Source organism: Oceanobacillus sp. J11TS1 (assembly GCF_018333215.1).
Classification (GTDB): Bacteria; Bacillota; Bacilli; order Bacillales; family Amphibacillaceae; genus Oceanobacillus.
This window is the reverse complement of record NZ_BORO01000017.1, coordinates 1-57,671: the sequence shown is the minus strand read 5'-3', so window position 1 is coordinate 57,671 and position 57,671 is coordinate 1. Positions and strand designations below refer to the sequence as shown.

At 37.0% G+C, this 57,671-nt stretch carries 51 protein-coding genes and 2 pseudogenes (1 of these 53 running past the window's edge); 37 read left to right on the top strand and 16 right to left on the bottom strand.

The window, feature by feature from the left end; genetic code table 11:
* The 6 genes from KI343_RS13470 to KI343_RS13445 all read left to right on the top strand — a co-directional run.
* Positions 1–68: the final stretch of a thiolase family protein gene (locus KI343_RS13470; RefSeq protein WP_212926941.1), read on the top strand. The gene continues 1,123 nt to the left of window position 1, outside the view; the window shows 68 of its 1,191 coding nt (coding positions 1,124–1,191); its start codon lies off the left edge, out of view; it ends in the stop codon at positions 66–68.
* 90 nt (positions 69–158) lie between these two features.
* Positions 159–1,160 (top strand): hydroxyacid dehydrogenase, encoded by a 1,002-nt coding sequence (locus KI343_RS13465; RefSeq protein WP_212926940.1) that lies wholly within the window; start codon positions 159–161, stop codon positions 1,158–1,160.
* Positions 1,161–1,450: 290 nt separating this feature from the next.
* The gene (locus KI343_RS13460; RefSeq protein WP_212926939.1) at positions 1,451–2,014 is read left to right on the top strand and encodes an HAD family hydrolase; all 564 of its coding nucleotides are present in this window, start codon (positions 1,451–1,453) and stop codon (positions 2,012–2,014) included.
* A 437-nt stretch (positions 2,015–2,451) separates the two neighbouring features.
* Positions 2,452–3,330 (top strand): type II toxin-antitoxin system SpoIISA family toxin, encoded by an 879-nt coding sequence (locus tag KI343_RS13455; protein WP_244856939.1) that lies wholly within the window; start codon positions 2,452–2,454, stop codon positions 3,328–3,330.
* A 38-nt stretch (positions 3,331–3,368) separates the two neighbouring features.
* Positions 3,369–3,536, top strand: coding sequence for a hypothetical protein (locus tag KI343_RS13450; RefSeq protein WP_212926937.1), 168 nt, complete (start codon positions 3,369–3,371; stop codon positions 3,534–3,536).
* Between the two features lie 111 nt (positions 3,537–3,647).
* Positions 3,648–3,806, top strand: a complete 159-nt coding sequence (locus KI343_RS13445; protein ID WP_212926936.1) for a hypothetical protein — start codon at positions 3,648–3,650, stop codon at positions 3,804–3,806.
* 394 nt (positions 3,807–4,200) lie between these two features.
* Here the strand turns inward: KI343_RS13445 and KI343_RS13440 are convergent, their stop codons facing one another.
* Positions 4,201–5,520, bottom strand: coding sequence for an MFS transporter (locus KI343_RS13440; RefSeq protein WP_212926935.1), 1,320 nt, complete (start codon positions 5,518–5,520; stop codon positions 4,201–4,203).
* Between the two features lie 128 nt (positions 5,521–5,648).
* Positions 5,649–6,959: an ArgE/DapE family deacylase gene (locus KI343_RS13435; RefSeq protein ID WP_212926934.1), complete on the bottom strand. Its 1,311-nt coding sequence runs from the start codon at positions 6,957–6,959 to the stop codon at positions 5,649–5,651.
* Between the two features lie 235 nt (positions 6,960–7,194).
* Between KI343_RS13435 and KI343_RS13430 the strand changes: the two genes are divergently transcribed.
* The 5 genes and pseudogenes from KI343_RS13430 to KI343_RS13410 all read left to right on the top strand — a co-directional run bounded on the left by KI343_RS13430 (position 7,195) and on the right by KI343_RS13410 (position 14,111).
* Positions 7,195–8,631: a sigma-54 interaction domain-containing protein gene (locus KI343_RS13430; protein WP_212926933.1), complete on the top strand. Its 1,437-nt coding sequence runs from the start codon at positions 7,195–7,197 to the stop codon at positions 8,629–8,631.
* Entirely contained in the window at positions 8,632–10,041 is a 1,410-nt protein-coding gene (locus KI343_RS13425) for a sigma-54 interaction domain-containing protein (RefSeq protein ID WP_212926932.1), read from the top strand.
* 149 nt (positions 10,042–10,190) lie between these two features.
* Positions 10,191–11,168, top strand: coding sequence for an agmatinase (gene speB / locus KI343_RS13420; RefSeq protein ID WP_212926931.1), 978 nt, complete (start codon positions 10,191–10,193; stop codon positions 11,166–11,168).
* A 66-nt stretch (positions 11,169–11,234) separates the two neighbouring features.
* Complete coding sequence (locus tag KI343_RS13415) at positions 11,235–12,647, top strand: sodium:solute symporter family protein (protein WP_212926930.1); 1,413 nt, start codon at positions 11,235–11,237, stop codon at positions 12,645–12,647.
* Between the two features lie 71 nt (positions 12,648–12,718).
* Positions 12,719–14,111, top strand: a pseudogene (locus KI343_RS13410) (aminotransferase family protein).
* Between the two features lie 352 nt (positions 14,112–14,463).
* On the opposite strand, the gene KI343_RS13405 reads toward KI343_RS13410, so the two are convergent.
* Entirely contained in the window at positions 14,464–15,375 is a 912-nt protein-coding gene (locus tag KI343_RS13405; protein ID WP_212926929.1) for a LysR family transcriptional regulator, read from the bottom strand.
* Between the two features lie 280 nt (positions 15,376–15,655).
* Between KI343_RS13405 and KI343_RS13400 the strand changes: the two genes are divergently transcribed.
* From KI343_RS13400 to KI343_RS13355, 10 genes are all read left to right on the top strand, one after another.
* Positions 15,656–16,378, top strand: a complete 723-nt coding sequence (locus tag KI343_RS13400) for a GntR family transcriptional regulator (RefSeq protein ID WP_212926928.1) — start codon at positions 15,656–15,658, stop codon at positions 16,376–16,378.
* Positions 16,379–16,656: 278 nt separating this feature from the next.
* The gene (locus KI343_RS13395) at positions 16,657–18,012 is read left to right on the top strand and encodes an aminotransferase (RefSeq protein ID WP_212926927.1); all 1,356 of its coding nucleotides are present in this window, start codon (positions 16,657–16,659) and stop codon (positions 18,010–18,012) included.
* Between the two features lie 42 nt (positions 18,013–18,054).
* Positions 18,055–19,833, top strand: coding sequence for a sulfoacetaldehyde acetyltransferase (gene xsc, locus KI343_RS13390; protein WP_212926926.1), 1,779 nt, complete (start codon positions 18,055–18,057; stop codon positions 19,831–19,833).
* A 226-nt stretch (positions 19,834–20,059) separates the two neighbouring features.
* A complete protein-coding gene (locus KI343_RS13385) occupies positions 20,060–21,523 on the top strand; it encodes an APC family permease (RefSeq protein WP_212926961.1) in 1,464 nt (487 codons plus the stop codon).
* A gap of 428 nt (positions 21,524–21,951) precedes the next feature.
* Positions 21,952–23,349 carry a sodium/glutamate symporter gene (locus KI343_RS13380; protein WP_244856937.1) on the top strand — a complete coding sequence of 466 codons (1,398 nt, stop codon included), beginning with the start codon at positions 21,952–21,954 and terminating at the stop codon, positions 23,347–23,349.
* Between the two features lie 30 nt (positions 23,350–23,379).
* On the top strand, positions 23,380–24,999 hold the full coding sequence (locus KI343_RS13375) for an amidohydrolase (protein ID WP_212926925.1): 1,620 nt from the start codon (positions 23,380–23,382) through the stop codon (positions 24,997–24,999).
* 402 nt (positions 25,000–25,401) lie between these two features.
* Entirely contained in the window at positions 25,402–25,773 is a 372-nt protein-coding gene (locus KI343_RS13370) for a hypothetical protein (RefSeq protein WP_212926924.1), read from the top strand.
* A 32-nt stretch (positions 25,774–25,805) separates the two neighbouring features.
* Complete coding sequence (locus KI343_RS13365) at positions 25,806–26,021, top strand: hypothetical protein (RefSeq protein WP_212926923.1); 216 nt, start codon at positions 25,806–25,808, stop codon at positions 26,019–26,021.
* Positions 26,022–26,068: 47 nt separating this feature from the next.
* Complete coding sequence (locus KI343_RS13360; RefSeq protein ID WP_212926922.1) at positions 26,069–26,476, top strand: hypothetical protein; 408 nt, start codon at positions 26,069–26,071, stop codon at positions 26,474–26,476.
* Between the two features lie 119 nt (positions 26,477–26,595).
* Positions 26,596–26,898, top strand: a complete 303-nt coding sequence (locus tag KI343_RS13355) for a hypothetical protein (RefSeq protein ID WP_212926921.1) — start codon at positions 26,596–26,598, stop codon at positions 26,896–26,898.
* A 220-nt stretch (positions 26,899–27,118) separates the two neighbouring features.
* On the opposite strand, the gene KI343_RS13350 is transcribed toward KI343_RS13355, so the two are convergent.
* A complete protein-coding gene (locus tag KI343_RS13350; protein ID WP_212926920.1) occupies positions 27,119–28,531 on the bottom strand; it encodes a YfcC family protein in 1,413 nt (470 codons plus the stop codon).
* Between the two features lie 386 nt (positions 28,532–28,917).
* Between KI343_RS13350 and KI343_RS13345 the strand changes: the two genes are divergently transcribed.
* The 7 genes from KI343_RS13345 to KI343_RS13315 all read left to right on the top strand — a co-directional run bounded on the left by KI343_RS13345 (position 28,918) and on the right by KI343_RS13315 (position 36,692).
* Positions 28,918–30,855 carry a BglG family transcription antiterminator gene (locus KI343_RS13345; RefSeq protein ID WP_212926919.1) on the top strand — a complete coding sequence of 646 codons (1,938 nt, stop codon included), beginning with the start codon at positions 28,918–28,920 and terminating at the stop codon, positions 30,853–30,855.
* Positions 30,856–31,248: 393 nt separating this feature from the next.
* Positions 31,249–31,584, top strand: coding sequence for a PTS lactose/cellobiose transporter subunit IIA (locus tag KI343_RS13340; RefSeq protein ID WP_483874252.1), 336 nt, complete (start codon positions 31,249–31,251; stop codon positions 31,582–31,584).
* Positions 31,571–32,905 carry a 6-phospho-beta-glucosidase gene (locus tag KI343_RS13335; RefSeq protein ID WP_212926918.1) on the top strand — a complete coding sequence of 445 codons (1,335 nt, stop codon included), beginning with the start codon at positions 31,571–31,573 and terminating at the stop codon, positions 32,903–32,905. The genes KI343_RS13340 and KI343_RS13335 overlap by 14 nt, the downstream gene beginning before the upstream one ends.
* Positions 32,906–33,074: 169 nt before the next feature.
* On the top strand, positions 33,075–33,398 hold the full coding sequence (locus tag KI343_RS13330; protein ID WP_212926917.1) for a PTS cellobiose transporter subunit IIB: 324 nt from the start codon (positions 33,075–33,077) through the stop codon (positions 33,396–33,398).
* Positions 33,399–33,586: 188 nt separating this feature from the next.
* Complete coding sequence (locus KI343_RS13325; RefSeq protein WP_244856945.1) at positions 33,587–34,069, top strand: hypothetical protein; 483 nt, start codon at positions 33,587–33,589, stop codon at positions 34,067–34,069.
* Between the two features lie 21 nt (positions 34,070–34,090).
* Positions 34,091–35,449, top strand: a complete 1,359-nt coding sequence (gene celB, locus KI343_RS13320) for a PTS cellobiose transporter subunit IIC (protein ID WP_212926916.1) — start codon at positions 34,091–34,093, stop codon at positions 35,447–35,449.
* Positions 35,450–35,630: 181 nt separating this feature from the next.
* Positions 35,631–36,692 carry an NAD(P)-dependent alcohol dehydrogenase gene (locus tag KI343_RS13315; RefSeq protein ID WP_212926915.1) on the top strand — a complete coding sequence of 354 codons (1,062 nt, stop codon included), beginning with the start codon at positions 35,631–35,633 and terminating at the stop codon, positions 36,690–36,692.
* Between the two features lie 222 nt (positions 36,693–36,914).
* Here KI343_RS13315 and KI343_RS13310 read toward each other — a convergent pair whose 3' ends face one another.
* The 6 genes from KI343_RS13310 to KI343_RS13285 all read right to left on the bottom strand — a co-directional run bounded on the left by KI343_RS13310 (position 36,915) and on the right by KI343_RS13285 (position 43,947).
* Positions 36,915–37,157, bottom strand: a complete 243-nt coding sequence (locus tag KI343_RS13310; RefSeq protein WP_212926914.1) for an alpha/beta-type small acid-soluble spore protein — start codon at positions 37,155–37,157, stop codon at positions 36,915–36,917.
* 72 nt (positions 37,158–37,229) lie between these two features.
* On the bottom strand, positions 37,230–38,672 hold the full coding sequence (locus KI343_RS13305; protein WP_244856935.1) for a sodium/proline symporter: 1,443 nt from the start codon (positions 38,670–38,672) through the stop codon (positions 37,230–37,232).
* Positions 38,673–40,089: 1,417 nt separating this feature from the next.
* Positions 40,090–40,215: a helix-turn-helix domain-containing protein gene (locus tag KI343_RS20180; RefSeq protein WP_280530142.1), complete on the bottom strand. Its 126-nt coding sequence runs from the start codon at positions 40,213–40,215 to the stop codon at positions 40,090–40,092.
* 249 nt (positions 40,216–40,464) lie between these two features.
* Complete coding sequence (locus tag KI343_RS13295) at positions 40,465–41,118, bottom strand: TetR/AcrR family transcriptional regulator (protein WP_212926912.1); 654 nt, start codon at positions 41,116–41,118, stop codon at positions 40,465–40,467.
* Positions 41,119–41,395: 277 nt separating this feature from the next.
* Positions 41,396–42,586, bottom strand: coding sequence for a metal-dependent hydrolase family protein (locus tag KI343_RS13290; RefSeq protein WP_212926911.1), 1,191 nt, complete (start codon positions 42,584–42,586; stop codon positions 41,396–41,398).
* 56 nt (positions 42,587–42,642) lie between these two features.
* Entirely contained in the window at positions 42,643–43,947 is a 1,305-nt protein-coding gene (locus KI343_RS13285) for an MFS transporter (protein WP_212926910.1), read from the bottom strand.
* Positions 43,948–44,406: 459 nt separating this feature from the next.
* On the opposite strand from KI343_RS13285, the gene KI343_RS13280 reads away from it, so the two are divergent.
* Entirely contained in the window at positions 44,407–45,366 is a 960-nt protein-coding gene (locus KI343_RS13280) for a GAF domain-containing protein (RefSeq protein WP_212926909.1), read from the top strand.
* Between the two features lie 5 nt (positions 45,367–45,371).
* On the top strand, positions 45,372–45,539 hold the full coding sequence (locus KI343_RS13275; RefSeq protein ID WP_212926908.1) for a hypothetical protein: 168 nt from the start codon (positions 45,372–45,374) through the stop codon (positions 45,537–45,539).
* A 131-nt stretch (positions 45,540–45,670) separates the two neighbouring features.
* On the opposite strand, the gene KI343_RS13270 is transcribed toward KI343_RS13275, so the two are convergent.
* From KI343_RS13270 to KI343_RS13260, 3 genes are read right to left on the bottom strand one after another with little or no spacing between them, the layout of a single operon-like run.
* Entirely contained in the window at positions 45,671–46,156 is a 486-nt protein-coding gene (locus KI343_RS13270; protein WP_212926907.1) for a DUF4188 domain-containing protein, read from the bottom strand.
* Positions 46,157–46,196: 40 nt separating this feature from the next.
* Positions 46,197–46,877: a DUF2306 domain-containing protein gene (locus tag KI343_RS13265; protein ID WP_212926906.1), complete on the bottom strand. Its 681-nt coding sequence runs from the start codon at positions 46,875–46,877 to the stop codon at positions 46,197–46,199.
* Between the two features lie 22 nt (positions 46,878–46,899).
* The gene (locus KI343_RS13260) at positions 46,900–47,439 is read right to left on the bottom strand and encodes a PadR family transcriptional regulator (RefSeq protein WP_212926905.1); all 540 of its coding nucleotides are present in this window, start codon (positions 47,437–47,439) and stop codon (positions 46,900–46,902) included.
* A 212-nt stretch (positions 47,440–47,651) separates the two neighbouring features.
* Here KI343_RS13260 and KI343_RS13255 point away from each other — a divergent pair, with 212 nt between their 5' ends.
* From KI343_RS13255 to KI343_RS13235, 5 genes are all read left to right on the top strand, one after another.
* Positions 47,652–48,149, top strand: a complete 498-nt coding sequence (locus KI343_RS13255) for an RpnC/YadD family protein (protein WP_212926904.1) — start codon at positions 47,652–47,654, stop codon at positions 48,147–48,149.
* Between the two features lie 313 nt (positions 48,150–48,462).
* Positions 48,463–48,663, top strand: coding sequence for a helix-turn-helix domain-containing protein (locus KI343_RS13250; RefSeq protein WP_212926903.1), 201 nt, complete (start codon positions 48,463–48,465; stop codon positions 48,661–48,663).
* Positions 48,664–49,019: 356 nt separating this feature from the next.
* Positions 49,020–49,163, top strand: coding sequence for a lmo0937 family membrane protein (locus KI343_RS13245; protein WP_212926902.1), 144 nt, complete (start codon positions 49,020–49,022; stop codon positions 49,161–49,163).
* Positions 49,164–49,374: 211 nt separating this feature from the next.
* Positions 49,375–50,166 carry an SDR family oxidoreductase gene (locus KI343_RS13240; RefSeq protein WP_244856934.1) on the top strand — a complete coding sequence of 264 codons (792 nt, stop codon included), beginning with the start codon at positions 49,375–49,377 and terminating at the stop codon, positions 50,164–50,166.
* Positions 50,167–50,770: 604 nt separating this feature from the next.
* Positions 50,771–51,103 carry a YolD-like family protein gene (locus tag KI343_RS13235; protein ID WP_212926901.1) on the top strand — a complete coding sequence of 111 codons (333 nt, stop codon included), beginning with the start codon at positions 50,771–50,773 and terminating at the stop codon, positions 51,101–51,103.
* A gap of 274 nt (positions 51,104–51,377) precedes the next feature.
* Here the strand turns inward: KI343_RS13235 and KI343_RS13230 are convergent, their stop codons facing one another.
* Positions 51,378–51,944, bottom strand: a complete 567-nt coding sequence (locus tag KI343_RS13230; RefSeq protein WP_280530141.1) for a competence protein ComK — start codon at positions 51,942–51,944, stop codon at positions 51,378–51,380.
* Positions 51,945–52,521: 577 nt separating this feature from the next.
* On the bottom strand, positions 52,522–54,555 hold the full coding sequence (locus KI343_RS13225) for a catalase (RefSeq protein ID WP_212926899.1): 2,034 nt from the start codon (positions 54,553–54,555) through the stop codon (positions 52,522–52,524).
* Positions 54,556–54,659: 104 nt separating this feature from the next.
* Here KI343_RS13225 and KI343_RS13220 point away from each other — a divergent pair.
* Positions 54,660–54,839, top strand: a pseudogene (locus tag KI343_RS13220) (hexameric tyrosine-coordinated heme protein); the annotation flags it as partial.
* A 273-nt stretch (positions 54,840–55,112) separates the two neighbouring features.
* On the opposite strand, the gene cax reads toward KI343_RS13220, so the two are convergent.
* A complete protein-coding gene (gene cax / locus KI343_RS13215) occupies positions 55,113–56,186 on the bottom strand; it encodes a calcium/proton exchanger (RefSeq protein ID WP_212926897.1) in 1,074 nt (357 codons plus the stop codon).
* Between the two features lie 220 nt (positions 56,187–56,406).
* Between cax and KI343_RS13210 the strand changes: the two genes are divergently transcribed.
* Positions 56,407–57,534, top strand: a complete 1,128-nt coding sequence (locus KI343_RS13210; RefSeq protein ID WP_212926896.1) for an NAD(P)/FAD-dependent oxidoreductase — start codon at positions 56,407–56,409, stop codon at positions 57,532–57,534.
* Positions 57,535–57,671: the final 137 nt, after the last annotated feature.

Here is a 57,671-nt window from a genome sequence, read left to right as displayed (position 1 = left end):
GTCTGGTTACGCTTTGTATTGGCGGCGGACAGGGTATTTCTACGATTATTGAATACGTGGATAGATAAGAAGCTGGACAGGGCGGGATGAAGGTTCGTTTTGAACCATCGTCTATCTTTCCTTGTTTGCCTAATGGGATAAAAGGGGGCAAGAATCCAATGAAAGCATTACACATTCTGCAAATTCTCCCTATGTACCATAAGGATGGGGAGGCAGTGTTAGAAAAGAACGCAAAAGTCATTAAATTTGATGATTTTGAGGAAGAAAAGGTCATCGCTTTTTTACAAAATAATAAAGTCGATGGAATTATTCTGCGGGCCCCAGCTCGGATTACTCCGGCCATTTTGGATGCATGCGACCATGTAAAAGCAATTTCTGGAGCGGGTGTCGGTCTAGATAATATTGATGTGGAATATGCGACGAACAAAGGGATACGCGTCCTTCATGCCCCGAAAATTAATACGGTAGCCACGGCAGAACACACAGTTAGTCTGATGCTAGCAGTCATGAAAAACATTGTCACATTCCATACAGAAATGGAAAAAGGGAATTATTCCTATCGTGATGGAAGATTTACCCTTGAATTAAACGGGAAGAAACTGGGATTGGTTGGATTTGGATCCATTGCACAAGAGGTAGCGAAAATAATGAAGAATGGCTTCCATATGGACGTATCTGCCTATGTGCGAAGAATACCAGAGGAAAGACGGAAAATTGCTGCACCACTCGGTGTTACGCTCACAAAAGATATGAAAAAAATATTTCAAGAAAGCGACGTAATCAGCTTGCATATTCCGCTTAACAAGGAAACAAACGGAATGGTAGATAAATCCTTTTTCAATTTGATGAAGAAAGATGCAATACTTATTAATACAGCCCGCGGAGGTATCATTCATGAAGTGGATATGGTGGAAGCATTAAAGAATAAGACATTTCGCGCGGCAGGTGTAGACGTATTCTGTGAAGAACCAGCACCCGCAGACCACCCATTCCTTGGAATCGATGAAATAATTAAGACCCCACATATGGGTGGAATCAGCCTGGAAGCGGCAAGGCAGATGAGTACAACCGTAGCGATGAATCTGATTAAAGCGGTAGAAGGAGAAGACATAGACACCATTGTTAATTTAGATGCGCTTTCTACAGTGGATAGAGATTAGAATATCATCCAGTTTTAAAAGTTGATCGCAGTGTAACTGGCTGGGACTGGGACTGCGATTACTCGTCCCACCGAAAACCACTGCGATTACTCGTCCCATCGAAGGGCTTTTGTAAGACTCCCACTTCAAGAAATGAGTAAAAAATTATATTTCTTAAAATGATATAAAGCATATAACTGGATAGTTATCGATCTGGGTTATATGCTTTTATTATAGAATAAAGTTTATAATTATGAGAGTTTAGAGAATTCTAACCGAGGAATCTTAAATTAATAGGGAGAATAAAATCCATGGTAACTTATGTAATATGGGATTTGGGAGAAACATTAACAACTCCGCCAAATGGAAGAATGGACACAAAGCCGCTTACAGAATATCCGGAAATAGAATTAAGAGAACACGTATTAGAAGTGCTAGAATTGATAAGTCATATGGGGTTAAAGCATGCGATTCTCAGTAATACAGCAACAAGTGACAGTGACGTAGTCCGGGAGCTGTTAAAAAGGTTACAGATTCTGGACAAGTTTGACTATGTTTATGCCACAAAGTCTGAGTTAGATCTAGCTATTCCAGAAAAACCGGATAGCGTCGTATATCATCATGTGCTTGAAAAATTAGATATTAAAGCCGAAGAAGCTGTTATGATAGGGAATACGTGGGATACGGATATCATTGGGGCAAATAGAGTTGGAATGCATGCAATTTGGCTTCAAAACCCGGAAGTATCGGTCAGAGAGGATTTTAATGAAAAGGTTATCACCCCTCCGTGGATTTTGCCGGTGTGGGATGTTGCGTCTGTGCCACAAGCGATTGAGTTGATTGTTGGGTGCAGTGAAGAGGGAGATAGGGAGTAATTGGTATAGCATCAGTATTTGAAAAGAACCCTGGAGATGGAAATGGGTGTGAGTGATTTAATAGGTAATGAATTTATTTTCCAGCATCAATAAAAAAAGTTTATGTCGGGGAAAACGTTTCTTGCTGGAAGTATTAATAGGTGAAATCCCTTTAAGAAAAGCCTGTTGCTGTTGTACTATTGCAGCGGGCTTATTTTGTTATCACGAAAATTTTGAGCAATCAGGACAAGCTCTGGAGGATATAATAAAAAATCATCAGGAAATCGCTTGTTGCTTCTATTTAGCGTGAAGCAATCTAGGAGTATTTATATTTTTAAAATGTGAAGAAGCTGCCTTATAAGAGTATTCAGCCAACTTATAAAATTTATCCTTTTGTGAAGGATTGACGCTAATTGTGTCGAATAAAGATATATAATAATTTATAAAGGATGACTGTTATGGAACAAGAAAAATATAAGCTTTCAAAATTATTGATTATACCGATATCAGTCTTATTATTTGTTTACATATCAGTAAGTTACGGGAGCGGAATAATATCTTTTTTTCAATCTAATAAATGGACGTTACTCATTTGCTTTATTCTGGTTATTGTATTAATAAGCTGGTTATTTCCAAGTTATTTTAAGAATCATAAGCAAAATCTACGGCGTACTTGGTATTTCTTGTTTATTATAGGCATTGTTTTAATTATTAGTGGAATCGGTTTCGACCAAGAGCATTGGCAGAAATATGCTTTATTAGCAGGTATGTTTATCTTTGTTGATTTGACCATTTTTCTTACTCCTAATATAAAAAAGATAGGCGGTGCTGAAATTGAAAAGATTAATGAAGTTGAAAATATAAATGAAGAGATGAAAAAAACAATTATCCAAACAAAAAATAAAGGAAAACAGTTTACTAGTATTTTAAATAGAATAGATTATTCACTTTTTAAATCTCTTGAATGGGATATAGAAGAGTACTGCTCTTCTTTAACAGAATTTTTAAGTTCATATGGTGATATTTGTAACCAGAATATAATTGCACTAAACGTAGAAGAGAAAGATGAGAAACTATGGGATGAACTGGGGATAATGGGATTAGAGTTATCTAAAAGCAATAAAGAAAATCTAAATAAAAATAATGTAGTTCAATTGGATAATTATACTGCCTTAATTCCATTTAATGACCTTGTTTTTCCAGTAGTTATTTTAATAAAATCTAATAGAGATTCAATACTGCAGATTGACTTTGATCATGTAATTAATTTGGTACTTATCCATTCTTGGTACAAAAAGTCTGATAGTCTAACAGAAACTATAGAGGATTCTTTGTAAGTTTGATATAATGAAAGAAAAAGGAAGGGGTAGATAAAATGATAAAGACAGATACTGCCAAGCGTTCAATTAAGTCTTCTTTTTTTACTAAAAAATCAGGAACGTCTATTCCAAAAATTCCTAATGCTAAACACACTTCAGAGTTATTTAAAAAAAGTGACAGAGCTATAAAACATTTGAAGACAAAGGAAAAAGTAAGTAGCTAAATCAATAAGGCAGGTATATTCCTGTCTTTTTTTTGTTTAGAATAGGAATATATTGGCCATACAGATAGTATATTTAACATAAATTAAGCAACTTTTGCGGGAGGTAAGCATGTGAGGCAAAATAAAAGTCCACTAATTTTTGATAAACCTTCAGGAAATATACCGAATTATGATCAAAAAGCAGATAATCTGCTACAGTTAAACGCAAAGATAAAAAGTAAATTAAAAACAATTAAAAGAGATCATTTAGCTAAACGAAGCAGACAATGATTTACCATCATTATATATTATAGACGGAGCCCCTCCTTAAAGATTCTTGATTAAGACTACAGGTAAGTTGAAAGAAATATTAGGAATGGATAACAGAAGAATAGGGTAGTGAACCCCCTGAGATTCTTGCTGGTAATGTCAGGAGTTTTCGTATAGAAAAAGTATTAATGACGGTTCATCTCATATAAAGAAAGGAGCCTTATTACAAATCACGGCCCCTTTCTTTTTTAGTTCCTCTATAAACTTTAAAGTGAAATAGCCTGGAAATACCTTACTGATATAAAATCTTCCAAAGATCTTCTTCATCAAGTAGTCCAAGCTCGATTGCAGCTTTCACTTTCCTGTTACATTTCTGGTAAATAATTTAAAATAAGTTTAGTTAAGTGTCGTTTAATTAACTCGCTTTTTCCATTTCCATTTGGTTTGACTTGTTCTTTAGCAGAGAAACAGCCAAGATAGCAATAAGACTAGTGGCAATAAGGTAGATACTGATAGGAACAGTGCTATTAAATGTATTTAATAAATACACACATAGCAATGGTGATAATCCTTGGAGAGCAGCTGAGAGCTGATAGCCAAGGGATGTCCCACTATACCTAAGGTTGGCTGGAAAACACTCTGCAATTAATGCGGCGAGTGGTCCATATACTGTTCCAGCGCCAAGAATGGAGATGCACATGCCTAAAACAACCAATAATGGTATTTTAGTATCAATGATCCAAAAGAATGGGAATGCAACCAAAATAGTCAATAAACTACCAACGTAAAATACGATTTTTCTATTATATTTGTCTGATAAATGTGCCGCATAGAGGATTACAATGATTTCGACTATCGCTACCAACAAGATAGAATTAGTTAGAAATTGTTCCTCTAGTTGCAGTTGTTCTGTTCCATAGCTTATAGCAAAGGTAGTGAAGACATAAAAAGGTACCCCCTGTGCTAAGCCGGCAAAGATAACTAAAAAAATTGTTTTAGGAAATTTTTTAAAGACCTCTATAACTGGTTTATTTGCAAGGCGATTTTCTTTTTTCATCTTTTTAAATTGAGGCGAATCATCTACCCCGCGTCGAATAATAAAGCCGATTAGAACAAGTAAAATACTAATTAGAAAAGGAATTCTCCAACCCCAAGTATAAAAATGCTCTCCTGTTAAAAAGATAGTGAGGGAGACGACACCTGAAGACAGGAGTAGTGCAATGGGGGATGCGATTTGTGTCATGCTTCCCATGATTCCTCTTCTTTTCTTAGAACTCCATTCTACAGAGAGTACAACCGATCCTCCCCATTCCCCTCCAGCACCGAAACCTTGGCAAAAACGAAAGAAAACTAATAGAAAAGCTACAATAATCCCTGCGCTTTCGTATGTTGGCAATAATCCGATGAGTGTACTGCTTATCCCCATTAAAAGAAGCGTAGTTACTAATGTTGCTTTTCGTCCAATTCGATCACCAAAACTTCCGAAGAATGCTGCCCCGAGTGGACGAGCAAGGAATCCTATAAAAAGTGTTGAAAATGATAGAAGTAACCCAATGTATGGGTCTGATTCTGGAAAAAACAATTTTGGAAATACTAAAGCGGCCATCGTTCCATACAGGTAGAAATCGTACCATTCAATACTTGTTCCAACAACGCTGGCAAGGGCTGCTCTTTTAACTTGCTTTTTTCGCTGCTGCTCTTCCATATTGCCGTCGTAATTTTTTATTTTTGACATTTTTCTCACCATCACTTTTTTTAATTTTACAGGGAAGAACTCTATTACAGAAATTTTCTATAAAACCCCTAAGGTATAAAGCCATACGAAGTTATAAAAAATCGAGTTGAATTTAGTCCATCGGTTTTTTAATTCTTATCTTTCTTAATCATATAGTCACTATAACCGCACCACTTTAGTAGAAATGCAGCGTACGTTTTTGTTACCGTTTTGACACTGTCAAGATCAACCCACTCATTCGGTGCGTGGAGCCCCTCCCCTGTTGGGCCATAGCAAGTGGCAGGAATGTCATAGTACAGGTTATAAAACCTTGCATCAGTTGTTGCTGTAAAGGATCCAAATTCCAATGGTTTCTTCACGACATAAGTATGCGCTTCGTTTAAAACATCGAATAACGCTTGATTTGGATCAATTGAAAAACCTTCTGCATGAAAGCCGTAAAATTCAATTTCTGGCGGATTTCTTCTTAACCAGTCATCCTTTTCAGAAGCAGCTAACAAATAGGCCTTTAACTCGTTCTTTATATCTTCCGGCTTAACCCCCGGCGGGAATCCAACTCTTGCTTCCACCGTACATTCGGAAGGAACAGTTGAAGGCCAATCGCCTGAATGTATTTTTCCAATATTGATGTTATATGGATGTGGATGATTAGCAAAAGCTTTGTTTTTATTCTTCCTGTTCAATTCACATTCAAAATCTAAAAGTGCATTGATCATTTTATAACTCTCGATAATTGAATTTACAGCTTTGTCAGCTCTTTCTGTATGTGCACCTAACCCTTTAACTTTAATCCTGACCCATATTACGCCGACTTGAGCAATCAGTGCTCTTTGTCCAAGTACAGGTTCGGGAATAAGGACTGCATCTGCTTTAAAACCTTCTTCTATTGCGGCAAGTGCCCCATTTCCAGTACATTCCTCTTCTGTAACCGTTTTGATAATAACGTCCGATGAAAGCTTGATTCCAGCATCTTGAATAGCTTTTAATGCGTAAATCATAGCAGCAACACCTGATTTCATATCAGCTGTTCCGCGGCCATACAATTTGTTTCCGACAATTTCAGCGCCCCATGGATGATGTTCCCAAAAAGAAACTGGTTCTGGACTAACAACGTCTATATGCCCTTGAAAGATAACGCTTTTTCCTTTCTTTTTGCCCTCTGCGTGATATTCACCAATAACAACAGGCCTTTCATCATATGACCATTCTGGTTTCGAGTAGCCAGGATGTGAGGACAGCTTTTCGGGATTGGGAATCACTTTTGTTACAGATAAACCGACTTCATTCTCCAAAAAATCGGCAATAAATTGTTGAATGGATGCTTCATTGCCAAGTGTTGAGGGAAACTGGCAGAGCTTTTGTAAAAATTGGACTTCTCTTTCCCAGGAATTGTCTATCTGTTTAAACACGCTTTCCGTTACATCGATATCTGTTTTCATAAAATATCGCCTCCTGTTACTTATCCTGCAAAGTTCATGCCAAAAAAAGAGAGAAAAATGTAGCATTTACTAGTATTTTTTGAAAATAAACATAGAAAATTGTGAAAAATATAGATATAATAAACAAAAACCAACTCACATGATTTGATTTCAACTCATTTTTTATTGGCTCTACTCCGTTCTATTAAAAATTCGAATCGGAATAGATTCAAAAGATCCGAGAGGGGGAAATGATTTGGAAAAGTTGTTAGATTTGTTCCATCATAACCCAGATCTGTTTACCGATATTTTGGAGTCTATTAATGATGCAATCTATATTACAGATCAGGAAGGAACAACATTGTGGATAAATACTGTGAGTGAATCAATGTTTCGTCTTTCAAAGCATGAGATTATTGGAAGAAATGTGAAGGATCTCGAAAAGGAAGGCGTGTTTAAACCATCTGTCATCCGTAAAGCGCTGAAAGCAGGAAAAAATGTTAGTGCTGTGCAAGAGGTTGCGGTAGGAAGGCGGTATATTGCGACAGGTCATTTAGTTAAAGATAAAAATGAGAAAATAATTGCGGCTGTTGCTCATTGCCGAGATATTACGGAAGTGGTAAAAAATACAACGAAGCTTCAGGAGATTGAAGAGTTATTAGAAAAATATAGTACCTATATTCGAAAGCTTACAAATAACAAAGTTAAATATAACAATTTTTGGAAAAGCGATAGTCGAGTTGTGACCGAAAAGTTTATTGGAAAAATTGCTGAAGTAGATACAACGGCCTTAATCGTGGGTGAGACAGGTACAGGAAAAAGCTTGATGGCGAAAAAAATTCATATGTTTAGTAAGAGGAAATCTAGACCTTTTGTAGAGATTAACTGTGCGTCAATACCCGAGTCTTTGATGGAATCTGAATTATTCGGGTATGAAAAAGGATCCTTCACTGGGGCAACTTCGAAAGGGAAAGCAGGATTAATTCAATCCGCAGAGGGTGGAACTTTACTTTTGGATGAAGTAGGAGAATTGCCGTTACAATTACAGGCAAAAATATTGCATTTTCTTCAATCGAAAACATATTTTCCGATTGGTGCGAGGGTACCCCAAAAAGCAGATGTGCGAATTATTGCAGCAACTAACAGGGATTTGGAGAGTATGGTAAGTGAAGGCACTTTCCGTTCAGATTTGTTTTACAGAATGAATGTATTAACAGTCAAGATACCTGCTTTACGGGAAAGCCGTGAAGATATTGAGAGTCTGACCAAGTATTATTTAAATCTGTTTAATAATACACATCATAAAAGAAAGCGCATTGCCGACGGAGTTTTTAAGATATTTTTACAATATTCTTGGCCCGGTAATATACGTGAGTTAGAGAATTTAATTGAACGACTTGTGATTTTATCAGAAGAAGAGGTCATTGAAGAAAAAGACCTTCCTCAGAAAATGGTGAAACAAAATATCCATTTCGATGTATCAAATCATTTAAGGAATGCGACAATGCCAGAGATACTCGAAGAAACAGAAAGAAAGATGATTATAGATGCTCTGGAAAAGGAAAAATCAACAAGGAAAGCTGCAAAATTTTTAGGTGTTACCCAATCATTACTTATGAGAAGGATCAGAAAGTATAACATCCAGTTGGTGGTCGAGGAGAGTAAAACCTTTGTGAAGCAGGAGGTAAAATAAATGAATAATGAATTAGAACTTATCAATATAGAATTAGAAGGTATTTTAAACACTTCAAATGATAATATCGTTGTAACGGATAGCGATGGTATGGTTCTAAGAGCGAGTTCCAATTGTACAAGTATTTATGGGAAAGCGCGCGATGAATTAATTGGGCAAACGGTATATCAATTAGAACAGGAGAAAATTTTTTATCCTTCCGTCACAGCCGCGGTTTTGAAAGAAAAAAAGGAAGTTCAAGTAATGCAAAAGACGCCAACCGGAAAGGTTATTATGGCCACGGGCATCCCTATTTTTGATCGTACGGGAAAAATGGTTCGGATTATCAGCTTTTCTCATGACTTAACAGAAATCCAGCGTCTGAAAGAAGACTACGAGCAATTACAGAAAAAAATGATGAAATATGAGTCTGAAATTGAAGAATTACGAGAAAAAGAAACCACGGCGTATCAGATTCCAATAAAAAGTAAAATAATGCAGGAAATTTATGAATTGGTAAACCGGGTGGCGAGGTCTGATGCAAATGTCGTTTTCCTTGGAGAATCCGGTGTCGGGAAAAATGTATTTGCCCGTGCCTTACATGATGGAAGTGATAGACATGGCGGAAACTTTATTGAATTAAACTGTGGTGCGATCCCGGAGGCGCTGTTTGAATCAGAAATATTCGGCTATGAACCTGGTTCTTTCACAGGCGCAAGTAAAAAAGGGAAAGCAGGAATCATAGAACTTGCAGAGGGAGGAACATTATTTCTTGATGAAGTTGCTGAACTGCCAGTTTCCATCCAAGTAAAATTATTAAAAGTGCTGCAGGAGAAGAAAGTAACTCGAATCGGTGGTTCCAAGGCCAAAAAGGTCGACTTCCGGCTTATCACCGCGACCAATCAAGATTTGGAGGCAATGGTAAGGGAAAAGAGATTCAGAAAAGATTTATATTACCGATTAAATGTCATTCCTATTACTATCCCGCCGCTACGAGACCGGGTAGATGATATATACACGCTAGCACAACACTATTTATCTATTTTTAATAAAAAGTATAAAATGAATAAATCATTCCATCCATCTACTATTCAAGCGTTTCTTGAATACGATTGGCCTGGAAATGTCCGTGAGCTTGAAAACCTTATTGAGCGTATTGTTATCACGTCTCCTACAGCTGTCATTTATCCTTCAAGTATCCCATTTATCAAAAAAGTAATGGCGAAGGAACCAAATATAGAAGAATGGCCGTTAAAAACATTTGAACAAAGAAGGATGACACTTCATCAAGCGTTGGAAGAAGTAGAAAAAAGTTGGTTAACATATGCTTATCGGCAATATAAAACAACGTATGAAATGGCTGATTATCTTGGTCTTAGTCAGTCAACGGTAGTTCGCAGACTGAAGAAATACAGCATTAATTCAAAATGAATCAAATGATTCATAACTGACTTAAATTTAGCTTTTACTTAATTCATTATTGCATTATTTTTCTATTAAATCGTTGCCATATTCGTATTCGGTGAATTGGCATAAAAATTGCTACTATATTCATGAATACATATTAAGGGGGAATTTTAATGTACCGTCCAAAGGATTCATCAAGATCACCACGGTTTACAGGACCACGTACGTTTATGAGATTAGAACATGTACAAACAACAGAAGAGGTTGATTTTGTAGTAATGGGAGTTCCGTTTGATACAGCTGCCTCAAATCGAACAGGACAAAGGTACGGCCCGCAGCATATTCGAAATTTTTCTGTTTTGCTGAGACCATATAATCCAGATCAAGATATTCATATTTTTGATTATTGTTCAGGAGTTGACTACGGGGATGTTGATATCATTCCTGGTAACATACATGCAACTTACGATAATATTGTAAACGCTCTAGAACCAGTACTAGATAAAGAGATTGTCCCGGTTATCATGGGCGGCGACCATTCTATTTCATTAGGTCATTTACGTGCATTTGCTAAAAAATATGGTCCAATTTCACTCGTACATTTTGATTCGCATGGGGACACCTGGGATAACTACTTTGGAGAAAAATATATGCACGGTACGCCTTTCCGACGAGCAGTAGAAGAAGGTCTGGTGGATGTAGACCACTCCATCCAAATTGGAATGCGCGGTCCGCTCTATGGTCCTGAAGATATCGAAGACGCTCGAGAGTTAGGGTATGAAGTTATTCCAATGAAGGAAGTTAGAGAAATTGGTTATGAAAAGGTGATGGAAAGAATTCATAATCGGGTTGGCGATAAACCTGTATTTGTTTCCTATGACATTGATTTCCTTGATCCAGCATACGCCCCAGGAACGGGTACACCTGAAGTTGGAGGTCCAACAAGTTACGAAGGACTAGAATTTGTACGTGACTTAGATGGCCTGGATATTAAAGGCTTCGATTTAGTTGAGGTCCTGCCAACTTATGATAGTGGTGAGATTACTGCTGTGGCAGCATCTGCAATTATCTTTGAAATGATTTCTTTAGTTGCGATGAAAAAGCGGACACATCTCGAAAAAGAGAGAACGGAAAATATAGTACGCCATTAAAAGCAGGGAGGAACGCGAGATGTCGTTTCCTCCCCCAATTTATAAAACGTTGAAGGGTGGAAATAAATGTCTTCACTTGATTTTATTATTATTTTTATTTATTTTTCTGTACTTGTCGTTATCGGAATTATTGGAACAATAAAAGCTAAGACATCGGAAGTTTATCTATTAGCAGGTCGTAACCTGGGAGTGTTTATGGTATTCGGTTGTCTGACAGCTGTTTTTCTTGGCGGATCCTCAACCATAGGTTCCGCTCAGCTTGGTTATGAAAGTGGTTTCTCTGGCGTTTGGTTCGTATTTTCCATGGGTCTTGGAATTACGCTTTTTGGCTTACTTCTATTAAAACGAGTCATGGGTTTTAACTTAATGACCATAAGTGAATTACTTGGAAAACTTTTTAATGTAGAATCCAAACTAGTCGGTGCCGTTATTTCAGCAATTTATGCGTTAATGGTAAGCGTAACCCAGGTTATTGCCATTGGTGCTTTACTAAGCGCTATTTTTAACTGGGATCTCATATTATCTATGTTAATTGGTGGTGGAGTTGTCTTTTTCTATACCATCCTGGGTGGTATGTGGTCTGTCACAATGACCGATATTATTCAGTTTGTCATTATGACTGCTGGTATTTTTCTAATTATGCTTCCGAATAGTTTATCGGCAGTAGGCGGTTTTGGGGAACTAACGTCACAGTTACCGAGTTCCTATTTTGACTTTTCAGCAATTGGATTCAAGGAAATTATTAAATATGTATTAACTTTTACCTTGGGAATGATGGTTGGACAAGATATTTGGCAGCGATTCTTTACAGCTAAAAATTTAAAAACGGCACGAACTGGCGGTATCCTTGTTGGAATTTATAGCTTTTTATACTCCATGGCAATGGTTATCATTGGTATGTGTGCACTAGTTATTCTGCCAAATATCCAAGATACCCAAAATGTGTTTTCAAGTATGGCTTTTGAAACGTTACCTACAGGACTTCTTGGTATTGTTTTTGCCGCAGTGGCCGCAGCAATTATGTCAACCGCATCCGGAACATTGCTTGCTTCTTCCACTTTAATTGCAAAGGATATTTTAAAAGATCATTTCTTTAAAGGCATTACGGATCGTCAATTTTTACTTCTGTCACGTGGTACGACAATGATTATTAGTATAATAGCGATTATTATTGCATTATGGATACAAGAGTTGCTTGTAGCGATTGACGTTGCTTATGCATTGCTTGCGGGTGCTATTTTTATCCCGATCGTTTTCGGTCTATTCTGGAAAAGGGCAACAGCGAAGGCGGCATTTTACTCCATTTTGGTTAGTTCGGCCGTTGTCTTAGGCGGTCTTGCTATAGAAGGTTTATCTTCAAGTAATCCGATATTATATGGAATTGCTGCTAATATTGTTGTTATGATTCTTTTATCGTTAACGGATAAAACAAATAAAGGTAATCGAGAAGTTCGTGAAAAAATGGAAGCTAGCAGCTAGTTATATTTTATAGAATCATTAAATAGTAGTAGATATAGGTAGATTTTATTTTATATCACTGGTTTTTCTTCATGATTCTATTTTGTAACGGTTACATTTTAGGGGCGATAAAGGAGGTAGTAATAGTGGAAAGATTAATTGAATTGGACAAAAAGCATTTTATTCATCCGACAACTTCTATTCAACAGCAGCAGGAACACGGTGCAAAACTCATTATAGAAAAGGGGGATGGGATTTATTTAACTGATAAATCTGGAAGTGTTTTTATAGATGCGATGTCCTCTTTATGGAATGTAAATGTTGGACATGGGAGAGAGGAGCTTGCAGAAGCAGCAGCTGAGCAAATGAAACAGCTAGCTTTCAGTTCTGCTTTTTCGACGTTTAGCCATGAACCTGCCATAAAACTATCTGAAAAAATAGCATCCCTGGCTCCAGAGGGCTTGAATGCAGTATTTTTTACATCTGGAGGTTCTGAATCAAATGATACGGCAATTAAACTGGTTCGTCATTATTGGAGAATACAGGGTAAACCAGATCGTAATAAAGTCATTGGATTGAAACGCGGGTATCATGGTGTTGCTGCTGCTTCCACAAGTGCAACAGGTATCCCCGAGTTTTGGAATATGGCAGGAAATATGATGACGGATTTTAGACATGCTGATACACCATATGAGAATGGTACAGATAAAGCGATTGCTTCACTTCGTCAAATAATCGAAGCGGAGGGGCCAGAAACGATTGCTGCCTTTATTGCTGAACCTATACAAGGTGCAGGCGGCGTTTTAATTCCTCCATCCAATTTCTTTCAAGAGGTAAGAGACGTATGTAATGAATACGGAATTCTTCTTATTGCCGATGAGGTAATTACTGGATTCGGTCGAACGGGAAAGATGTTTGGTGTTGAAAATTGGGGTGTGATACCAGACTTAATATCATTTGCCAAAGGAGTTACAAGTGGCTATATACCTCTTGGCGGTGTCATCGTATCCGACCATATCCACGAAGTATTGAAAAAAGTCAACAGGTACCCTATTCCACGGTTACACATATAGTGGACATCCAACTGCAGCCGCTGTTGCCTTAAAGAATATTGAAATTATCGAGCGTGAAGGGTTAGTAGAGAACGCTAGAAAAATGGGAGAAGAATTGTTAAAGGGATTTAAACAGATTTAAGAGGAATGTAATATTGTAGGGGATGTTCGGGCTGTTGGCCTTTTAGGTGCGATCGAATTCGTACAAGACCCTATAACGAATAAACGTTTCCCTGCAGACTTACAAGTAGCGGCAAAAGTGATAGAGGCACTTCATAAGAGAAAAGTTATCTGTAGGGCGGTAACTTATGAAGGTACGGATATTATCTGTTTTGCTCCACCGCTGATTATCAATCAGTCGCAGGTTGATTCGTTGATTGAGCGTGTAAAAGGTGCGATTGAAGAAGTGAAAGAAGGGCTTAAGGTAGTTTGAGTATTTGAGGAATGTTGAAGAAATAGAAATATATAAGTAGACCGAAATAGGGAGTAGTTGTATCAAAAAAAAAGGATTCTAGCAGTTTATCGATTGGTATGTGATCTAGTTATTGGCTGAAGCGTTAAACAACTAAAAGGGCTACAGCATTTTTTCTGTAGTCCTCCTGTTCATACTAATTGGAATTTATTATTTTAACAGCAACTGTATCTTTTGAGATTACAAGCTTAATTTAAAATACCAGCTGAAATATATTTACCCCATATAGATACCTCTGCATGCTTTTGTTATCCCTAAACTAGTTTTATGGATAATAAGAATAAATATCCGTATCCCCCCAAAAGATAAAATATCACGTATATTTTGACTTCTCTAGTGGCGTCAATAGCTTCCTTTCATGCATTAATTCAATAAACAATTCTAATGCCTTTGTTTGGAATGGCGATTTGGTTATAATGGAAAATTGTCGTACGAACGGAAGTCCTTCTACCTTTATTATTTTTAAATCCCCGTTTCTTAATTCTTTTTGGATTGCCCATTCTGAGAGGATGCTAATTCCTAAACCGGCTTCTACTGCTTCCTTAACGGATTGTGTACTGCCAAACGTTATTTTTTTTAGAGGTGAAATTCCTATTTGCTCAAATATTTTTTCCGTAGCCTCACGAGTTCCTGAGCCAGTTTCCCGTACAACCCAGGTCTCTTGCTCCAGTTTCCTATTTTCAAGATTGTTTTCTTGTAACGTCAATTCATGGAGAGGGGAAGCGACAATTACCATGCGGTCCTCCGCCAATTCTTCTACGATTAATTGCTTATCTCGAAAATGACCTTCTACAATGCCTATATCCAATTGATTGCTAGTTACCAAACTAGCAATCTTCGTAGTATTATTTATCGTCAAGGTTGGTTGAATATTAGGATGAGCCTTTTGTAAGACGGCGATAATACGTGGCAATACATACTCACCAAATGTATAGCTTGCGCCAATGGAAATGGGGCCTTGAGCTTTATTAATCAGATCATCTATTAGTTTCTGCGTTTTTGTGTAGAGTCCCAAAATTTCTTGAGCGTGATGATATACGATTTCCCCGGCTTTAGTTAATCGTACATATTTATTCGTTCTTTCTAATAGCTTTGCTCCTAAATTTTCCTCCAGTGTGCGTATATACTGACTAACCGCAGGCTGAGACATATGCAGTTCCTTTGCTGCACGTGAGAAGTTTTTCTGTTCCACTACTGTTGTGAATACTTGTAGATATTGATCCATTTTGTATCACCAACCAGTCTTGTTTTATATTTATATTATATTATATTTTACTATCTAAATTATCACAATAATTTACCTCTTTTATTAAACTGGGGTTATGTTAGGTATTAGGGGGGATATTTCTATAAGAGCAATGAAAAATTTAGCGATAGATATAGAAACGGAAGGAAAACAGAGAGATAAACTTTTAAGCGTAGATGGGAAAACATATTGAAAATGCATGGAATGGAGTTTATGCTAATAGGAATATTTAAAAAGTTTAATTTGAAGGAGGGATAATGTGTCACTTGATTATAATAGTCCCATCCCGTTACACGTTCAATTGAAGGAGATTATAGAAAGGAAGGTTGCGGCTGGCGATTATACGGATCAAATCCCAACGGAGCGAAAGTTTACAGAAGACTATCACGTAAGCAGAAGTACAGTAAGGGAGGCAATTAATCTCCTGGTAAAAGAAGGTGTATTGGAAAAAAAGCATGGAAAAGGTACCTTTGTATCATTAAAACCGATTCAAGATTGGCTCGGTCATTTAAGCAGTACGACAGATACGATTTTAAGAATGGGGATGAAGCCTGGAGCAAGGCTAGTTTCTCATTATATTACAGAGCCTTCCGAAGAAATTAAGAAAATCACTGGATTTACGGAAGCTTATTTTATAAAGCGGATTCGTTATGCAGATGAGATTCCTATAGGTGTTGAGAGGCATTACTACCCAATTTCAATCGGGGAAAAATTGCTTTCTTATAATCTAAATGACGCTACTTTGTATGATTTGCTTGAAAATGAATTAGGTATCCAATTTGCCCATGCACGACAAACGATAAGCAATGGACAATTAATGAACGAAGATAAGGATTTATTAATGATACCTCCTGAATCCTACGTCCTTGTTGCAGAAAGGACGATAAAGAACCAATCCAATGAGATTATTGAATTTGAGGAGGCATATTACCGAAGCGATATGTATTCATTTACAATAAATCTGTCCCGTAAGAACGGATAATTTTCATCTATAATGATTCTTTATACACTGCATTGAAGATTTTAATAACTGAATTAATAAAAATAAGTTGATATTCTGAAAATTAATTTTATAATAGAGGAAACCCTTGCAATTAAATTGGTACGGACATCCCGATGTATTCTGCTCGAATGCATGCTAAAAATCTCTTAAAGAGAAGTGATTCAGATGCCGATGGGATATCCTATGATATAAAGGGGAAATAAGTAGCGAATTTTGTTTGTCTGGTTTTTAAACAATGATTGAATGGAGGTTTAATAATGGGGAGTGAAACAAAAGTGACTCATGTTGTGGAAAAGGATGTTTCCCAGTTATGGAACGCCATGCATCGGTATAATCCAGAGGCACAGCAGATGGTAGCAGTCTCAGGTGAAGGATCATGGTTTACAGATGATGCGGGCAATCGATATTTAGATGGTGTTTCTGGTTTATGGTGTTTAAATCTAGGTCATGGAAGACAGGAAATCGTTGATGCAGCAGCAGAGCAAATGAAAAATCTCACCTATTCCCCGCTGACAATGAACCATCCGCCTGCAATGAAGCTTGCAGGAAAGATAAGTGAATTGTTGGGAGATAACTATCAGACTTTCTTTTCCAATAGTGGATCGGAAGCAAATGAAACCGCATTCAAAATTGCTAGGCAATACCATAACCAAACAGGAAATCCCGGAAAATATAAAGTTATTTCTCGTTACCGTGGCTATCATGGATCGACTTTAGGTGCGCTAAGTGCTACTGCGCAAGCAAATCGCCGAGTGAAGTATGACCCTGGTGTGCCAGGTTTCTTGCATGTATATCCGCCATACAGCTACCGCTCCGTTTTTGGTGAAGATCAAGAAGAGTCCAATCTGAAAGCGGCCCAACTAGTTGAAGAAATGATTCATTGGGAAGGGGAAGAAACAGTAGCTGCTTTTATTATGGAGCCTTTTATTTCAGGTGGCGGTGTCATTATTCCATCGATGAAATATATTCAGCGTGTAGCAGAGATTTGTAAAGAGCACAATGTATTGTTAATTATGGATGAAGTGGTTTCTGGCTATGGAAGAACCGGGAAAATGTTCGGGTTTATGCATGCAGAAGGTGTTCAGCCTGATATTGTAACAATGGCAAAAGGGCTGACGAGTGGGTATCTGCCATTAGGAGCGACAGCTGTTAAATCAGATATTTACAACGTCTTTAAAGAAAAAGGCAAAGATAATCATCTTCGCCATGTATCCACCTATGGTGGGCATCCTGCATCGTGTGCTGTAGCACTAAAAAATATCGAAATTATTGAAAGAGAAAACATTGTGGAACGTGTAAGCAAATTAGGTGAATCAAAATTAGGGAAGCTTCATCAATTAACGGAATGTGAAAATGTTGGGGAAGTGCGACAAATTGGATTTTTAGTAGGGTTGGAAATGGTAACGGATAAAGTAAGCAAAGTGCCATTAGATGATGCCTCTATGAATGAAATTATTGGGGCTTGTAAGAAAAAGGGCTTAATTGTTGGTCGTAATGGGGATACCGTTCCAGGTTATAGTAACGTAATTATCGTTGCCCCTCCATTAACGAGTACAGAGGAAGACTTAGACTTTCTTGTAGATACATTAAGTTTCGTAATACGTAAGCTTTAAAATATGTATAAACTTCAATTCATATTAAAGGAGGAATTTTAAATGGCAAAGCAGCAAACTGAAGTGAAAAAAGCAATAACTAAAAAGGTGAAAATGACTCCAAGTGAGGCAATTGTAGAAACATTAGTTGCAGAAAATGTAAAGGAAGTCTATGGCATCGTTGGATCAGCGTTTATGGATATGCTGGATCTATTCCCGACTGCAGGAATTCGTTTCTTGCCAGTCCGTCATGAACAGAGTGCAGCGCATATGGCAGATGCTTATACACGTGTATCCGGCATAGCGGGAGTGGTGATAGGGCAAAACGGACCAGGAATTACAAATATGGTTACATCCGTTGCTGCTGCCAATCAGGCGCATACCCCTATGGTAGTTATTTCGCCATCGGCCGGTACACCTACAATCGGGTGGGATGGTTTTCAGGAGGCCAATCAGGTTTCTATTTTTGAATCAATTACAAAAGAAACAGTGAGAGTAACGCATAAAAGTCGTGTTGCAGATTGTTTACGGACAGCATTTAGAATTGCTTACGCAGAGCGCGGTCCAGTTCTATACGATATTCCGAGGGATTTATTTTACGGAGAATTGGAAGATCAAATTTTACAACCGCATCAATATCGGGTGGACTCAAGAGGAAGTGGGGATCCTGCATCCATTGAGAAGGCAGTAGAGCTATTAAAAGATGCGCAATATCCTGTCATCATTTCAGGTCGGGGCGCTGTTGATGCCAATGGTATTGACGCGGTAAGCAAAATTGCGGAGCACTTAACGATTCCGGTTGCCGTTTCCTATATGCATAACGATGCTTTCCCGGCAGATCATCCGCTGGCAGTTGGTCCGATAGGCTACATGGGTTCCAAAGCAGCTATGCGCACTTTGAAAAAGGCTGATGTGGTCTTAGCTATAGGTACACGTTTATCTGTCTTTGGTACATTGCCTTGTTATGATATTGATTATTTTCCGAAGAACGCTAAAATCATTCAAGTTGACCTGAACCCAAGAAATATTGCACGGACACACCCAGTTGAAGTAGGTATTATTGGCGATGCGAAGGCCACATCGGATGAAATATATAAGCAATTGAAAGCAGCTGTTCCAGAAGCAGTTAAAAAGACGGAAGTTCTAAGAGAATTAAGTAAAGTGAAACAGGATTGGGAACAGGAATTAGTCGACTTAGCCATGGAGGATGGCAGTCCAATTAACCCTCGTCGTGCATTGTTGGAACTAACGAAGGCTCTGCCTGAAAACACGATCATTTCCTCCGATATTGGAAATGTGTCTTCTACGGCGAATGCATATTTGAAATTTAATCAGTCACGTCGCCATATCGCCGCGTTAACTTTTGGAAACACAGGATTTGCATACCCTGCGGCTCTCGGTGCACAGCTTGCAGAACCGAACACACCAGTTGTTGCAATCATTGGGGACGGTGCATGGGGAATGAGTCTTCATGAAGTAAGTACAGCAGTAGAACAAAACATTCCTGTTATTGCATGTGTATTTAATAATAAATCGTGGGCAGCGGAGAAGAAAAACCAAGTCGATTATTATGACAATCGTTTCATCGGCTCGGATATTGAAGCTCCAGATTTTGCTGAAGTAGCTAAGTCAATGGGTGCGCTCGGTTATAGAATTGAAAAGCCTGAAGATATTGCACCGGTAGTTAAGGAGGTATTAGAAAAAAGACAGCCAGCAGTACTGAATATTTTTGTGGATGGTACGCAACTTGCGCCACCTTTCCGTAGAGATGCTTTACAGATGCCGACTAGATTGCTGGATAAATATAAACATTTGGATCATGAGGTTTGGGGAGATAAATAAGGCTTAGGATTGAAGAAAGTATTTTGTGCAATAAATCTCTGGATAGTCAGGGGATTTATTGCACATTCACCATAAACGAGTAAGTGTTTCTGTAAATAAATTTCCTTTATTCGCGTAAATTCCCTTCAATGCGTAAAATGCTCGCTTAAAAATGATTGTTTGAAAATCTTAATATAATAGGGGGAAGAGCATGGAAAGTAATTTAAAAGAAAACTCGAACATCGTTATGGAAGAAAGGAGTACACTCCAAAAAACATTAAAACCACACTGGGTATGGGCAATTACACTTGGATCCTCTATTGGCTGGGGAGCATTTGTACAACCAGTAAATTGGATGGGCACTGCTGGACCGATGGGGGCAATGATTGGCTTTGCGATTGGTGGTTTACTGATGATGCTGATTGCGATTAGCTATGGGTTTCTTATTAAGAGCTTCCCGGTCTCGGGCGGTGAATTTGCCTATGCTTATATTAGTCTTGGAAGAACGCATGCCTTTATTAGTGGGTGGTTTCTGACGTTAGGTTATATCTGTATTGTTGCTCTGAATGCTTCCGCGTTAGCGCTTATGTTTAAATTTGTATTTCCATCCATATTGGAAAACCTGTATATGTATCAAATTGCAGGTTGGGAGGTTTATGGGATGGAAATTGTCATCGCATCTGTAGCGCTGGCTATTTTCGGCTACTCCAATATCAGGGGCGGCGGGTTATCGGGAAGTATTCAGTTTATTTTTTGTATCATTATGGTTGTGGGGGTTGTAGTACTTACTTTTATGGCAGGGGCGGATCCTGCTGCAGGGCTATCAAATGTTCAACCTGCATTTCCGACCGATACTACTGCATTTGCTGCTATTATGACAATTGTCGCGATTGCACCTTGGGCTTTTGTCGGTTTTGATAATGTTCCACAGGCAGCTGAAGAATTTGACTTCTCCTCCAAAAAAGCATTTAATCTCATCATTATGGCTATCCTTGTAGCAACATTATTGTATTGTTTGATGATATTAACTACAGCAATGATTCAGCCATGGGAGGATTTGCATGCTGCAAACCATGTTTGGGGTACAGGCACTGCAGTCCAAGAGTTACTAGGTACAATGGGCGTAATCATCTTGGTTGTTGCACTAACAATGGGGATATTTACGGGATTAAATGGCTTTATCATTTCAACGAGCCGTCTTTTATTCGCCATGTCACGTGCCAAGATTATACCTGTGACCTTTTCAAAATTACATCCAAAGTATAAAACACCTCATATAAGTATTATTTTTGTCATATTGGTATCCATGATTGCACCTTGGTTTGGACGTCAAGCACTCACCTGGGTAGTGGATATGTCTGCAATTGGTGTGACGATTGCCTATTTTTATACCTGCTATACTGCCTTCACTTTATTTAAATGGAAGATAGATGCTAATTTTAATGAGGCTAAACATGTGGTTTCACCTGTAAAAAAGGCGTTTGCAGGGTTTGGAATCATTGCAAGCATTGTCTTTCTTGGGTTACTGCTGATACCAGGTTCACCAGCATTTCTCGGTATTCAGTCCAGAATCGCTCTTGCTGTCTGGGTTATTTTGGGGGTAATTTTCTATCTGATGAATCGGGGAAGTTTCAACAAATTGTCGGATAAGGAAATGAACTATCTCATTCTTGGTAAAGAAGAAATTTCGACGGATAACAAAGATTCGTAATAAGTGCGGGATAGAGGTTAGTAGAGATTATCACTGATTATGATGGATATATAATAGAATTAGATGGGAATTGTAACAATTGGGTAGGAAGACAGTCTGGATTGGAAGGAAAAGGGGTTCTAGTAAGGTATTAATGTAAGCGTTATCAGGTTGGACGAGAAGGAATATTATGGAAGGCTAAAGCGTCCTTATTGCTGAACGGAAAATTACAGATGTGGATGTAGATTTTGTTGAATTAAGCGGACTCATATTAGAGCAGATATGTGCTCGTTTAAGATATCATTGGCCACAAATACTAGATAAATATAGAACAGTCTATTATTAAATAGTCAGTACGAACATTCGGATATTTTCGGAAAGCTGTTACTCATAGTATAAATAAAAGGTATATTCAAAAAATAGACTGTTCTTTGGAGGAGGTCATAAATATGAGTTTTATGATTGCTTTTGGGATTGCTAGTATAATGCTTTGTGTCGGTATGATTATAAGATTAAAAGTCCCGTTTATAAGAAATATGCTAGTACCGGCAAGTGTCATCGCTGGTATTTTAGGCATGATTGTGATGAATACAAATCTCGTCCACGCAACCGATGCGGAGTTGTTCACTATCATCGTCACGCAGTTATTTACAATTACGTTTATCTCCATTGGTTTAACAAGCAATAACAAAAGGAGTAAAGAAAAATCCATCGGTAAATACATCGTTCAAGGAGCTGTCGGTTTAGGAATGCTTTGGAACATATTGTATGCCCTTACCCCTGCAGTAGGAGCTATCGTAATTCTCTTTATTGGCAGTTATTTTGGGATGGATACGTTATATGGATTACTAATTCCGTTTGCTTTTACGCAAGGGCCTGGACAGGCAGCTACATTCGGCTCCATTTTTGAACAACAGTATGGAATAGAAAATGCAGCCATGGTAGGCCTTACCTTTGCGGCTATAGGTTTTATTGTCTGTTTTCTAGTAGGAGTGCCTCTAGCGAAATATGGACTGAAACGAGGTTTAGCTAAGAAATTCGGAGAGGGCGAAGTGAAGGCGTATATGAAGCGAGGGTATTATAGCAAAAGTGATAAAAGAGATTCAATTGGACAGGAAACCGTCTTTAGCGGAAATATGGATACGATGACATTTCACTTCACGATGATTGGTATTTGTTATGTTCTAGCTTTGGGGATGGCGCATATTATTTCATTGATACCGGTGGCTGGACCCAGTCTTAGCGGTATGTTGTTTATTTACGGGATGCTGGCTGGCTATTTTGTAAAAATGGTATTAAAAAAGCTGCGGCTTGACCATTTGCTCGATAATACGTTTCAAACAAAAATTACCGGCTGGTCTACAGATTATCTGGTCGTCTGTTCCTTTATGGCTGTTCAATTTAGTATCATCGGGCAGTGGATCGTCCCTATTATTATTGAATCCATTGTTATCACTATTTTAACAGTCGCTGTGATTTTATATTTTGGGAAACGATTGGGAGGCGACAACGATTTTTCCCGAACGCTTGGCTTGCTAGGAACTTCTCTAGGTACAGTACCGAGCGGAATCGCGTTAGTAAGAATTATTGAACCTTCATTGCGCTCCACCACAGCTATTGAATTAGGCATGATGAATATCCCTATGATGCTCTCTTATGTAACAGTTGCAACAATTATGATGATCATGGCAGGAACCCTGTCTATCACAGTAGGTATTCTATGGTTATTAGTGCCTGTTCCCATCTATTTAGTTTTATTAAAAGTATTTAAGCTTTGGGGCAAGAGAACATATGACTTTAAAGAAAATTCCGGAACATTGAAAAGTAAAGAGAAATCATTAGCGTAATCTAAATATAGAAATAAGGAGTGAAGTATGATGAAGCAAAAATTATATTATGGCGGCGATATCATTACGATGACAGGAGAACATGATAACGCAGAGGCTATTTTAATAGAAGCTGGACTAATTAAAATGCAAGGAAGTTTAGAGGAAGTGAAGCAGGCAGCTGAGCATCATGCTGAAAAAATTGATTTGCAGGGTAAAACATTAATGCCAGCTTTTATCGATCCACATGGGCATATTTCCATGGTTGGTCAATTTTCATCAATGGCAGATTTAAGTGAATGCAATAACTTTAACGATATCATTCAAACATTGAAAGATTATATCCAAAACAAGGACTTGAATAAAGGGGATATTGTAGTCGGCTTCGGTTATGATAACAATTTTCTTGAGGAGAATAGACATCCCACCAAAGAAATTCTAAATCAAGTATCCACTGCGCATCCCATCTTTCTATTACACGCCTCTGCTCATTTGGGCTGTACCAATGATTTAGCATTACAATTAGTAGGAATTGATGAGCATACGCCAGATCCAGAAGGGGGAACAATAGGCCGGGTAGAAGGCAGCGATGAGCCTAATGGTTATTTAGAAGAAAATGCCATGATGGTATTACAGCAGAGGTTTTTTAAAGATATAAAACAAGACTATTTAAAGCTTACTGAGATAGCACAGGATACTTATATTAAATATGGAATTACTACCGCTCAAGACGGTGCATCTTCAAAAGATATCATTGAATTGTTAAAGGCACTAGCACAGCAACAGAAACTAAAAATTGATGTCGTTGCTTATCCAGTCTTTGATGCCGAACCCAAAAGGATTATGGAAGAAAACGAGACATATGCCAAAAAATATACAAATCGTTTCAAAATTGGCGGTTATAAAATGTTTTTGGACGGATCCCCTCAAGGGAAGACTGCTTGGCTGACAGAGCCATATGAGGGAGAGGAAAGTTATCGGGGGTATGCCTGGTATAAGGATGAGCAGGTGAAGCAATTTACGGATGCAGCCATTAATGATAACGTACAGCTGCTGACGCATTGTAATGGGGATGCTGCCTCCGATCAACTTTTACGTAATTATCAAGCTTCCTTAGAAGAATCAAATAACCCAAATAAAAACCATTTAAGACCCGTGATGATTCACTGCCAGACAGTACGAAATGACCAGCTTGATAAAATGGCTGAATTATCTATGATTCCATCTATCTTTTTAGCACATACGTATTATTGGGGGGATGTACATCTGAAAAATCTCGGTGAGGAACGAGGAAGACGTATAAGTCCTGTAAGATCCGCATATGACCGAGGTTTATGTGTCAATTTTCACCAAGACGCACCGGTTGTCAAACCAGACATGCTGCATACGATTTGGTGTGCGGTCAATAGACAAACAAGAAATGGTGTTAGTATTGGATCAGAGGAACGGGTCAGCGTCTATGAAGCGTTAAAAGCAGTAACCATTAATGCCGCATATCAATATTTTGAAGAAAAGAATAAAGGAAGTTTGGAAGAAGGTAAAGTAGCGGACCTAGTGATATTAGATAAGAATCCATTGAGAGTAGATAAAATGGATATTAAAGATATACAGGTTTTAGAGACAATTAAAGACGGAGAAACGATTTATAGGAAGGAAGTTTTGGTTAAATGATTGGATAGGGGGCCTGTTTGAATGTTCCCTGAATGTGACAGGATGTTGAAGCTTTTTAATATAGCAATTGTTCATGGAATAACTCTTGTTGTGATGGATGTAGCAAGAGTTATTTTGTGCGCCAGCAATGTGCACACTCTCAAGGGTTGAAGTCCCGAGCCATGAGGTCATTTTAGCTATTATGGAATAGCCGGTAACTTTTGGACAATAACATAAATTTATAAAATAAAGGAACGTTATTGGAAGAGAATGTTAAGTAGTAGGAGCCTGAAAAGTTATATAACATGGGAAAAGTTCAACGAAATAGAAATGATTTTTCCTTTAGGGCGTTCTAGGCTTTCAATTCTATTTGTGAAATTGAAGGTATACGTCAATACTTTGAAACGATTTCTGAAGAGCCCGGTGCGAGAAATTCGCACGCCGGGCTCTGTGGAGGGATCGCCGATTGGGCGACCCTTCTACCCGGAATCGGAGGTTAATCACCTCCCGACTATTGCTAAAGAAATAGCTCGTTTATTGAAACAACAAGTAAATTTAAGTCAGGTGGAAGCGCCATGTAATCATATGATAGGAGATATAGCAGATAAATTAAAAGGCGAGTTAATTGATGCAACATCTAAACCGGAGATAATTTTGGAGGAATTTGATGAAGAGCAGAGTAGCGCTGTAGCAAATGTATTGACTGCCTTAGATGTTTATTTTAATACGAGTGATTCGGATGAACTTGAAAACAGCTTCAAGAAGCTAATAAAGCTTTTGGTAATCAAAAAATAAGTGTACCTTTTTCTGCATTAATATTGTCAGGTATGGGAAAAGTTGGACTTGGTGGAGAGAGTGAAATTAGAGGACTGCCATTATTTGATTATCTTAGCCCTAATTTACAGCACCAGGGTGGATTTATTCGTTTTAGATTTAATGAAGAAGCGGTAGAAAAAGAATATACAATTAGAGTGGGAATGAAATCGCGTAGCATATTTTTTGCTACTCCTGCAACTGAACAAGTAATTGCGTATGCTCGATAAAACGTTATAATATAGATAGTAAAATTAGCAAATTAGGAGGGAAACGTATGGTTGCTCAGTATGAAATCAGGGATAAAGTTCTTGAATACATTGAAATGTTGGCCATGTCTCCCGTGAAGAGTTTATATCCAACTGCAGTAGCTAAATACGTCAATACTCCTGTAAAAGATATTTTTCCGCATCTCATTGACTTAGTAAAAGTAGATGAATTACATCTTAAATGGGAAATTCGATGCCTCAATTTTGATTGTCATCAAACGGTCTGTGAAGTTGATACGAGAAATCAACTTGAGAGTGAAGAACTAAGTTGTCCTAAATGTGGGCATGAATTTGGATTGAACGAAAGAGATATTTTCCCGCGGTTTGATTTAAATCCTTCTTATAAAGAATACATCAGAAGAAAAAAAGTTGAAAAAACTCTAATAGACAAACAAGCTTTATCCCTCCATCTATAAAACAAGAATCAGAACATTTTAAACCTGATTGGACTAGCAATTTTAGTGCAGAACAGTTAGAAATTCTTATAGTGAACTCTCTAAATATAGTGTTAAATTATTTTGAAGGAAGTGTTCATGTGGGAGATAAGGAGATTAGTAACAGCTTTAATCCCTCGAAATTAGAAAATGTAAACATTCAGAGCAAATTTATGGAAAAATATCCTATAACAAAATCAGACCTAGAAGAACTAAAGAGAGAGATTGAAATACATTCTAAAGATGAGATAAGCAAAGAACAAAACTTCGAATTTCTTGAAAAATTTCAAGAATCATTAATGAATAATAATAAGACTGAAGCAAACAAATATTTAAAATGGATAGAAAAAGGCTTGAACAGTACAGCTTCTATATTGACTATTCGTGCGGCTCTGGGTTTGTAAAATTATAGATAAATTTTACTTTAGTAAGAAGCTTTCTATTTGAAGGAAGAGTTAAAATTAACCAAAAACATAAGTGAAAAGCCTGCAAATCATTGATGATGCAGGCTTTTTAAGTTAGATATCAGATATCATAGCACAGCAATGGCTATAAAGGAGATATGACCCTGTAAATCTAAAATTTATGTACCCGACCTTTAATTCGCACATGCTTGCTCTTTTTTTACATCGGTCCCCAATTAATCAAAACTGCAATCACAATAAAGATAATACCGATAACATACCAAATTCCTACAAGTGGCATAGCGAATTTTAACCATTTTGTCCAAGGAATGCCGGCAATTGCTAAGTTAGCCATCAATACACCAGATAGCGGTGTGATAATATTGGTAAAACCATCTCCTAATGTATAGGCTTGAACCGCAACTTGTCTTGGTATATCCATTAGATCTGCTAGGGGTGTCATAATTGGCATAACGATTGCTGCTTGTCCACTTCCTGAAGAAACGATTAAATTGAATATTCCGTTTCCCACAAACATTGCTATGGCTCCTGTAATACTGGAAAATGGTTCTAAAACGGTTGCAATCCCATATACAACGGTGTCGAGTACATATCCATTTTCTAAGACAACAACAATGGAACGAGCCATACCAATAATGAGTGCACCATATAATACTCCTTTTGCACCATTCATAAACTCCTCCACCATCTTGTTTGCTCCCATTTTTGAAATAATAGCGGCAAGGATAGCAACTGCGATAAATATACCTGCCATTTCATCGATTGCCCAATCTAGTTGGAAAACGCCATAAACATAAGTGGCAATACCAGCTACAAGAATAAGTAATGTGAGCAGTTGGATTGGAGTTAATTTGCCATCTACATCATCCATAGACTTCTCGTGGAGCTTTGGAAAAGGATTATCACTAAGAATACTTTTTGTTGGGTCTTTTTTAACTCGATTTGCATACCAAATAATATAAGCGATTGTTGCACTAACTGTTGTTATATACATAATGATACGAAAACCGATCCCTGAAAATAACGGAATCTGTGCGATTTGTTGTGCAAACCCAGTTGTCATTGGATCTAAAAATCCAATTGCAAAACCAGCGTAAGCTCCTAAATAAATAATGGCAACGCCAACAATTGCATCCATCTTCATGGCTCTTGCAAGAATAATTCCTACAGGTATAAACGCTATTACTGCGTTTACGATAATCCCTAATGCGCCAAATATTGAAAATAATGCCGCCACAATGATAATTAACAGCCATTCTCGGTTTTGCGTACCTTTAATAGTTTTCATAATTAGGTTATCAATGGCTCCTGTTTTTTCGATAACAGCAAAAGCTCCCCCAATTGTCAATACAAGGAAGATCAGCCCAGCACCACCAATCATCCCATCTTGAATAGACTTAAATAACTCAATAACACTGACGGGTTGCTGCTCAATTTGGTTGTAGCTATTAGGAACAATGACATCAATTCCGTTTTCAGCTGTTTCTCTCTCATAACTGCCGGCTGGAATAATATACGTTAATATTGCAGCAAGTAATAAAAAAATAAATAAAATAACATATGCATCCGGAAGTGAAAATCTCTTTTTCTTAGCATTTTCTTGTTTTGACATAGAGTACCTCCTCGTCCTATTTAAAAATTTAGAATTGAGATTGATTATATTAAAGTTTATACTTTAAATCAATATGAAATAGTGGAAATACTTTAAAAAATAACTAACAAGAGCCTCTAATCCTTACAGTATTTCATTTAGTATTTAGGGACTATAAGACTTATACCTAGGATGAGGAATGGAAACCTCCCCGTTCCCTGTCAACTCTAATTCATATCAACTTACCACTTACTCATGTCAAAATTTATCAAAAATTTGTGAAAGAGTATTATATTGATATAAAATAGATAGATAGGTTGGGTCTATCTAACCGTCTGTTTATTCTATATTAGAGATAAATATTCCACCAGCTTAATACATCACAGAAATGGCAGGGAGTGAATGGGATGCTAACTAGTCGGATGATGCTGATTCTAAAAGAGCTAATGTCTGCTAAATCCCCAATAACGAGTAATGATTTAGCTAATCGTATTCAAGTAACATCGAGAACGATACGGAATGATATAAAGGAACTTAATGAAATCATATTACAGAATGGTGGGTGCATTAAGTCAACTAGAGGAATTGGATATGAACTAGAAATTCAAAGTAGTAAAACATTCAAGTTGTTTTTGCAAGAAATATTCCAAAACTCTGCAGTTTCAACAAGTAAATCACCGAATTCCCATGAAGAGCGTGTTAATTATATTGTTAGAAAACTCCTACTAGTGAATAGCTATATTAAATTAGAAGAAATTGCGGATGAACTATATATAAGCAAATCTACACTGAAAAATGATCTAGTAGAGGTAAGGAAGAGATTAAAAAGTTTTAAACTTGAAATAGAGAGTAAACCATATTATGGAATTAAAGTAAAAGGTAAAGAAATGAATTTACGGTTCTGCTTATCGGAATATCTATTTAATCGGAAAGAAATTTGGGTAGATATGCAAAATCAGCTGGATTTCATCTGTTCAAAAGAAGAAATCAATAAAATTAAAACGATTATTTTGGAAGAAGCGAAAACAAATGAAATTGAGATGTCTGATATTACGCTAAATAATTTAAGTATTCATTTCGCTATTGCTTGTAAACGGATAAAAGATAAAAATTATGTACTGCTTGCACCTAAAGATTTTGAAGGGATATACAACCAAAGAGAATACGACGTAGCTAAACAAATAGTAACGAAAATTGAAATTGCTTTGAATGTGTCCTTTCCAGAAACGGAAATAGCGTATATAGCCATTCATCTGTTAGGAACCAATAAAATAGCAAATACAAATTTAAATAAACAAGAGTTTGAATCATTTGTTAATAATACTTTAAAAGATATAATAAACGAAATCCTAATAAAAATTGATAACCGATTGAATTTACGCCTACAAGATGATGAGGAACTCTTCATTGCGTTAGGATTCCATTTAAAGCCTGCAATAAACCGCCTGCGATATGGAATGAATGTACGAAATCCAATGCTTGACGAAATGAAAACAAAATATCCCCTTGCATTTGATGCCGCCATTTTAGCAAGTAAAGTTTTAAGAGAAAGATTAGGAATTGAAATGGATGAGGATGAAATTGGATATATTGCACTGCATATCAGTGTAGCTATGTATAGGCAAAAAATGAATCAATGCGTTAAACGCTGCATCATCGTTTGTGCATCTGGTATGGGGAGCGCCATGTTACTAAAGTACAAACTGCAATCCATTTATTTTAACAGAATCGTAGTTGTGGATACCATCGATTATTATCGTTTAAATGAAACCTCCTTACAAAATATAGATTTTATTCTTACAACGATTCCTATTGAAATAGGATTGTCAGTTCCGATTATATATGTAAATACAATATTAGGGACAGAAGATATTGGCAAAATAGAGGATTATTTACAAAATCGGACCGAAAATAAAATTGACTATGTGAAAGAGGATCTTATTTTTCTTCAAAAGGACTTACAGACAAAAGAAGAGGTAATCAAGTTTCTAGTAAATGAGATAAAGGCAGCTGGATATGTAGATGGATCGTTTGGTGATTCTGTTTTGGAAAGAGAGCGACTGTCGCCAACCAGTTTTGGAAATTTAGTCGCCATTCCTCATCCAATGACACCTCTTACAAGTGAGACCCTCTGGGCGCTCTGTACGTTGAAAAGGCCCATTGATTGGGGTGGTAACCGGGTGCAATTTGTTTGTTTATTAAGTTTAGGAGAAAATAAAACACCTGATTTGCAGCGGATGTATGAATATTTAATTGAAATTGTTGAAAACGAACAAAAGGTAAAACAGCTCATATGTTGTAAAGAAAAAGAGGGATTTATTGAGGTATTAAACGCAACGTATTAGAGGCGTTGAAACCATTGATACGAAATCCAATTGGGAAAGAAAGAATAAAAACGAAATGCCTTCTAAAGAAAACATGCTGTTATATTAGCCGCGTATAAAATATTTAATTATTTTTATAGAGTTATAGGTAAGTGAAATCCTTACTTATAACTTTTATTTATTTTACCGCTGTTTTAAAACATATTAATTTGGTACAACGTTTTCCGTTAGCTTAAGGAAAAAGTATGGATTCAAGTGAAAACGCTTTCATGATAAGGTACATGTATAAGCAGGGAAGAAATAAATGAAATGATTAGAATCAGTTCATTAGACTGCTTTAAGTCAGACGGAAAATCAACTAAATTAATTAATCTAAATGTAGATCTTATCCAATCCATCCAAGGAGGGCATATGATGAGTGTAGAAGAAATTAGCTTCCAAATTATTTTGTATGGCGGGAATGCTCGAACTCTAGCAATGGAAGCAATGAAACATGCAAAAGCTAGTGAGTTCGAGTTAGCTGAACAAAAAATCGAAGAAGCAAACGAAGAAATGAGCAAAGCGCATCGGTACCAGACAGACCTTATTCAGGGGGAAATTCGTGGGGAAGAAGTAGAACTTCGTTTATTACTCATCCACGCACAGGATCATTTAATGAACGCAATTACAGTGATTGATTTAGCTCAAGAAGTAATTGAACTTCATAAAAAAATTAATTTATCGAAAGGGGATTATTATGTCAAATCATAAATTAAAGGTAGCTACTATTGGCGGTGGTTCAAGTTATACACCGGAATTAATTGAAGGTTTTATAAAACGGTACGATGAATTTCCACTTACAGAATTGTGGTTAGTTGATATCGAAGAAGGAAAAGAAAAACTTGAAATTGTGGGGAATCTTGCCAAACGAATGATTAATAACGCTGGTCTTCCGATTGATGTTCATTTAACACTAGATCGTAAAGCTGCATTAAAGGATGCTGACTTTGTAACTACCCAATTCCGTGTTGGTCGTCTTGAAGCGCGAGCTAAAGACGAACGTATCCCAATTAAATACGGAGTTCTTGGTCAAGAAACAAATGGACCTGGTGGATTATTTAAAGGGTTGCGTACCATTCCAGTCATTCTAGATATTTGTAAAGATATAGAGGAACTTTGTCCAGATGCATGGTTAATTAACTTTACAAATCCAGCAGGAATGGTCACAGAAGCTGTTCTTCGCTACTCTAACATTGATAAAGTAATCGGTTTATGTAATGTTCCTATTGGAATGGAGATGGGAATTGCTAAATTACTAGATGTTGAACATTCTCGGGTACGGATTGACTTTGCAGGCTTAAACCATATGGTCTATGGATTAGATGTATATGTTGATGGTGTTAGTGTCAAAAAAGAGGTTATTGAGAAATTATCCGATCCTAAGAATAGTAGTTTTGTTAAAAATATAGATGGTATGGGTTGGGAGCCTGAATTCATCCAAGCATTAAGTGCGCTTACATGTCCATATCATATGTATTACTACAAATCAAATGAAATGTTGGAAAAGGCAATTAAGAGCGCTGAAGAAGAAGGTACACGTGCAGAAGTCGTTCAAAGATTAGAAGAAGAATTATTCGAATTATATAAAGACGAAAATTTAAACATTAAACCCCCACAATTGGAGGAACGTGGAGGAGCATATTACTCCGATGCAGCTGTTCGTTTGATTACTTCCATTTATACAGATAAGCGTGATATACAGCCGGTTAACACAATGAACCGTGGTGCAATCGCAAGCATTCCAGCAGATTCAGCTGTTGAAGTGAGTAGTATTATTACAAAGGATGGTCCAGTACCTCTAGCGGTGGGTGATATTCCAGTAGCAACACGAGGATTAGTTCAACAAATTAAATCCTTCGAGCGGATATCAGCGGAAGCAGCTGTAACAGGGGATTATAATAAAGCTGTACTTGCTTTAGCGATTAATCCACTCACACCATCTGACACGATTGCTAAAAAAATTGTGGCTGAGATGATGGAGGCACATAAAGAATATCTGCCACAATTTTTTCAAACCGAAACAGTAAAATAATATAAACATATGAATCTGGGGATACGGTCCCTGGATTTATAGAAGTAAAATTGCTGAAACTTAAAGGAGTGAATAGAAAAGTTTTAACTAATTCGTAGAATATGTTAAAGCCCATTCACAGGTCTTTCAATCTAAATCTAAAAAGTATAAATATAATGGGGGAATTAAAATGAAAAAAGTACTAATTATTTGTGCAGGTGGTATGTCATCTTCATTAATGGCAAAAAAGACGACAGAGTACTTAAAAAACAAAGGAAATGATATTGAAATAGAGGCAACCGGTGCAACTGAAGGAAATAAAAAGATTGAAAAAGGTGACTTTGATTTGTTTTTGATAAGTCCTCAAACAAAAATGTATTATCAAAAGTTTAAAGAAGCTGGTGATCGTGTAGGAAAACCTGTTACGAATATCCCGCCACAAGCATACGTTCCTATTCCTATGGGCATTGAAAAATTAGGAGATGTTATTTTAAAAGAACTTCCAGATCAATGATTTTCAGAACTATGCATCATAAAGAAAGCACATTGAAATGTGGTTAGTTACCCAAATAAAATGGCTTCTTCACTGTATAAAATAAACGATACCTGCTGGTTTTATATTTTTACTATCAAATTATTTATAGCAGTGAAGAGCCTGGTAAGTAAATGAGGGATTTATATATGGGAAAAAATGAAGTGTCAATGATAGAGCAAAACAGAAAAAAGTTAAGCATTAAATCGATGTATTTTAACCGATATTTACTTGTAAGGTATGTTTCTGCTTTGTTCTTTTTTACGAATGTATACTGGCTACTTTCACTGTTAATGAGCGATTCATCATTGTATTTTATCCCATTAGTGTTAATTATCGTATTGTTATTCAGTGTTGTAGAGCAAGTAAAATTGTTCAGCAAGCATACGAATAATGCTAAATATACAAATTATAGTTTTAAAATTTTGCTTTTTACAAATGTTGCTCTAATACTACCGACTTGCTTTTCTTCGTCATTCACTCAATTATATCCTTTTCTCTTAAATCAAGAGAAGTCTAAGGTATTAGTCTTAATAATTTTGGCTATTGGGATATTGCTAAGTGCATTAATCCTCTACCGATTGTACCGGATTAAACATGATGAGGACAAACATTATGAACGTATTAAGCAGTATGAAGAAGCTATTAATTAATATTAGAAGAGAGGTATTTCTATGGAGTCAGAAAACAGCAAAGTATTTGCTTTCCTGGAAAAGTATCTAATGGGTCCCATGGGTAAAATAGCATCCTTACGAATTGTACGTGCAATCATGGCTGCAGGGATGGCTTCTATTCCATTTGTGATTGTAGGTTCGATGTTTTTAGTGTTAAACGTGTTACCACAGACACTTACATTTTTAGAAGGCTTTTTCGATAACACTTTCTTTAGAATTAGTGATTTGTATATGTTAGCAAATAAAGCAACGATGGGAATATTAGCAATCTATTTTGGTCTTGTTATTGGTTATGAGTATACAAAAATATATGCTGAAGAAGAAGAATTAAATCTAAGTCCTTTAAACGGTGCTTTACTATCGATGTTTGCGTTTTTCATGACTATTCCTGAATTGGTATTAAATAATGGTAAGATGTCCCTCGTGCATCATGTTGATGGTGACAATATAACTGCTCATGGTTGGGAAATGGTTGCAGACGGTGTTAGTCGTTTAGGAGCTATAGGGATTTTCGCGGCAATTATTATGTCTGTTTTGGCTGTGCAATTATATCGGATGTGTGTGAAGAAAAATTGGATTGTGAAAATGCCTGAAAGTGTCCCGGAAGGCGTATCTCGTTCATTCACAGCGCTTATTCCAGCATTTCTTGTTGCCTTCGTTGTTTTAGTAATTAACGGTATTTTAATCGCATTAGGTACTGATATATTTAAAATAGTAGCGATTCCTTTTGGCTTTGTGGTTAATATCACAAATAGCTGGTTAGGTATTCTAGTTATTTACTTTATCGTCCATGCTCTTTGGATTGTGGGTATCCACGGAGCTACGATTGTTTTTGGATTCCTTACTCCTATCTTTCTTTCGAATTTGCAATCTAATATGGCTGGAGCAAACATTCCATTTGCAGGTGAATTTAACAACGCATTCGTAACTGTTGGTGGCTCGGGAGGAACTTTAGGTTTATGTATATTTATAGCGTTTTTGGCTAGATCTAAACAATTAAGAGTATTAGGTAAAGCGTCTCTTGCGCCTGGTATTTTTAATATTAATGAGCCGTTAATATTTGGACTGCCAATCGTTTATAATCCATTCTTAGCAATTCCGTTTTTCCTAGCACCAATGGTTTCAGCATCAATTGGTTACTGGGCAATTAAACTAAATATAATTGAAGCGATAATTGCACATATGCCTTGGCCTACCCCTGTAGGTATTGGTGCTTTCATTAGTACAGGTGGGGATTATATGGCTTTAATTGTTGCCTTGATTTGTGCCTTTGTAGCATTTCTCATTTGGCTTCCTTTCATTAAAATGTATGATAATAAATTAGTTAAGCAGGAACAAGGTGAGGAATCATTAATTTAAACCAAGGCATTAGAAAATTAAATAATTTTAGTTAATAAAGTAAAAATAGGATCATTATGACACCATCTTAGTAATGATCCTATTTTTAAGTCTTTACAAAAGCAAACAGCATTAGTCCTTCACTACTTTAACGCAGTGGATAGGTGAGTGCCATAAAAAATGATATGAAAGGAAAATCCTAATGAATAACAAATTACCCACAAAAATGAAAGCAGCAGTAATGCACGATCCACGGAATATTACTATGGAAACATTGCCGGTACCGACAATTGATCACGATGAAGTTTTAATTAAGGTTATAGCAGTTGGAATCTGTGGTTCAGATTTACATTATTATACCCACGGCAGAATTGGAAAATATGTCGTGGAGAAACCATTTATCCTTGGTCATGAATGTTCTGGGGAAATTGCGGCTATCGGCTCATCTGTTCAGGAATTTAAAGTCGGCGACAGAGTTGCTGTAGAACCAGGCGTAACCTGTGGCCATTGCGAAGCGTGTAAAGAAGGGCGTTACAACCTCTGTCCTGAAGTACAATTTTTAGCAACACCGCCAGTGGATGGAGCGTTTGCTCAATATATTAAAATGCGAAAAGATTTTGTGTTTGCTATCCCAGACTCTCTTTCATATGAAGAAGCAGCTATGGTTGAGCCCTTTTCTGTTGGCATTCATGCTGCAATGAGAACAAAACTACAACCTGGATCGACCGTTGCAATTATGGGAATGGGCCCAGTTGGCCTCATGGCTGTCGTGGCAGCTAAAGCATTTGGGGCAACCACAATAATCGTGACTGATTTAGAACCGTTACGACTTGAAGCTGCAAAACAACAGGGAGCTACGCATGTCATCAATGTCAAGGAACAGAACTCTGATAAGGAAATAATGCATATTACGAATGGTAAGGGAGTTGACGTTGCTTGGGAAACAGCAGGGAATCCATTAGCTCTTCAATCCGCATTATCTTCCGTTCGTCGCGGTGGGAAACTTGCAATAGTGGGATTGCCGGCTCAGAGTGAAATTCCATTGAATGTGCCATTTATCGCAGACAATGAAATCGATATTCATGGGATTTTTCGCTACGCCAATACCTATCCAAAAGGAATAAAGTTTCTAGCCTCTGGTATAGCTGATATTAAAAAACTGGTGACAGATAAGTACTCGCTAGAAGATACACAAGAAGGCATGGAACGAGCATTAAATTATAAGCATGAGTGTTTGAAAGTCATCGTTTATCCCAATAGTTAATTAATCGATGGTTTAAGGTAGAATAATACAGAAGTGTGTTTTAAAAGAAGAAGCTGGAAGTTTAAATATAAAAATGGATAATAAGCTTAACAAATTGCTTGTCACGACTAAAAAAACGGAACGTATTTCAATTTGAATACGTTCCGTTTTTTACCGTCTAATCATGATTTTCCATGTGAGAGCATAACAGAAGTTTGCGTAAAACCAGCAGAGGAATATTGATTATTTTTGTTTCATCTGTTCTTTGGCCATGTTAATCATTTCTTTAATCATATTGCCACCAATTGGCCCGCCAACTTTTCCCGCCTGTCTTGAGGTAAGTTGTCCATTATCTCTTTTTTCCAGAGGAATGCCTAGTTCTTCAGCAACCTCATATTTCACATCATCAGGGTTATTTTTATCCACGTTATAGCCATTTGCTTTCATTACACGGCCCTTGAATTGACTGAGATCTTTGTTTGCCATTTAAAACACCTCCTTATGAGATAGAGTTTCCGAAAATATAAAGAAAACCCACACCTGAAAGATAAGTGTGGTTTATTTAACGGCGTCCAGTTTTTTATCAGGAAACAACAAACTAAATACAATACCGAATATTGCTGCGATGAAAAAGGTAGTGAATCGGGATGTGATGATGGTATCTAGTGGTGTGCTAATCCAAAGCACGGTGAATACAAAGCCAGAAATAATTGTCGCGATAATACCTGTATTGGAGTAGCGTTTCCAGAAAAAGGTCATTAAAATAGCAGGCGAGAGTGTACCACCGACTCCAGACCATGCCCAGCTTACGATAAGATAAACTAAAGATTCCGATGTAAGTGCAATTCCCATTCCTATAATACCTGAGATAATGATAGTGATCTTCGATGTCCAAACTAATTGACGATCAGTTAATTTCAGCCCTAGTGATTTATGGATTATATCCTCACTCACGGAACTTGTGACAACTAACAACTGGGAATTAGCTGTCGTAATGATAGCTGCGAGAATTCCTGCCAGCAGGGCACCTGCAATCCATGGTGGCATCAGATCCATAATCATTACTGGAAGTATCGTTTCAACATCGGAGAAAGAAGCTTGGCTGTAAATCGCAATTGCTGCAAGACCAATGAGGAAAGCTCCTGTATATGCCATGATGGTCCAGATAATAGCGACGATAGTAGCCTGCTTTGCTTCTTTTTCATTTTTTAATGCCATAAATCTTGTGCTTAGCTGCGGCTGGCCACCTAAATAGCCGAAAAACCAGGAGAAATTATTGAAGAATAGGACACCAAGTGCAAATCCTGTTGCACCCCCAAACCATGAATTAAAAGAACCTCCAGATGATACAAGTGAATGGCTGATGGATAAATCATTGTTATAAATGTAGAACAGTGCAACAATCGGTAAGGCGCACAAAGTTAATAACATCATAATACTTTGAACCATATCCGTCCAAACAACTGAAATAAATCCGCCAAAAAAAGCAATGGCTATGACGACAATAGTGGAAATAATGATTCCAAGGATAGGATTCATATCAAATGAAGTCAGAAATAACTTTCCTGCCCCAGCAAACTGAGCACCGACGTAGAACATGAAGAAACTCGCAACTAGAATGGTCGCAACCCAGCGGATTAAACTGGCCTTTTCCTTAAAGTTAGATGCCAAATAATCTGGGAGTGTCAATACTTTTCGTTTATCGGTTTCTTGCATAAACCGTTTCGCTAAAAACAACCAAGAAAAAATAATACCTAAACTAATCCCGGCAGCAACCCATATCCCGGATAATCCGGTGGTAAAAACAAATCCGGTAAAGCCAAGTAACAACCATGCTGATTCACCAGTGGCGCGTTCGGAAAAAGCCAAAGCCCAGCCAGGTAGTTTTTTTCCACCTAACAAAAAATCTTCATGACTTAATTTTCCTCTGCTCGTGATGTAACCGATTCCGATAATAATGACAAAATACAAAATGAAAACGATAAGAATGGTATTGTTCACAAACATCCCCCTTTGTCATTCCTTCTGAAGAAAGGGACATAGAGTGGATACACATGGAAAATTACATTATTATCTCCCCCAATCTTAGTTTGGAGTATTATATGTTTGAGGAGAGAGAAATATGAGGGGGTTGTCTTATTAGCTTGGTCAATAGATATACCCATGCGGGCAATGTGGGGACTGGGTGGGGATTTCTAATGAGGGCAACAGATTAATTTCATTTTTTTAGTGCGATTTTTGTATTACAAATGAATTTTGGGAAATCTCCACCCTTTATACAGTGACCGGAACCATCCTTTTGATTTCCTTCATCTTTTGAAGTTTTGGTCGATTATCAAGGTATATCTAGATTTTTCGCGCAATCGTCCCCTGCTAGGTAAATGCTCTAATTGATAAACTCGTTTTAAGACAGATGGCACACCTTTAACGCCTGCTCGAAAGTTGGATAATTCCTGGTGTCGTTCTGTTCCAATCTTGGTACGTATATAATCCATTTTTTTAGGGGATTATTTATTACGAATTTAAGGAGCATGATTGAGTAGAATTTGATGAATAGGTTATATTAAAAATCGCTTACGGTTGGATATGTATTTATAAGTGCTAATTTATCGAACGTAAGTTGCTATTTGATTGAGGGATATTGATAATTAGGTATGAGAGATTCGAAGATGAAGGAATATTTAATTGAAAAAACTAAATTATCAATTTTTGGAGTGTTTTAAAGATAAAAGGGTTCCTTTCTCATTGGAGATGAAGGAGCTTCATCTGTAACTAATCGATGAGCAGAATACAGACGGGTTATTTTAACGAGTACGTTGTTTAAACATAAATAAAGAGTACTGACATTCTTTGGGGGAATCACCGAAATGACCCATTTCAAAGAAGAGAAGTACTCATTTTCTCGAGTTTAATTTATAATCTAATAATAGCATTAACACGGGTGTTCGTCAAACGTTACTAATGAGTTTATTTTTGATTTTTGAATCTGGTGTAAATGATATGTGATTATTGTAGAAATGGGTTTAATTATTTATTATATGAGTAAAAACCCCCAATATAAGATTTCAGAGATATTAAATTCAATTGATTATACTTATGAGAAGTATCTTGAAGAGTTGAAAGAAGGAAGATTAAACGTAATAGAGGTTATCAAACCTAATTATCGTTTTATTAGTTTCTAGATAAATTGTCATCTTATAGCTGTATAGCATAGAAAATCAGGGAAAAAAATCTGCTTATCAAGGTCTGTAAACTGGGCGAATTCAGTTTTCATGTCAGGAAGAATGGTTTGGAAAAGTTGCTTTGTTTTCATGCCGATTTATGAAAACAAAGCAACTTATTCAGCAGATATACTTTTAGGGTTATGATTGATAGTTCCATCAATAACAAATGGTGTATTTAATGCTTTGAATATTTGTTATAGGGTATCTACTTTAGGGCTTGTTAAGCCTGCTTCTATTCTTCCAATTGTTGATTTAGGAATACCTGCTAAATCAGCAAGATGCTGCTGGGAGATTTTATATTGGTGGCGCGTGGTTTTTATTTGTGCGGCAATTTTTCCTTCGTATTGCAGTTTTTTTTCATTAGAAAAACCTGAACGTATTTAATTTACAAAATACGTTCAGGTTTTTAACAGTCTACTCAGATTTCTTCATTTGAGAAATATCATTAAACACGCCAACATACTGTATGATTTCACCAACATTATTTTTAACGGGACTAACGGAGAGCAGCTCCTTATATAAACTGCTTCTTCTTAGGAATAGCCAACTATAAGTGAAATTTAATATGCTTATTTCAATCCCTCTAGAAAATCCAGGCTGTTTTTAATTGTTTGCGCAATCAATTTATCAGATAAGCCAATGTTATATAAATAATTAGAGAGTAATAGATTAACAATCTCTTCTAATGAAATATTTAGTTCTCCTTTATGCCTTTTAAGGGTCAGTACCCATTCAGAACCCATCATCGCATTAAAAAAGATTTCATTTTCGGCCATGCTCACTTGTAAATTATGTTCGGAGATAATCTTGTAGGACATATCAGTGAATTCTTTACTGGGTGATTTTGCTGGTCCAGCTGACTCATAAAATTCATAGAAAAATCTTGAAAAATCTTCTTTTTTATCTAAGTAATGCCAAGAGAGAATGGTGGATATGTAAATCTTTTCAATTGCATTTAAATGGCTAAAATCAATATCGATAATTTGTTGTTTTACAGAGTCAGCGATGTGTTTATAGACGTAATTTGCCAGGTTTTCTTTTGATTTAAAGTAATACGGTATCAGCCCCAAATTCGAATTTGTCTGATTAGCGATATCCCTTAGTGTGACAGCATGGTATCCATTCTCCAAAAAAATATCAATCGAGGCATTTAATATTTTTTGTGCAGTAGGATTGGATAATATTTCTTTTTCTTTCTCATCAATATATCTCTCGTAACGCATAGAAAACCCTCTTTTCGATTTTATACATGTATAAAGGAATTGTTATGTATTGCTGAATATAAATTTACTGGGATGGTAGATAGCTTAGAAGGATTGAATATCTAAACTCAGCTCAAAAGCCATTTATAATAGATAGTTGCTTTTATAATTATTATAAAGGAAAGAAAGTGAAATATCATGGGAAAAGAGAATTATACACGGTGGGAAGCAATCAAGACATCATAGAAATGCCCCCTGCTAAAAGCATTGCTTTTAGCAGGGGCAAAAGATAGCATATTTAACGGATCCATTCTCCTGACTTTATAACATGGCTTGGAATATCATACATAACGCTGATATCTTCTACAGGATCTCCATCAACAATGATTAAATCGGCTTGCTTATTTGCTTTCACTGTTCCTATTTTATCGTCTAGCATGAGTAGCTTCGCGCTATTAATTGTAGCTTGTTTTAAGATTTCCTTGTTTTCATAACCAAGAAATTCTTTTCTCATTTTAAACTCTGAACATGGATTCTTTTTATAGGAATCATAGGATACGTCCGTTCCCCAGCCGATTAGAACATCGTAATTTGCTGCATTAGAAAGAGACGCTTGTACTTGTTTTTTTAGCTGGTTTACTTTATCCCTTGCATTTTCAAATTCAGCATAATCATTGCTGTAAATCAGGTCCTGGAGAATTGCCAGAGTAGGTACAATACCTTGGTCTGTCTTTCCCTCAAGATATTTCAATGTATCATCGGAAATAAAACTAGCATGTTCAATCGTGCGCACACCTGCTTTTACACCAACGTCAATTGCTTCTGTACCGTGAGCATGCATTGCAACATGAGAACCTCTTAAACTAGCAATCTTCACCGCTTCTTTGATTTCATCTTCCTCTAAAATACGAACTCCAGGTTCACTTTCAAAAGCCATCATTGAACCACTGCCGTAAAGCTTAATGAAATCAGCACCCTTCTGGAAATTCTGACGTACAAGTCGTCGCATTTCCATTGGGCCGGTAACATACTCAAGTAGGTTTTCCATGATATCAACCCCTGGTTCATGCGGACAAAGGGTAGATCCGGAAGCTATCACTCTCGGACCTTTCACAATCCCTTCATCAACAGCATTCCGTAATGCAACGGTTGGGAAAGACTTATCATCTCCTACATCTCGAGCAGTGGTGACACCAATGTTTAGTAGATGCTGCGCATATTTCAAACAGTCAAAAGCGAAGGAGGGTCCATCCAATATTAGTATTTCTGCTTGTGTTGGGCGAACGAATGATAGGTGTACATGCATATCAATAATTCCTGGCATTACTGTTTTGCCTTGGACGTCTATTTCTTGATAATGTTCATCGTGGAATACGTTTGGTTTTGTAATTTCTTTAATCGTGTCTCCCTCAATAATGATATCCCCTGTCTCAAAATCTATATCCTCAGTTAGGAAATTGATAAATTTACAGTTTCTTAGAATAAGCAATGGTAACATCCTTTCTAATTTTCAAGGTAAAATAATTATTCCGTTAAATGAAATAATTAAGATGATTTTTTATCTAATTCAATTGATAATGCTTCTGCTTGTTCGCTTTCTCGTAACTTCTTCCCTTCATAATTAAGCCAAAATACGCCTGAAAGCATAATGCACATTCCTGCAATCATAATGGCGAATACATAGTTAAATCCATTCACGCCATGCGCATCTAATAAATGACCGATTAAGGTAGGAAGGAATAAATCGGAGCTATAGCCCAACATTAATGCTAACCCAGTAATTGTACCAGCAAGTGCAATTGGCGCTTTTAATTCAGCTAGAGGCATATTCGCTGCCGTATAGCTTAAGCGGCTAAAGAAAATTGCTGCAAATGCAAGTACAATTGCTAAGACGAGGTAATCGGGATTTCTAGGGATAAAAGCAAGAACCAGAATAATGATAATTGCCGGCGTAACAGTGCTGTAAACCAGCGGAGCCGTTCTGCCGATTTTATCACGAATTAATCCCCCCGCTGGTGCAGCTACAATTTTAATACCGTAGCGGACAATTGCTGCAAATATAGCAGCCCAAGCAGCAGGCATTTCATAAGCTAGATTTAGATAAGGACTCATATAGCTGAGTGCAGTAGACTCGACATATACTCCAAACGAAATAATGGCAATAATCCAAGTAACTGGCATTTTTATTGCGGTTAAAAGGGATTTTAACGTTATCCTATCACTCAGCGCGTTAGGATCTTGTTTCGCACTATATTTTTTATAATCATAGAAAAAGTAAATACCTATTCCGATTATTGTAAAGAAAATACTGAAGGTCAGAATAATGATCCGAAATCCGGCTACCGTTTCAATGCTGCCTCCAACTAAATAAGCCAGCCCAATACAAAGAATAACACTGATGGCTCCATCGATTGCCATGGAAAATCCAAATATTTTTCCTTGTTCTGAGTTATCTCCGAGCATTCTCAGACATTTAATCTGAGCACTCCATAGGAATAAACCTAATGTAATAGACATTAAGAAAAAGATAATTAATAATGTCTGATAACTTGGAATGGTAGCCATCCAAAAACCTAATATAGATGTACTTAGCACCGATGTAGTCACTAATGTTTTTCCAGAGAATTTATCACTCAACCAGCCGCCGACGACATAGCCAGGAACAGCTAAGCTTGCATAAGCGGCCAGTAATGTTCCCATTTGTTCATTCGTTAATTCAAAAACTTTCTGAAAAGGAACATAAAAAATAATTGGTAGAAAAAGAATATTTACAATCGATACCGCTGCAGATAAGAAAAAAAGTGGTGCGATACGATCCTTTAATCCTCTGATAGTTGAATTTGATTCCACAAGCTTCCCTCTTTTCTTTTTATACATGTATAAAACTAATATAGTTAAAATTTCCGAAAAGTCAAATCCCAAATTGTAGAAATTGTCTATTTTTAGTGTCGGAAATGTAGGTATACAAGGGGTTTATAGCATTATTATTTATTAAAAAATTTTTTGGGGATTTTTTTGACGGAGAAATTGAGCTGGTAAGTGGGGAGCAGACTGCATATTTTTACTTTAGAACTGTCCTATACTTAGATTCTGTAAATAAATTGGAGGTAGTCAGGTTGAAGGGATTTGTTTGTCTTCCATAGAAAAAATCCCTAAACAAAGGAACATTTGTTCTTGTTTTATAGGGGTGTAGGTTATATAATTAACTTATCAAGCGAAGTAATGAGAAAGAGCAGGGGATTATTAACAAAATAGCATTAAGAGCTGGATTACATTTAATTGCAAACACATAAAAGAGGAGAGGGGTACATGTCTAAAACATGGAAAATAACATTAAGCTATGTTATTGCTTTTTTATTAGTATGCATGATTTTTTTAACTATCAGTGAAACTTTTAATACTATTCACAAATGGATATATCCAGACAGTCAAATAAAAGTTAAAAGTATATTTCTAGTTATATGCAGTGCCATTACAATTATCTTTTCAACCATGGCCTTAGCCCGAGAAATTCGTTCTAACTCTGATGTTGTGTCGTTAGGTACAGCTAATATACCTAATTTTATGTATCATAAAGATTTTGAAAAGCATGACAGCAATGACTTGAAATTGATAAAAGAGAATGCAACTCTCCAATCTGAATTACAGCAACAAGAGGAATACAATGAGAAATTGTTAGATGAATTAGAACTGAAAGACAATGAATTAGTAGAAGTAGGTTATATAAGTGACATTTTTATAAGACATCATAAAAATGCAAGTCGATTGGTTCGATCGCTGTTGCAATTACTGCATGAAGGTAAGCCGTACTGGAAATGGGAGTTTTGTAATAATGTATTAGATGAATGCGTAACTATATTATTAGAGGATAGATCTGATAAGTCATCTACTATATATTTTATCAATGAGCAAAATGAATTAGAGATGTTTGCATATAACAGAATTGAATTTTCATCTTCTCGCAACAGAAAATTTAAAAAAGGGGAAGGTTTTGCAGGTCATATTTGGAAAACTGGTAAAACAGTACTGATATCTAATGTATCTGAAAGTATTTATTTTCAAGGTACACATGCACCAAGACATGAGTACGGTTCTATTTTGGGAGTGCCGATTAAAATAGGAAAAGACATTGTGGGAGTTCTTTGTATTCAAAGTGAGGATATAAATGAGTTTAAGGAAGATGATAAGCGAACGGTAATTTTTTACGCAGATATATGTGCGTTAGCGCATTTTTATGATAAAATAGCAAACAAAAGGGAAAGGGTGTAGTTATAATGACTATGACAGTAAACAAAAGGCATAGTTTGAACATGGAAAGAAAACAGAAAGCCATGTTAAAAGCATCTCGTAACAGAACGGATGAGTTGCTTAGAAAGGCATCTACTCTTGGTCTTGCAGAAATATATATTGATAATCATGGACGTATTAAAAGAAAAAAGTAATTAGTTGTACAAGCCATATGATTAAATTTTGTCATGCTCCAACATTCCAACCAATCATCTTCTGTACGGAAGCCGTCTTAAATTCTTGTTTATTCTTGGTGAGCGAAGAAAGGATAGTATCTGATACTAGTTTAGTTTGTTTTCACACGCTGAAGCCGTTTACGGGCGGAATTGTTTTGTGCCGCGATAGGGATGTGCTTTTTCGCATTTCCCATACCGAATAATGGCATTTTTCGATAGACAGTTTCATAACTACCAGCCTTTATTTGATAGGTTTCATGATAAATGCCGACAGCGTCATTTTCCCTAACCCTTTTGTTAAAATGCTGCCATGCCTTCAAATGTTTTTCCCCTTTTGCATAAGCGAGCAAATCTTCTGTAGAACGCCAGTATTGAACCATCATGGTGGTGCGCAGGCCAAAGTAACTTTCCATAGAAAGAAATCCTAACTCATCCTGATTTTCATGAAGTTCCCTAATCATCCCGGGCATTGCTGTAAACACCGGTCCCCATTTGTGAACCGCCAGTCTTTTATTGATGCGCATTCCAATAATGAAAACAACAACATCCTGATCATTCTCTGTGGTGTATCTACCAGTATATATTTTTTTACCCATGGATAATTCCTCCTTTTATAGGGATTTGGACCGAAAGATTTCAGTTTAATTTCACAGCCTTTTTGTTGTATTTAATTGAAAAGTAAATGATAAGCGGTACAAGGATAATGGTCGGTGCAAACCATAACAATATGGCGCTTTCATTTAATCCGAAAATACGAGGAGCTCCAAAAACAACAAAGGCAGTCACCGTTGAAATACCACAACTTAACATTCCTGTCAGATGCTCTATCAACCAGTTGTTTTTAAACCTGGGATTGCGCCACCAATAAAGCATGTAAGATATAGACAGAAAAATGCCTATCATAGGAAACCATGATAATAGAGGATCTCCAAGTAGAAATCCATATATGCTCATGACAGTTGCACTTGTAAAAAGAAGGATTGGAATAAACCAATCTAGAGCATGACGATGTTTTCCTGCATGTTTCTTAAATTGAAGTACACGTAATCCATATGTTGCAGTAGAAAAGCTAAGAATTGCAATAAAAATCAGGAAAATAGAGAAAGAAAATTGCGCTGTTGTCTGACTTTCATCCAAGCTAATTCTGTATAAGGACAAGTATATGGAAGTAGCACTGATAATAAACATGCTGTAAGTAAAAATCCAGCCTGTAATACGGTGATAAGTGCCGCCTTTTCTAAAAAATAGTGGCATCCACAAGGTAATTAGAGCGATAAATCCTGCGATAATATGGATAAAAATGAAGAAAGAAAACATCTAGTTTACCTCCTGTAAAAAGTTAAAGTTCTTTTATTGTTGCTTCACACCATGCAATAGCAGCCTCTGTCACTCGTTTTCCATAATCCAAGGTAAACATCCAATATTTTGCATCGCTATGATTATTACTATGGCAAGCAATTCCTTCTTCAATTGCTTCATAAGCCTGATATAGCTTCTCTAGTTTTTGCTTATAATCTTCTAACAGAAGGATGGATTGTTTTTTCGTCTGATGCCTGCCGAAAAACAGTTTCAACAATACTTCATTCCGTTCAACTGGTAATTGCTTTAACGGCTGTTCCAACCAACCTTTTAGAACTTCTTTCCCTTTCTCTGTTAGGAAGTATTCCTTACGATCTGGTTTCCCTTCCTGTGAGGATGTTTGAATGGTAGCCAAACCTTCTTCTTCCAGCCGCTTTAATGTCGGGTAAATCTGTCCATAGCTGATTTTCCAAAAATGATTCAGGCTATTATCAATGAATTGCTTTATCTCATAGCCTGAGTGGCAGTGTGTTGTCAAAATGCCGAGTATTGCATATGTGGTATCGTTATATTTTTGCATTTATCTCATCCTATATCATAATGATATGTATCTTTAAGATATATAGTACATGGTTTTATTTAGAAAGTAAAGGTGCTCTTAAAATAATTTGTCTATACGTAAATAGAGGTGAAGCCAGCTTAGTTATTGGTGGGATTGATCTGAAATAAAAACTAGCATTATTTTGTAATGATTGTTAAAATAAAGACAATTTAATGAAAGGAAGTGTTTATTTGTTCGCAGCACCTGTTATTTTAGAAGAAAAAGCAGACTACATGAAGCATGATCGGCTGTTTAAAAAGCTGATAAAAGAGTTTTTTGAAGAGTTCATCGAAGGATTTTTCCCTGATCTTCACCCCTACATTGATTTCTCCGAGGTCACGTTCCTAGAGCAAGAGGTGTATTGGGATTACATCAAGGGAACCAAGAAAGAAATAGACCTTCTGGCAGAGGTAAAGCTTAACCATGAGGACAAAATCCTGCATATTCATACGGAAGCCCAATCGTCTCATGAAGCTGATTTTCCCGAAAGAATGTTTTTATACTTCAGCTACCTTTATGCAAAACACCGCAAACCTATTCAACCCATTGCTGTTTTGAGTTATAATAGACAAAAAAGAAGAACCAACCCAATTCAGAATAAATACCCCTCATCAAAACGTACTTCAATTCAACTTTTTACAACTACACTTAAAAAAGAAAAACTGGAAAGAATATATTCAATCAGATAACCCGGCCGTAGCAGCATTACTCAGCCAGATGGGGTATAAAGAGCATGAACGTGTTCAGGTGAAGCTGGAATTCTTGCGCATGATTAGCCGTATGCAAATTGATCCTGCCAAAATGGAGTTCTTCGCAGTGTAACTGGCTGTAAGACTCCCACATCAAAAATAAGGAAACTCGTTATTTCCAAGTGGGAGGTCCAACAGCCAGTAACGGCCCGATTGGTTCAACTAACATTCAGAACCCCACTGAATGAAGTTTCACTTTATATACGGCTTTTTTGAGGCCTATTTGAAACTAAACGAAAAGGAGGAAGCTCAAATGATGGAGAAAATTGATAATTTGCCGGAAAGAGAAAAAGAAGTGGTGCTTCAGCTGCCCAATTCCTATTTTGAGAAGGGGCTAGAGAAAGGTAGACAGGAAATAGCCTTAGAATTGATTGCAAAAGGAATGCCGATCAGCCAAATAGCAGAAATTACAAAATTAAGCAAAGAGGAAATTGAGAAGCTTGCAAGCGAGTAGAAAAATAGAAAAGGTTATACGTTTTTAATAAGCAAAAAGAGTGAGCCGTTAGCATATAAACGAGCTCACTTTTTTGTGCTGAAATAAAGAGAAACATCATTTTGCGGCTAGTGCGACGGTTTCTGAATTGGTTCCATCCCTTCCAGAAAAACCGGATATTGTTGTAGCGAGTAGGCTTTGGAATGCATGCGAGTTAGCTTTGAGATATAGATACGGGGGTTTTGTAAGGTAATGTTTTGATGAAAAGGTTATAACACCTCCGGAATAATGAAAATGTATCGAAAGCCATTAGATTTTAGTTTACCAAACAAAGAAAAGGGAATGGAATATTGAAAGAGTAGGAAGGAGGTCAGATTATGCTTTGGACTATTTTAATTATCATACTCGTTTTATGGTTGCTAGGTTTCATTGGAGATATAGCGGGAAATCTTGTGCATATTTTGTTGGTTGTGGCTTTAGTGATATTGATTATTAAACTTTTAACTGGCCGGAAACCCTAGCTATAGTATGAAACGTGACAATATAGTTATGATTTTAATAACTTCTGACGTTTCAACCCCGTTCTGCGCAAGAATGGGGTTGAAATTCTTTTCGTCCCTCGTTGTGTAAGTACATTTTTCCGAAATGTGACCTTAAAAAGTTAGGCTAACTTCTCCTCTGCTTGCCAATCCAACTATGATATATTATGAATTATAAAGAAGGGAGCGATCAATGATGGATTTGAAATTAAAGGACAAGAAAGTATTAGTTTTAGCATCAAGCAGGGGTATTGGCAGAGAAATTGCGAATAAGTACGCTCAAGAAGGGGCATCTGTTATTATTACCGGCAGAAATGAAGATGTTCTAAAGAAAACTGCAGATGAGATTTCTGAGCAGACAGGCAGTGAAGTGATTCCTTTTGTTACAGATGTTTCGAAAAAGGAAGATATTAATCGTTTATTTGCTTTTGTGAAAGAACATTTTGGTGTACTTGATGTATTAGTAAGCAATGCAGGAGGACCTCCGATTATTGACTTTGAAACCAGTGATGAAGCGGATTGGTACGATGCCTTTGAATTGACATTGATGAGTTCCGTACGAGCAATCAAAGCAGCGATTCCCCTAATGAAGGAAAATGGGCAAGGCAGAATTTTATACGTTGCATCGACTTCGATTAAAGAACCGATCAGTGAACTGCTGCTTTCGAATATATTTAGAAGCGGTGTACAAGCTCTCTGTAAATCCCTTGCGAGCGATTATGCAAAAAATCAAATACTAATCAATATTGTCGGACTAGGTAAAATCGATACAGACAGATTGCGGAGTATTGATAAGAGAAATGCAGCGTTAAATCAAGTTGAGTTAGCGGATTGGCAAAATAGTGTCCAGGAGTCTATTCCGGTTGGCCGATATGGGACACCAGGGGAATTTGCAGAGGCTGCTGTCTTTTTAGGTTCTTATCGAAATACGTACATTACAGGGCAAACATTATTAATCGATGGCGGATTGGTAAAGGCTTATTGATTGTGCGGGCAATAATAAAAAGTTTTTTACAATTAAGAAAGTCAGTGGTATTAATAGGATTTTTTATTTTCTAAGCTTGGGAAAGCAGTGCAAGGCGTTATGAGGTAAAGATGAAATAGGCATAGCCGGCGGGAAGTCGCCCATCTCAATAGATGGTGCGATAACCCGCTTTTTGTATAGGCAAAGAATGCTTTTCGCGTTACATAGAATGAATAAGGAATGTAGCTATGGCATACCTATAAGGAGAGTCCGGTGATTTAACTGCAGGATAAAAGAATCAATATTTCCATAAATAAGCAGCAACTATTCCCGCTTTTTTTGTTTAAAAAGAAGCATTCTTTGATATAATAGGAACAGACGTTCCAATAAATTGATGAAGGGAGACGATAAATATGATCGGTTTCTTTACAAATGCTATGGAGCGGAAAGAAAGAATTATGATTTATTATATTGGTAAAGACAATCATGTCACGCAAAGGATAATTCGTGTGGTGCAAATAGAGGATACGAAAATTTTAGCTTATTGTTATTATAGGAAGCAGGTTCGTAACTTCAAAATGGATAATATTTTATCCTGGGGATACGTGAGAAGGAGCGTGGGAGCATGAGGAATATACATGATAGAGGAACGATGAAATGGACATCATTAATGCTGCCGGAACAAGTCGAATTACTCAAAGAACTGAGACAGCAAAGAGAGAGAAAAGAAAAGCCTATTTTGGATGAAGATCAGCTGGAATATAACGGATTTTCGTTAATGGAAGCAGCAAAAGAAGAAAAAATGGTATGGATAAAATACTTTAAGGATTATGATTTTCATGAGGTAACAGGATATGTAGAAACCTTAAAGCCAGGGGATGAGGTAATAAAATGTACAAATGATGATGGCGTCCAAAGGATCCATTATAGTAATTTAATCCATGTGGAAATAATATAGAGGTTATACACTCTTTTTTTATAATGTTAAATGGAACGTATATTCGTTTGAAGGTCTATCGGGTCCTTGATATCATATTATTCTGAAATTAATAAAGGTAAGTACTTCTAAAGGTGAAATTATAAGATGTATCCCAATGAAAACAAAGAAAGTCATTTAACTAAATACAAACAATTCACAGAACAAGAGCAATCAAACTTGAGAGTTGGATATGTCTCAGAAGAATGATCTTAGCAAGTGATTCTCTTGTCGTGAGATTGTCACAAGTGAGCACTTAATCAACTGGATCCGTAAGGGTTTTTAAGATACGAGCAATCAGGAATTCATCTGGCGCATCAGAAATATCGGAAACATCAGGAAGATTGTCAGGAACTGGTGATCTGCTTTCTTTGTTGTTTTTAATTAAATGATCTAATGCCTTACAACGTACAATTTGTTTTAAAAACCTCTCTCTAGAAAGAGATTGGAATAGTTCTGTCCCGTTTTTAAAAATGACAACACATCCACTGCCTCTTTCCTTGACGTCAAAGACATGACGATAAAAAATCCATGCACAATCCTTATGTGTGATCCCCATTGTTGGAAAAGCAATAATTCCCCTGTTAGAACTGATGGGTATTGGGGTTTTCTTTGCGAAATCTGTGTGATAAAGTACAGATTCTCTTCTTCCGGTATAGGAAGAAAAATGTCTCATGCAGTTTTGTTCGACAATTGTAAAAGGTTTTTCTTTGAAACTATGTATTAGGTCTTCCTTAAGTTCATAGACTTTTGACGCATGTTTCTTGGAATGCGAAGGTAATATAGCCATCGTATTCTCATTGATTATGTAACTTATTGCCATCATATCCTTTCATAGATTTATTATATTAACAATATATGTATTGTTAATATAATATTAGCATATTAAAAATAAGAAATAAAGCGAAAAAATTATTCTTTTTAGAAAATTTGTTAACTATGAAATAAGTATTAAAATAAAAGGGTTATCTAAGGGATTTGCCATACAGAGAAAGGCTTTTTGAGGGGTGGAAGTCCATTTATATAATTATATTTTACACATAACAATGTAGGTATAGGTATAGGTCTTTAGTCCTTATGTTGTCGGGGACAGATAAAAGTATAATTGCTTATTCAAAAGGTGCGGTATGGGAAGCTTAAAACGTCTCGAACTTTCGACGCTCAAATGGTTTCGCTAGGGCGGGTAATCGTAGTTCAAGGGCGCTGCGAATTTAGCCGGCTCCTCTTATTATCTGATGGATATGTAGAAAAAATAGCGATTTGAAATTTTTTCGTTTGAAAAAGAAGTAGGCTATGAAATGGTAAAAATAGGTGTGGTACCTTCACCATTGTATGATGGTGCGTACCACACTATTATTTTAAGTTACTAGGGTTTTGTCCCATTCGGTCACCATTGAAATTTACCTATTCCAGTGACGATGCTGACGGACAGCTTCGACAAACCGTTTTGCAAAATCGGGACCTCCTCCATCGGTAATAACACCTGGTTTATTGATAAAATGATTGACTTGTAACCATTGTATCCCTTGACCAGTAGCACCAATTGTCTTTTTGTGGCGATAAGCCTCATCAAGGAAATTTGCAACCTTTTGATTAAATTTCATATCCTCACTACTTCCCCGCACCATATAGACCGCATCGTACAACACCGAATCAGCAGTATAAACATTTTGTGCTGCTTCTAACTGTACGCCATTCGTACCCTGAACGATTCCTTGGTCCTCACTTATGATTTCCGGAACAAGCCCCTCCGCTTTCCAGTAGTTAAGCACTGATCTTACTAGAGGACCATTAAACCCTTCCGATAAAATCACCGCTACTTTACGAGTTTTGGCAGACATAGGCGTATTTAATTGGCTCAATGCTAGGGAAGATTTTGTTACGGTCGATCCTCCACTTGATGGTGGGGTAACTCCAATATTTCTAGCTATCGTTCTGGCTAATTCAAGGTTAACATTTGCAAATAAATCCACATTTTGCTGTCGTACCGATTTACTTTTTACCTTTCCTAGTTCAAAACTAAAGGCATCGATTATATGTCTCTTCTCGGGTTCACTCATACTGTTCCAAAACATGGTTGCTTGAGAAAAGAAATCGGTGAAACTTTTACTTCTTGCTCTTATCTTCCGACCATCAACCTTTTCTTCATAATGCTTATAACCTCCCTCTTCAGGCGGTGCAGGAGTTGGTGTATTTCCTGCTAAGGAATTACGATGATAGTTCACTTGACCAACATTGATTGTCATTCTATGATAACCTTCACGCTGGTTATTGTGGAAAGGACAAATTGGTCGGTTGATTGGTATTTCATGAAAGTTTGGTCCGCCTAAGCGTATTAATTGTGTGTCGATATAGGAGAATAATCTTGCTTGGAGCAGTGGATCATTCGTGAAATCTATTCCAGGAACAACATTCCCAGGATGGAATGCTACTTGCTCCGTCTCAGCAAAGAAGTTATCAACATTCTTTGTTAATGTCATCTTTCCGATGATTTTTACTGGAACTTCTTCCTCAGGTATTAGTTTTGTTGCGTCTAATAAATCAAAATCAAACTTAAATTCATCTTCCTCATTTACAATTTGCACACCTAACTCAAACGCTGGATAATCTCCTCGTTCAATCGCATTCCATAAGTCATTGCGATGAAAATCAGGGTCAACTCCCATGAGCTTTTGGGCTTCCTCCCAAACTAAGGAGTGTGCACCAAGCTTTGGCTTCCAGTGAAATTTAACAAAGAATGCTTTCCCTGAGGCGTTTACAAAACGAAATGTATTTACTCCGAACCCTTCCATCATTCGAAAACTTCTTGGAATCGCTCGGTCAGACATAATCCACATCACCATATGAGCATTCTCTGGATTATTGGCAACAAAGTCCCAAAAGTTATCATGAGCTGTAGATGCTTGAGGAACGTCATTGTTAGGTTCTGGTTTAAACGAGTGGACAACATCGGGAAATTTAATTCCATCCTGAATAAAGAAGACAGGAATATTATTGGCTACAAGGTCATAGTTTCCTTCTTCCGTATAAAATTTCGTTGCAAAACCACGCGCATCCCTTGCCGTATCTCCAGAGCCCCTTGCTCCATTTACAGTAGAAAATCGGACAAATACGGGTGTTTTTTTAGACGTATCCGTAAAAATTTTTGCTCTTGTATAACGCGAAAGGTCTTCGTATAACTCAAATTCACCGTGAGCAGCAAAGCCTCTAGCATGAACGACCCGCTCTGGTATTCGTTCATTATCAAAATGTGTCATTTTTTCCCGGAAGTGAAAATCCTCCATTATGGTTGGCCCGCGAACACCGGCAGTTAAGGAGAGTTCATCCTCGGAAACTTTCACACCTTGATTTGTTGTCATATACTTTCCTTTGTCATCCACACGAAAAAGCTCAAGTTGCTCCTCTTTTTTGTTGTCTTTTCGTTTATCGGTCATTTCACATACCTCCCCATTCATTGATATGAATTGAAAATGGAAATTATCCATGTGAATAGAATGGGGCAAATCCGTTTTCTGTTAATAACCCAGAAGGATTCGAATTAGCAGTTAAGCTCGCACAAAAAGCAGTGGAGGTTACACAGCCTTCTGAAGCAATCAGAAAAAAATTGCGTCCGAAATATTCTAGAGATGCGGATAGCTTAATAGCGGTATCGCAAGTTGTCGCTATTCATTACCAAACAGTAGCTGCTACAAACAACTACTGGAAAACAAAAATATAATTATCGTTATAGCGACCGCAAGTTAAATGAATGATTACCGAATTAAAATTGGGTAACCTTGTATAAATATAGATTTTTCCTCACAATCAAAAAAGAGCTGGGTTTTGTTAATGATAAAACCTCACAGCTCTTTTCATCCTGTTATTATTAATGGTCACTTGCCCATTAATACCTCCGCGATATTCCAATAGAACTTGTTTCTATATAACGAAAAATTAATTTTAGCTTCAGCCGTTTTTCTATTAATATTTAAGTTGGTCTACTCAGAACTGCCTAAATAAAATAAAATCCAATTCCCATAATCACATAAGCTGCCAACAGGGAAAGCCCGTCAAACCAATTGGAGTCCCCATCATTGGAGAGTGTAATCATTAATAATACGGCTGTCACCATGCTGATTAGTTCCGGCCATGTGAAGACAAGCGGCATAGGTGTTGGGAAAATGAGAGATAACAAAACAAGAATTGGCAGGACAAACATAGCCACTTGCAGCGTGGAGCCGACCGCAATTTCAACCGCGACATCCATTTTATTTTTATAAGCCATAATAACTGCTGATGCATGCTCTGCTGCATTACCAACAATCGCAACAATAATGATCCCGATAAATAACTCGGACCAGCCAAATGTTGTGCCCACGATATCGAAAGTGTCTACTAAGTGTTCGGAAACATAGGCAACAGCAACCGTGGAAAGTGCTAGGATGACAATTGCTTTTATTTTTCCCCATTCTGGTTCTTCTTCATGGGCGGCTTCCTGCTGTTTATCATCTACTTGGTAAACGCCTCGATGTGTAACAAATTTAAATAATAATGCCGCCAAATACAATACGATTAAAATAATAGAAATTCCCACACTTAAAACCATGGTTTCTTGCTCATTCATCGTATTTGTAAATACTTCCGGAATAACAAACGCGACAATAACTGCAAACATTAATAGACCTGCATTATGTCGTGCCTCATAAATATTAAAGGACTGTCGTTTATATTTCAGACCGCCAACAAAAAAGGAAAGCCCGCCGACAAGCAGTAAGTTACCTAATACGGAACCTGTTAACGAGGCGAGGACAATTCCAATAAGCCCGGCTTTTAATGCGAAGATGGAAATAATAAGTTCAACGGCATTTCCAAAGGTCGCATTTAGCAGGCCGCCAACCCTTGGCCCTAGAACAATTGCTAAGCTTTCGGTGGCACGACCAATAAAGCCGGCTAAAGCGATGATTGTCAGACAATAAATGATAAACATCATGATGGCAGGCCAATGAAAAATGGAGCCAATGACAGAGAGTGGTACTCCTATGAAAACGAACACCGTAAATAATTTGTTCATTACATATACCTCCATTTCTTTAACTAGATAATTATAGATTACCCGTATTTATTAGGAATTATCTCTATTAGAGATTATTTGGGTAAATAGAACTAAGTTAATATATTGTATAAATAATCAACCTTTTTAAAAATTTGATAAAACAATTCGTTCTTATAAATATAAAATGGTATACTTGAATAAGCAGAAAATAGTGAAATTTAGATGAGTACATATTGCATGGGAGGAAAATGGGATGAAAATTATTGTGGTAGGTGCAGGAATTGCAGGAGCAAGTGCAGCGTATTATTTGGTTAAACAAGGTGTAGAAGTTATTATGGTCGATCGTCCGGAAGATGGGAAAGCAACATCGGCAGGTGCCGGTATTATTTGCCCGTGGATTTCACATGTTGAAGATCCAGATTGGTATGCGATTGCTAAAAGAGGTGCACTTTTTTATCCGGAATTAATAGAGCAATTGAGACAAGATGGAGAAACAGATACAGGTTATAAGAAGGTTGGTGCAATAAGTGTCAGTAAGGATCCTTCTGAATTAGATGAGATTGAGCGTCAAGTTCGTGAAAAACAACGAGAGGCTCCGGAGCTTGGAGAGGTTGAAAGATTAGATCATCAGGAAGCGAAAAAGAGGTTCCCGGCATTATCAGATGATTTAGCGGGAGTTTATGTATCTGGAGCGGCTAGAATGGATGGCAGATTGTTGAGCGAGTCCATGAAGCGGGCTGCTATAAAAAATGGTGCGCATTTTGTGGAAGGAGAAGCTTCTCTTATTATCAACAATCAGGAAGTGACCGGAGTTCATGTGGATGGGGAAGATATCGAAGCGGATAATGTATTATTAGCAACTGGAGCATGGGCGCCAGAACTATTAAAACCATTAGGAATAGATTTAGCTATCGAACCGCAGCGTGGACAAATTGCCCATATCTCCCTGCCGGGTCAGGATACTGCTGATTGGCCAGTTGTTTTACCGCAGACTAGCCATTATATGCTGGCGTTTGATGATTCAAGAGTGGTAGCAGGTGCAACGAGAGAAACCGGTGCTGGCTTCGATTACCGTTTAACTGCTGGCGGGGTGCAGCATGTCTTGGAAGCAGCTTTAGATGTCGCATCAGGGCTTGGAGAAGGAACGTTAAAAGAAGTACGGATTGGATTTCGCCCAATGAGCCCAGATGGGTTGCCATTGATTGGACCGATTGATGGCGTGGAGAAACTCTATATTGCTAATGGCCTTGGTCGTTCTGGGTTAACGATGGGACCGTATGTCGGACAGTTAGCAGCAAAACAAATATTACAAGAAGATATTGAAATAGATATGTCTCGTTATAAGCCTGATCGAGCTATTTCTAAGTCTGCAATAAGTTGATTACTTATACAAAGAGGCTGGGACAAAACCCAGTAAAAACAGAAAAGTGACTTTCTACAAAGATAAGTAGGAAGTCACTTTTTTAATTTGATTAAAAAATAAAATAAATGTACAAAAAAAGGATACCTTCTGATAAA

Bases quoted from the DNA above. Each gene is read 5' to 3' on its own strand.
- KI343_RS13465 (WP_212926940.1), top strand. From the start codon at position 159: ATGAAAGCATTACACATTCTGCAAATTCTCCCTATGTACCATAAGGAT.
- KI343_RS13460 (WP_212926939.1), top strand. From the start codon at position 1,451: ATGGTAACTTATGTAATATGGGATTTGGGAGAAACATTAACAACTCCG.
- KI343_RS13455 (WP_244856939.1), top strand. From the start codon at position 2,452: ATGGAACAAGAAAAATATAAGCTTTCAAAATTATTGATTATACCGATA.
- KI343_RS13450 (WP_212926937.1), top strand. From the start codon at position 3,369: ATGATAAAGACAGATACTGCCAAGCGTTCAATTAAGTCTTCTTTTTTT.
- KI343_RS13440 (WP_212926935.1), bottom strand. From the start codon at position 5,520: ATGTCAAAAATAAAAAATTACGACGGCAATATGGAAGAGCAGCAGCGA.
- KI343_RS13435 (WP_212926934.1), bottom strand. From the start codon at position 6,959: ATGAAAACAGATATCGATGTAACGGAAAGCGTGTTTAAACAGATAGAC.
- KI343_RS13425 (WP_212926932.1), top strand. From the start codon at position 8,632: ATGAATAATGAATTAGAACTTATCAATATAGAATTAGAAGGTATTTTA.
- speB (WP_212926931.1), top strand. From the start codon at position 10,191: ATGTACCGTCCAAAGGATTCATCAAGATCACCACGGTTTACAGGACCA.
- KI343_RS13415 (WP_212926930.1), top strand. From the start codon at position 11,235: ATGTCTTCACTTGATTTTATTATTATTTTTATTTATTTTTCTGTACTT.
- KI343_RS13405 (WP_212926929.1), bottom strand. From the start codon at position 15,375: ATGGATCAATATCTACAAGTATTCACAACAGTAGTGGAACAGAAAAAC.
- KI343_RS13395 (WP_212926927.1), top strand. From the start codon at position 16,657: ATGGGGAGTGAAACAAAAGTGACTCATGTTGTGGAAAAGGATGTTTCC.
- xsc (WP_212926926.1), top strand. From the start codon at position 18,055: ATGGCAAAGCAGCAAACTGAAGTGAAAAAAGCAATAACTAAAAAGGTG.
- KI343_RS13385 (WP_212926961.1), top strand. From the start codon at position 20,060: ATGGAAGAAAGGAGTACACTCCAAAAAACATTAAAACCACACTGGGTA.
- KI343_RS13380 (WP_244856937.1), top strand. From the start codon at position 21,952: ATGAGTTTTATGATTGCTTTTGGGATTGCTAGTATAATGCTTTGTGTC.
- KI343_RS13375 (WP_212926925.1), top strand. From the start codon at position 23,380: ATGAAGCAAAAATTATATTATGGCGGCGATATCATTACGATGACAGGA.
- KI343_RS13365 (WP_212926923.1), top strand. From the start codon at position 25,806: ATGGGAAAAGTTGGACTTGGTGGAGAGAGTGAAATTAGAGGACTGCCA.
- KI343_RS13360 (WP_212926922.1), top strand. From the start codon at position 26,069: ATGGTTGCTCAGTATGAAATCAGGGATAAAGTTCTTGAATACATTGAA.
- KI343_RS13350 (WP_212926920.1), bottom strand. From the start codon at position 28,531: ATGTCAAAACAAGAAAATGCTAAGAAAAAGAGATTTTCACTTCCGGAT.
- KI343_RS13345 (WP_212926919.1), top strand. From the start codon at position 28,918: ATGCTAACTAGTCGGATGATGCTGATTCTAAAAGAGCTAATGTCTGCT.
- KI343_RS13340 (WP_483874252.1), top strand. From the start codon at position 31,249: ATGAGTGTAGAAGAAATTAGCTTCCAAATTATTTTGTATGGCGGGAAT.
- KI343_RS13335 (WP_212926918.1), top strand. From the start codon at position 31,571: ATGTCAAATCATAAATTAAAGGTAGCTACTATTGGCGGTGGTTCAAGT.
- KI343_RS13330 (WP_212926917.1), top strand. From the start codon at position 33,075: ATGAAAAAAGTACTAATTATTTGTGCAGGTGGTATGTCATCTTCATTA.
- KI343_RS13325 (WP_244856945.1), top strand. From the start codon at position 33,587: ATGATAGAGCAAAACAGAAAAAAGTTAAGCATTAAATCGATGTATTTT.
- celB (WP_212926916.1), top strand. From the start codon at position 34,091: ATGGAGTCAGAAAACAGCAAAGTATTTGCTTTCCTGGAAAAGTATCTA.
- KI343_RS13315 (WP_212926915.1), top strand. From the start codon at position 35,631: ATGAATAACAAATTACCCACAAAAATGAAAGCAGCAGTAATGCACGAT.
- KI343_RS13310 (WP_212926914.1), bottom strand. From the start codon at position 37,157: ATGGCAAACAAAGATCTCAGTCAATTCAAGGGCCGTGTAATGAAAGCA.
- KI343_RS13295 (WP_212926912.1), bottom strand. From the start codon at position 41,118: ATGCGTTACGAGAGATATATTGATGAGAAAGAAAAAGAAATATTATCC.
- KI343_RS13280 (WP_212926909.1), top strand. From the start codon at position 44,407: ATGTCTAAAACATGGAAAATAACATTAAGCTATGTTATTGCTTTTTTA.
- KI343_RS13275 (WP_212926908.1), top strand. From the start codon at position 45,372: ATGACTATGACAGTAAACAAAAGGCATAGTTTGAACATGGAAAGAAAA.
- KI343_RS13270 (WP_212926907.1), bottom strand. From the start codon at position 46,156: ATGGGTAAAAAAATATATACTGGTAGATACACCACAGAGAATGATCAG.
- KI343_RS13265 (WP_212926906.1), bottom strand. From the start codon at position 46,877: ATGTTTTCTTTCTTCATTTTTATCCATATTATCGCAGGATTTATCGCT.
- KI343_RS13260 (WP_212926905.1), bottom strand. From the start codon at position 47,439: ATGCAAAAATATAACGATACCACATATGCAATACTCGGCATTTTGACA.
- KI343_RS13250 (WP_212926903.1), top strand. From the start codon at position 48,463: ATGATGGAGAAAATTGATAATTTGCCGGAAAGAGAAAAAGAAGTGGTG.
- KI343_RS13245 (WP_212926902.1), top strand. From the start codon at position 49,020: ATGCTTTGGACTATTTTAATTATCATACTCGTTTTATGGTTGCTAGGT.
- KI343_RS13240 (WP_244856934.1), top strand. From the start codon at position 49,375: ATGATGGATTTGAAATTAAAGGACAAGAAAGTATTAGTTTTAGCATCA.
- KI343_RS13235 (WP_212926901.1), top strand. From the start codon at position 50,771: ATGAGGAATATACATGATAGAGGAACGATGAAATGGACATCATTAATG.
- KI343_RS13230 (WP_280530141.1), bottom strand. From the start codon at position 51,944: ATGGCAATAAGTTACATAATCAATGAGAATACGATGGCTATATTACCT.
- KI343_RS13225 (WP_212926899.1), bottom strand. From the start codon at position 54,555: ATGACCGATAAACGAAAAGACAACAAAAAAGAGGAGCAACTTGAGCTT.
- cax (WP_212926897.1), bottom strand. From the start codon at position 56,186: ATGGAGGTATATGTAATGAACAAATTATTTACGGTGTTCGTTTTCATA.
- KI343_RS13210 (WP_212926896.1), top strand. From the start codon at position 56,407: ATGAAAATTATTGTGGTAGGTGCAGGAATTGCAGGAGCAAGTGCAGCG.